General features: G+C 38.0%; 73 protein-coding genes, 2 tRNA genes and 2 pseudogenes. 30 read left to right on the top strand and 47 right to left on the bottom strand.

Annotated elements, in window-relative coordinates; all coding sequences use genetic code 11:
• Positions 1–9 precede the first annotated feature (9 nt).
• From terL to PTQ27_RS09195, 16 genes are all read right to left on the bottom strand, one after another.
• A complete protein-coding gene (terL, locus tag PTQ27_RS09270) occupies positions 10–1389 on the bottom strand; it encodes a phage terminase large subunit (protein WP_273748965.1) in 1380 nt (459 codons plus the stop codon).
• A gap of 2 nt (positions 1390–1391) precedes the next feature.
• A complete protein-coding gene (locus PTQ27_RS09265) occupies positions 1392–1889 on the bottom strand; it encodes a helix-turn-helix domain-containing protein (RefSeq protein WP_273748966.1) in 498 nt (165 codons plus the stop codon).
• A 15-nt stretch (positions 1890–1904) separates the two neighbouring features.
• Complete coding sequence (locus tag PTQ27_RS09260; RefSeq protein WP_273748967.1) at positions 1905–3284, bottom strand: site-specific DNA-methyltransferase; 1380 nt, start codon at positions 3282–3284, stop codon at positions 1905–1907.
• Positions 3285–3446: 162 nt separating this feature from the next.
• Positions 3447–3641, bottom strand: a complete 195-nt coding sequence (lysC, locus tag PTQ27_RS09255; RefSeq protein ID WP_273748968.1) for an Rz1-like lysis system protein LysC — start codon at positions 3639–3641, stop codon at positions 3447–3449.
• Positions 3625–3975 (bottom strand): DUF2570 family protein, encoded by a 351-nt coding sequence (locus PTQ27_RS09250; protein ID WP_273771131.1) that lies wholly within the window; start codon positions 3973–3975, stop codon positions 3625–3627. Before PTQ27_RS09250 ends, lysC begins: the two co-directional genes overlap by 17 nt.
• A complete protein-coding gene (locus tag PTQ27_RS09245; protein WP_273771130.1) occupies positions 3976–4569 on the bottom strand; it encodes a glycoside hydrolase family 19 protein in 594 nt (197 codons plus the stop codon).
• Positions 4570–4579: 10 nt separating this feature from the next.
• Positions 4580–4939, bottom strand: a complete 360-nt coding sequence (locus tag PTQ27_RS09240; protein WP_273771129.1) for a phage holin, lambda family — start codon at positions 4937–4939, stop codon at positions 4580–4582.
• Positions 4940–5124: 185 nt separating this feature from the next.
• A complete protein-coding gene (locus PTQ27_RS09235) occupies positions 5125–5598 on the bottom strand; it encodes an antiterminator Q family protein (RefSeq protein WP_273748972.1) in 474 nt (157 codons plus the stop codon).
• Positions 5588–6157 carry a recombination protein NinG gene (locus tag PTQ27_RS09230; protein ID WP_273748973.1) on the bottom strand — a complete coding sequence of 190 codons (570 nt, stop codon included), beginning with the start codon at positions 6155–6157 and terminating at the stop codon, positions 5588–5590. Before PTQ27_RS09230 ends, PTQ27_RS09235 begins: the two co-directional genes overlap by 11 nt.
• A gap of 138 nt (positions 6158–6295) precedes the next feature.
• Positions 6296–6502, bottom strand: a complete 207-nt coding sequence (locus PTQ27_RS09225; RefSeq protein ID WP_273748974.1) for a hypothetical protein — start codon at positions 6500–6502, stop codon at positions 6296–6298.
• Complete coding sequence (locus PTQ27_RS09220; RefSeq protein WP_273748975.1) at positions 6499–6822, bottom strand: hypothetical protein; 324 nt, start codon at positions 6820–6822, stop codon at positions 6499–6501. Before PTQ27_RS09220 ends, PTQ27_RS09225 begins: the two co-directional genes overlap by 4 nt.
• 10 nt (positions 6823–6832) lie before the next feature.
• Positions 6833–7285 (bottom strand): DUF1367 family protein, encoded by a 453-nt coding sequence (locus PTQ27_RS09215; protein WP_273748976.1) that lies wholly within the window; start codon positions 7283–7285, stop codon positions 6833–6835.
• The gene (locus PTQ27_RS09210; RefSeq protein ID WP_273748977.1) at positions 7278–7820 is read right to left on the bottom strand and encodes a phage N-6-adenine-methyltransferase; all 543 of its coding nucleotides are present in this window, start codon (positions 7818–7820) and stop codon (positions 7278–7280) included. Before PTQ27_RS09210 ends, PTQ27_RS09215 begins: the two co-directional genes overlap by 8 nt.
• Complete coding sequence (locus PTQ27_RS09205; protein ID WP_273748978.1) at positions 7817–8464, bottom strand: replication protein P; 648 nt, start codon at positions 8462–8464, stop codon at positions 7817–7819. Before PTQ27_RS09205 ends, PTQ27_RS09210 begins: the two co-directional genes overlap by 4 nt.
• Complete coding sequence (locus PTQ27_RS09200; protein ID WP_273748979.1) at positions 8464–9273, bottom strand: phage replication protein O; 810 nt, start codon at positions 9271–9273, stop codon at positions 8464–8466. Before PTQ27_RS09200 ends, PTQ27_RS09205 begins: the two co-directional genes overlap by 1 nt.
• A 2-nt stretch (positions 9274–9275) precedes the next feature.
• Entirely contained in the window at positions 9276–9515 is a 240-nt protein-coding gene (locus tag PTQ27_RS09195; protein ID WP_273748980.1) for a helix-turn-helix domain-containing protein, read from the bottom strand.
• Positions 9516–9685: 170 nt separating this feature from the next.
• On the opposite strand from PTQ27_RS09195, the gene PTQ27_RS09190 reads away from it, so the two are divergent.
• A complete protein-coding gene (locus PTQ27_RS09190; protein WP_273748981.1) occupies positions 9686–10057 on the top strand; it encodes a hypothetical protein in 372 nt (123 codons plus the stop codon).
• 32 nt (positions 10058–10089) lie between these two features.
• On the opposite strand, the gene PTQ27_RS09185 is transcribed toward PTQ27_RS09190, so the two are convergent.
• Positions 10090–10335, bottom strand: a complete 246-nt coding sequence (locus tag PTQ27_RS09185) for a hypothetical protein (RefSeq protein WP_273748982.1) — start codon at positions 10333–10335, stop codon at positions 10090–10092.
• Between the two features lie 20 nt (positions 10336–10355).
• Positions 10356–10556: a YdaS family helix-turn-helix protein gene (locus tag PTQ27_RS09180; RefSeq protein WP_273748983.1), complete on the bottom strand. Its 201-nt coding sequence runs from the start codon at positions 10554–10556 to the stop codon at positions 10356–10358.
• 115 nt (positions 10557–10671) lie between these two features.
• On the opposite strand from PTQ27_RS09180, the gene PTQ27_RS09175 reads away from it, so the two are divergent.
• From PTQ27_RS09175 to PTQ27_RS09165, 3 genes are read left to right on the top strand one after another with little or no spacing between them, the layout of a single operon-like run.
• On the top strand, positions 10672–11415 hold the full coding sequence (locus tag PTQ27_RS09175) for a LexA family transcriptional regulator (RefSeq protein WP_273748984.1): 744 nt from the start codon (positions 10672–10674) through the stop codon (positions 11413–11415).
• Between the two features lie 10 nt (positions 11416–11425).
• A complete protein-coding gene (locus tag PTQ27_RS09170; protein WP_273748985.1) occupies positions 11426–11653 on the top strand; it encodes a hypothetical protein in 228 nt (75 codons plus the stop codon).
• Between the two features lie 28 nt (positions 11654–11681).
• A complete protein-coding gene (locus PTQ27_RS09165) occupies positions 11682–12509 on the top strand; it encodes a DUF7946 domain-containing protein (protein ID WP_273748986.1) in 828 nt (275 codons plus the stop codon).
• On the opposite strand, the gene PTQ27_RS09160 is transcribed toward PTQ27_RS09165, so the two are convergent.
• The 3 genes from PTQ27_RS09160 to PTQ27_RS09150 are packed head-to-tail and all read right to left on the bottom strand — an operon-like array spanning position 12493 to position 13292.
• The gene (locus PTQ27_RS09160) at positions 12493–12654 is read right to left on the bottom strand and encodes a hypothetical protein (protein ID WP_273748987.1); all 162 of its coding nucleotides are present in this window, start codon (positions 12652–12654) and stop codon (positions 12493–12495) included. The genes PTQ27_RS09165 and PTQ27_RS09160 overlap by 17 nt on opposite strands.
• A gap of 46 nt (positions 12655–12700) precedes the next feature.
• Complete coding sequence (locus PTQ27_RS09155; RefSeq protein WP_273748988.1) at positions 12701–12991, bottom strand: addiction module antidote protein; 291 nt, start codon at positions 12989–12991, stop codon at positions 12701–12703.
• Between the two features lies 1 nt (position 12992).
• A complete protein-coding gene (locus PTQ27_RS09150; protein ID WP_273748989.1) occupies positions 12993–13292 on the bottom strand; it encodes a type II toxin-antitoxin system RelE/ParE family toxin in 300 nt (99 codons plus the stop codon).
• Between the two features lie 482 nt (positions 13293–13774).
• Between PTQ27_RS09150 and PTQ27_RS09145 the strand changes: the two genes are divergently transcribed.
• The gene (locus PTQ27_RS09145; protein ID WP_273748990.1) at positions 13775–13996 is read left to right on the top strand and encodes a hypothetical protein; all 222 of its coding nucleotides are present in this window, start codon (positions 13775–13777) and stop codon (positions 13994–13996) included.
• Here PTQ27_RS09145 and PTQ27_RS09140 read toward each other — a convergent pair.
• Complete coding sequence (locus PTQ27_RS09140) at positions 13977–14171, bottom strand: hypothetical protein (protein WP_273748991.1); 195 nt, start codon at positions 14169–14171, stop codon at positions 13977–13979. The genes PTQ27_RS09145 and PTQ27_RS09140 overlap by 20 nt on opposite strands.
• 234 nt (positions 14172–14405) lie before the next feature.
• Between PTQ27_RS09140 and PTQ27_RS09135 the strand changes: the two genes are divergently transcribed.
• The 21 genes from PTQ27_RS09135 (at position 14406) to PTQ27_RS09035 (ending at position 25028) form a co-directional block, all read left to right on the top strand.
• Positions 14406–14993: an LbetaH domain-containing protein gene (locus PTQ27_RS09135; protein WP_273748992.1), complete on the top strand. Its 588-nt coding sequence runs from the start codon at positions 14406–14408 to the stop codon at positions 14991–14993.
• Between the two features lie 105 nt (positions 14994–15098).
• A complete protein-coding gene (locus PTQ27_RS09130; protein WP_273748993.1) occupies positions 15099–15632 on the top strand; it encodes a hypothetical protein in 534 nt (177 codons plus the stop codon).
• Between the two features lie 326 nt (positions 15633–15958).
• Positions 15959–16864, top strand: a complete 906-nt coding sequence (locus tag PTQ27_RS09125) for a P63C domain-containing protein (protein ID WP_273748994.1) — start codon at positions 15959–15961, stop codon at positions 16862–16864.
• Positions 16865–16974: 110 nt separating this feature from the next.
• A complete protein-coding gene (locus PTQ27_RS09120; protein WP_273748995.1) occupies positions 16975–17238 on the top strand; it encodes a hypothetical protein in 264 nt (87 codons plus the stop codon).
• A gap of 282 nt (positions 17239–17520) precedes the next feature.
• Positions 17521–18195 (top strand): Bro-N domain-containing protein, encoded by a 675-nt coding sequence (locus PTQ27_RS09115; protein ID WP_273771128.1) that lies wholly within the window; start codon positions 17521–17523, stop codon positions 18193–18195.
• Positions 18196–18298: 103 nt separating this feature from the next.
• On the top strand, positions 18299–18445 hold the full coding sequence (locus tag PTQ27_RS09110; RefSeq protein ID WP_273748997.1) for a hypothetical protein: 147 nt from the start codon (positions 18299–18301) through the stop codon (positions 18443–18445).
• Positions 18446–18454: 9 nt separating this feature from the next.
• Complete coding sequence (locus tag PTQ27_RS09105; protein WP_273748998.1) at positions 18455–18814, top strand: helix-turn-helix transcriptional regulator; 360 nt, start codon at positions 18455–18457, stop codon at positions 18812–18814.
• Positions 18807–18974: a hypothetical protein gene (locus PTQ27_RS09100; RefSeq protein ID WP_273748999.1), complete on the top strand. Its 168-nt coding sequence runs from the start codon at positions 18807–18809 to the stop codon at positions 18972–18974. Before PTQ27_RS09105 ends, PTQ27_RS09100 begins: the two co-directional genes overlap by 8 nt.
• Positions 18971–19180, top strand: coding sequence for a hypothetical protein (locus PTQ27_RS09095; protein WP_273749000.1), 210 nt, complete (start codon positions 18971–18973; stop codon positions 19178–19180). The genes PTQ27_RS09100 and PTQ27_RS09095 overlap by 4 nt, the downstream gene beginning before the upstream one ends.
• A 12-nt stretch (positions 19181–19192) precedes the next feature.
• Positions 19193–20113, top strand: coding sequence for a recombinase RecT (locus tag PTQ27_RS09090; protein ID WP_273749001.1), 921 nt, complete (start codon positions 19193–19195; stop codon positions 20111–20113).
• Entirely contained in the window at positions 20106–20765 is a 660-nt protein-coding gene (locus tag PTQ27_RS09085) for a translocation protein TolB precursor (RefSeq protein WP_273749053.1), read from the top strand. Before PTQ27_RS09090 ends, PTQ27_RS09085 begins: the two co-directional genes overlap by 8 nt.
• A gap of 434 nt (positions 20766–21199) precedes the next feature.
• Positions 21200–21454, top strand: a complete 255-nt coding sequence (locus PTQ27_RS09080) for a helix-turn-helix transcriptional regulator (protein ID WP_273749054.1) — start codon at positions 21200–21202, stop codon at positions 21452–21454.
• 12 nt (positions 21455–21466) lie between these two features.
• Positions 21467–21940 carry a single-stranded DNA-binding protein gene (gene ssb, locus PTQ27_RS09075; RefSeq protein WP_273749002.1) on the top strand — a complete coding sequence of 158 codons (474 nt, stop codon included), beginning with the start codon at positions 21467–21469 and terminating at the stop codon, positions 21938–21940.
• A gap of 121 nt (positions 21941–22061) precedes the next feature.
• Complete coding sequence (locus PTQ27_RS09070) at positions 22062–22850, top strand: hypothetical protein (protein WP_273749003.1); 789 nt, start codon at positions 22062–22064, stop codon at positions 22848–22850.
• Positions 22851–22920: 70 nt separating this feature from the next.
• Complete coding sequence (locus tag PTQ27_RS09065; protein ID WP_273749004.1) at positions 22921–23352, top strand: DUF6378 domain-containing protein; 432 nt, start codon at positions 22921–22923, stop codon at positions 23350–23352.
• Positions 23349–23585 (top strand): hypothetical protein, encoded by a 237-nt coding sequence (locus PTQ27_RS09060; protein ID WP_273749005.1) that lies wholly within the window; start codon positions 23349–23351, stop codon positions 23583–23585. The genes PTQ27_RS09065 and PTQ27_RS09060 overlap by 4 nt, the downstream gene beginning before the upstream one ends.
• Complete coding sequence (locus tag PTQ27_RS09055; protein ID WP_273749006.1) at positions 23582–23791, top strand: hypothetical protein; 210 nt, start codon at positions 23582–23584, stop codon at positions 23789–23791. Before PTQ27_RS09060 ends, PTQ27_RS09055 begins: the two co-directional genes overlap by 4 nt.
• A 2-nt stretch (positions 23792–23793) precedes the next feature.
• Positions 23794–24183, top strand: coding sequence for a hypothetical protein (locus PTQ27_RS09050; RefSeq protein WP_273749007.1), 390 nt, complete (start codon positions 23794–23796; stop codon positions 24181–24183).
• A gap of 3 nt (positions 24184–24186) precedes the next feature.
• Complete coding sequence (locus PTQ27_RS09045) at positions 24187–24456, top strand: hypothetical protein (RefSeq protein ID WP_273749008.1); 270 nt, start codon at positions 24187–24189, stop codon at positions 24454–24456.
• 8 nt (positions 24457–24464) lie between these two features.
• Positions 24465–24779 (top strand): Y16D family protein, encoded by a 315-nt coding sequence (locus PTQ27_RS09040; protein WP_273749009.1) that lies wholly within the window; start codon positions 24465–24467, stop codon positions 24777–24779.
• A gap of 51 nt (positions 24780–24830) precedes the next feature.
• A complete protein-coding gene (locus PTQ27_RS09035; RefSeq protein WP_273749010.1) occupies positions 24831–25028 on the top strand; it encodes a helix-turn-helix transcriptional regulator in 198 nt (65 codons plus the stop codon).
• Here PTQ27_RS09035 and PTQ27_RS09030 read toward each other — a convergent pair.
• The 16 genes from PTQ27_RS09030 to PTQ27_RS08955 all read right to left on the bottom strand — a co-directional run bounded on the left by PTQ27_RS09030 (position 24991) and on the right by PTQ27_RS08955 (position 44194).
• Positions 24991–26220, bottom strand: coding sequence for a tyrosine-type recombinase/integrase (locus tag PTQ27_RS09030; protein WP_273749011.1), 1230 nt, complete (start codon positions 26218–26220; stop codon positions 24991–24993). The genes PTQ27_RS09035 and PTQ27_RS09030 overlap by 38 nt on opposite strands.
• Before the next feature lie 183 nt (positions 26221–26403).
• Positions 26404–26477 (bottom strand) — tRNA-Cys (locus PTQ27_RS09025).
• A 15-nt stretch (positions 26478–26492) separates the two neighbouring features.
• Positions 26493–26568, bottom strand: a tRNA-Gly gene (locus PTQ27_RS09020).
• Between the two features lie 192 nt (positions 26569–26760).
• Positions 26761–28185, bottom strand: a complete 1425-nt coding sequence (gene lpdA / locus PTQ27_RS09015; RefSeq protein ID WP_273749012.1) for a dihydrolipoyl dehydrogenase — start codon at positions 28183–28185, stop codon at positions 26761–26763.
• A 91-nt stretch (positions 28186–28276) separates the two neighbouring features.
• Positions 28277–30181 (bottom strand): pyruvate dehydrogenase complex dihydrolipoyllysine-residue acetyltransferase, encoded by a 1905-nt coding sequence (gene aceF / locus PTQ27_RS09010; protein WP_273749013.1) that lies wholly within the window; start codon positions 30179–30181, stop codon positions 28277–28279.
• A 122-nt stretch (positions 30182–30303) separates the two neighbouring features.
• Positions 30304–32961 (bottom strand): pyruvate dehydrogenase (acetyl-transferring), homodimeric type, encoded by a 2658-nt coding sequence (gene aceE / locus PTQ27_RS09005; RefSeq protein WP_273749014.1) that lies wholly within the window; start codon positions 32959–32961, stop codon positions 30304–30306.
• Positions 32962–33286: 325 nt separating this feature from the next.
• Positions 33287–34303 carry a quinone-dependent dihydroorotate dehydrogenase gene (gene pyrD / locus PTQ27_RS09000; RefSeq protein WP_273749015.1) on the bottom strand — a complete coding sequence of 339 codons (1017 nt, stop codon included), beginning with the start codon at positions 34301–34303 and terminating at the stop codon, positions 33287–33289.
• Positions 34304–34377: 74 nt separating this feature from the next.
• Positions 34378–35328, bottom strand: coding sequence for a ribose-phosphate pyrophosphokinase (locus tag PTQ27_RS08995; RefSeq protein WP_273749016.1), 951 nt, complete (start codon positions 35326–35328; stop codon positions 34378–34380).
• Positions 35329–35343: 15 nt separating this feature from the next.
• On the bottom strand, positions 35344–36210 hold the full coding sequence (gene ispE, locus PTQ27_RS08990) for a 4-(cytidine 5'-diphospho)-2-C-methyl-D-erythritol kinase (RefSeq protein WP_273749017.1): 867 nt from the start codon (positions 36208–36210) through the stop codon (positions 35344–35346).
• Positions 36198–36830 (bottom strand): lipoprotein insertase outer membrane protein LolB, encoded by a 633-nt coding sequence (gene lolB / locus PTQ27_RS08985; protein ID WP_273749018.1) that lies wholly within the window; start codon positions 36828–36830, stop codon positions 36198–36200. The genes ispE and lolB overlap by 13 nt, the downstream gene beginning before the upstream one ends.
• Before the next feature lie 118 nt (positions 36831–36948).
• Positions 36949–38712 carry a lipid A ABC transporter ATP-binding protein/permease MsbA gene (msbA, locus tag PTQ27_RS08980; protein ID WP_273749019.1) on the bottom strand — a complete coding sequence of 588 codons (1764 nt, stop codon included), beginning with the start codon at positions 38710–38712 and terminating at the stop codon, positions 36949–36951.
• A 93-nt stretch (positions 38713–38805) separates the two neighbouring features.
• On the bottom strand, positions 38806–39492 hold the full coding sequence (locus PTQ27_RS08975) for an LrgB family protein (protein WP_273749020.1): 687 nt from the start codon (positions 39490–39492) through the stop codon (positions 38806–38808).
• Position 39493: 1 nt separating this feature from the next.
• Positions 39494–39859: a CidA/LrgA family protein gene (locus tag PTQ27_RS08970; protein WP_273749021.1), complete on the bottom strand. Its 366-nt coding sequence runs from the start codon at positions 39857–39859 to the stop codon at positions 39494–39496.
• A 130-nt stretch (positions 39860–39989) separates the two neighbouring features.
• Complete coding sequence (yoaA, locus tag PTQ27_RS08965; RefSeq protein ID WP_273749022.1) at positions 39990–41915, bottom strand: DNA repair helicase YoaA; 1926 nt, start codon at positions 41913–41915, stop codon at positions 39990–39992.
• A 547-nt stretch (positions 41916–42462) separates the two neighbouring features.
• Complete coding sequence (locus PTQ27_RS08960; protein ID WP_273749023.1) at positions 42463–43260, bottom strand: ABC transporter ATP-binding protein; 798 nt, start codon at positions 43258–43260, stop codon at positions 42463–42465.
• Position 43261: 1 nt separating this feature from the next.
• Positions 43262–44194: an ABC transporter permease gene (locus tag PTQ27_RS08955; protein WP_273749024.1), complete on the bottom strand. Its 933-nt coding sequence runs from the start codon at positions 44192–44194 to the stop codon at positions 43262–43264.
• A 152-nt stretch (positions 44195–44346) separates the two neighbouring features.
• Between PTQ27_RS08955 and PTQ27_RS08950 the strand changes: the two genes are divergently transcribed.
• On the top strand, positions 44347–45111 hold the full coding sequence (locus PTQ27_RS08950) for a TOBE domain-containing protein (RefSeq protein WP_273749025.1): 765 nt from the start codon (positions 44347–44349) through the stop codon (positions 45109–45111).
• Positions 45112–45144: 33 nt separating this feature from the next.
• Here PTQ27_RS08950 and ispF read toward each other — a convergent pair whose 3' ends face one another.
• Genes ispF through ftsB form a run of 3 tightly spaced genes read right to left on the bottom strand, consistent with a single transcriptional unit; the run spans position 45145 to position 46599 of the window.
• On the bottom strand, positions 45145–45621 hold the full coding sequence (ispF, locus tag PTQ27_RS08945; protein WP_273749026.1) for a 2-C-methyl-D-erythritol 2,4-cyclodiphosphate synthase: 477 nt from the start codon (positions 45619–45621) through the stop codon (positions 45145–45147).
• Between the two features lies 1 nt (position 45622).
• Positions 45623–46306: a 2-C-methyl-D-erythritol 4-phosphate cytidylyltransferase gene (gene ispD, locus PTQ27_RS08940; protein ID WP_273749027.1), complete on the bottom strand. Its 684-nt coding sequence runs from the start codon at positions 46304–46306 to the stop codon at positions 45623–45625.
• Between the two features lie 14 nt (positions 46307–46320).
• Entirely contained in the window at positions 46321–46599 is a 279-nt protein-coding gene (gene ftsB, locus PTQ27_RS08935) for a cell division protein FtsB (RefSeq protein WP_273749028.1), read from the bottom strand.
• Between the two features lie 276 nt (positions 46600–46875).
• Between ftsB and pckA the strand changes: the two genes are divergently transcribed.
• Together pckA and bioB are read left to right on the top strand one after the other, a co-directional pair.
• The gene (pckA, locus tag PTQ27_RS08930) at positions 46876–48483 is read left to right on the top strand and encodes a phosphoenolpyruvate carboxykinase (ATP) (RefSeq protein WP_273749029.1); all 1608 of its coding nucleotides are present in this window, start codon (positions 46876–46878) and stop codon (positions 48481–48483) included.
• A gap of 92 nt (positions 48484–48575) precedes the next feature.
• Positions 48576–49580, top strand: a complete 1005-nt coding sequence (bioB, locus tag PTQ27_RS08925; protein ID WP_273749030.1) for a biotin synthase BioB — start codon at positions 48576–48578, stop codon at positions 49578–49580.
• 123 nt (positions 49581–49703) lie between these two features.
• On the opposite strand, the gene PTQ27_RS08920 is transcribed toward bioB, so the two are convergent.
• The 6 genes and pseudogenes from PTQ27_RS08920 to greA form a co-directional block, all read right to left on the bottom strand.
• Complete coding sequence (locus PTQ27_RS08920) at positions 49704–50747, bottom strand: YcjF family protein (RefSeq protein WP_273749031.1); 1044 nt, start codon at positions 50745–50747, stop codon at positions 49704–49706.
• A complete protein-coding gene (gene dusC, locus PTQ27_RS08915) occupies positions 50728–51699 on the bottom strand; it encodes a tRNA dihydrouridine(16) synthase DusC (RefSeq protein WP_273749032.1) in 972 nt (323 codons plus the stop codon). The genes PTQ27_RS08920 and dusC overlap by 20 nt, the downstream gene beginning before the upstream one ends.
• 69 nt (positions 51700–51768) lie before the next feature.
• Positions 51769–52395 carry a DUF2238 domain-containing protein gene (locus tag PTQ27_RS08910; RefSeq protein WP_273749033.1) on the bottom strand — a complete coding sequence of 209 codons (627 nt, stop codon included), beginning with the start codon at positions 52393–52395 and terminating at the stop codon, positions 51769–51771.
• Positions 52395–53249: a co-chaperone DjlA gene (gene djlA / locus PTQ27_RS08905; RefSeq protein ID WP_273749034.1), complete on the bottom strand. Its 855-nt coding sequence runs from the start codon at positions 53247–53249 to the stop codon at positions 52395–52397. The genes PTQ27_RS08910 and djlA overlap by 1 nt, the downstream gene beginning before the upstream one ends.
• Positions 53250–53306: 57 nt before the next feature.
• Positions 53307–54197, bottom strand: a pseudogene (locus PTQ27_RS08895) (DMT family transporter).
• 80 nt (positions 54198–54277) lie between these two features.
• A complete protein-coding gene (gene greA / locus PTQ27_RS08890; protein ID WP_273749037.1) occupies positions 54278–54754 on the bottom strand; it encodes a transcription elongation factor GreA in 477 nt (158 codons plus the stop codon).
• A 96-nt stretch (positions 54755–54850) separates the two neighbouring features.
• Between greA and PTQ27_RS08885 the strand changes: the two are divergent.
• A pseudogene (locus PTQ27_RS08885) lies at positions 54851–55231 on the top strand (D-alanyl-D-alanine carboxypeptidase); the annotation flags it as partial.
• Between the last annotated feature and the right edge of the window lie 17 nt (positions 55232–55248).

The raw sequence follows: 55248 nt of genomic DNA, 5'->3' as shown, positions 1-55248 counted from the left end.
ATTTTGCAATTAACCAAAATATGAAGACCCTTTCGCCAACAGGTCTGCATAAGCACGAGAACAAGCGTCTATGCGGTCATCGTGATTGCCGTTCGGGAATAATCTCATTTCATTGATTAATCCCTCATTCCACGCCCCTTTGAGCATTTTCACGTTACCTACATTCACTTGTGAGGCAAACGGCTCAGCTCGAGTGAGTTTATCGCCACTTTCAGGGCTGGTTTTAACAGAATAGCCTTGTAGCATCCGGGTCAAATATAAGGCTTGAGTTTTCCCTGCTTGACCAGGGTCTTGCGGTAAGCTGATACGCACACTTTTTCCGTCTAAGGATGCCGTGTTGCGGATCATATTATCTCGTTCGTCCGGACCTAAATCGCCGTGTGCAATATCGGCAATAATCAGCGATCCGTCTTCGCATTTGCCGAGTTTAACACCGGCAGTGGGGTCTCCGCCCACCGTTGCCCCTAAGTCCCAGCCTCTCACCCATTTAATTTTCCCTACCGGCAACGTCTCAATAATCGGCATTTGGCTTGGTTTAAATACCCCACCTTCAAGTGGTGCAGGGCGTTGCATATATTGACCAGCAAACATATAGGGAGCGGCTTGTTCCATTTGGCGGAGTTGCTCAATGCTGTGCTTTTCCGGCCATAATGCTGAACCGTCCTTCTGAATAGCAGGCAAACACAACAATTCCCACTCTTCGCCATTTCCGCCGTTTAATAACCAACCGGCTAAATCGTTCTCGTGCAGTCGTTGCATAATCACGATGATCGGCGTGTTTTTCGGGTCGTTCTTACGGCTCTCTACGGTATTTTGAAACCAATCAATCACATTTTGCCGCATCACTTCGGAGCGAGCTTCGTCAGCTTTATGCGGATCGTCTATCAGAATTGCCCCGCCAAAACCGGCTCGTTGCTTACCTGCACCAAAACCGGTTATCGTACCGCCTGCACCGGTGGCGTAGAACACGCCGCCCTGTGAGGTTGTCCAATGATTTTTTGCTTCGCTATCCAGTGAAACGTTAGGGAAAATTTCTTGATAGGCTTCGTGTTGAATAAGAGAACGAATATTTGAGCTATTGTTGACTGCCAGCGTAGATGAGTAGCTGGCGTGAATAAACTCACAATCCGGCACTTGCCCGAAGCACCACGCCACGAAATTCACAATCGCAATTTCTGTCTTTGAATAACGTGGTGGAATGTTGATAATTAACCGCTTACTCTCACCACGAAACACCCTCATTAGTGCCATACAAATCAATTCGTGATGTAGTGCTTGTAGCCATTGATAACCTCGCTTTTGCTGAAACATATAGCGAGTGAAAAAATAGAGATCGGTTCTTGCCAGTTCAGCCGCTACGATTTTTTGTGCTGTGCTAAACTGAAACATAACTACACCTTTTCTAATAACTCTTTGGCAATCGCCCTAAATTCATCGTTGGATAGGCTGATGTTTTGGTTGATAACAGTCCCAGAAACCTCTTGAATTTGCTTATCACGCCATTTATCAGGCTGCCTGTTTTTGAGCCAAAAAATGGCTGATGTTGGATCTGGCGGATAATGCTTAACCAAAGGCGTTTCAACAATTTGATTCTCAATCACTCGAATATCAATATCTGGAGCCTCATAGCCCAATGCTCTTTTATAAAGGCTGTTGGCTACATTCGCATCAGCTAATAACTTTCCTTTTTTTATGGACTCCAAGAATTCAGGATATTCAATTTTCCAGTTATTAATAGTAGATTCAGCTACTTCAAAAAAATCGGCTATATCTTTGTCCGTTGCACCAAGAAGACATAATTTTTCAACTTGAGCAACGTACTCGGGCTTATATTTTGTAGGTTGTCCACGTGACTTATACGTGGATTTAACCTCGTCTTTTTTAGCCATTGGGTTAATCCTTAATTAATTTGTAAGTTTGAATACTTTAAAACCGACATCAAGCGATTGATTTTTATCGATATTTTGCAAAATCTGTTTTCCGGCTCGGCGAATGCGTTCTTTGGAAATTTCGGCAATATTCTCAAACCCTGCTTTATAAGCCTCGGACTTTTCATCGGTAGGCTCTGGAAGTTGAACACAAATAAAACGGCGGTTACTTTTCTTACCTAGATTAAGTTCCATTACTGCGTGAGCCGTAGTAGCAGATCCTGAGAAAAAATCTAAAATCAAATCATTATTACCACTTCCTATTTCAAGCATTTTTCTTACCATTTCTTCTGATTTAGGGAAATCAAAATATTTTTTACCGTCAAAAAGTTTCTTAACAAGTAATGTACCTTTCTCTGAATTATCTTCTTTACTATTCCATACTGATCTTGCCATTTGTGTTGTATTTCTATATTTTTCTACAATCATATAACCACCATCATTCATCAGTTTACCTGCGATCTCAGTGTTTAAATGAAGTTCTGCTTTTTCTTTTCCCCAACGCCATACTGTATGGAATCCTTGAGATTCTTTAGGGTAAACAGCTTTTAAACCATCCGCATACTGTAAAGATAAAGATAATAAGCCATTATCAAGTTTTTTATTTTCATCAACATAAAACGGATAATATAGATTAGGTCTATTCTCCTTATGGAAAGCAATATTTCTGTTTCTCAATTCCCTAAGTTCAAATCCGCCTTTATCATCCTCAAATGGAAACTTTTTATTTTTAGCTTCTAAATTATTTAGCATAGTCTGTTCAGATTTTGCATACACACATATATATTCGTGCATTTTAGCAATACCACCGTAATCTCTACCTCTAGGATTATTCACTACTGTGATCTGACCTAGAAAATTCTCCTCTCCAAACACTTCATCACATAATAATTTCAGTTGGGCTTGTTCGTTATCGTCGATGGAGATAAAAATCACGCCATCATCTTTCAGTAATTCCCGGGCGATATATAGGCGAGGGTACATAAACGTTAGCCAAGCTGATTGTGACAGCTCAAATTTACTAAACTCTTTTAACTTTGCCCTTGCTTTATCAATAGAGATTTCATAAATATTTGCCAAATCTTCAGCTGCATATGAAAATTTATCGGAATAGATAAATTTTTTCCCCGTGTTATACGGCGGATCGATATAAATCATCTTTACAGCGTTTTTGTGCGTTTTCAGAAGCAACTTTAAAGCCTCTAGATTATCCCCTTCGATAAATAAATTTGAGCTATTCACATTGATAGGAGCACTATTATGCTCTTTATCTTCAACAAATCTCATTGTCGGTAAAGTGTTTACCATTTTCTTTGCGTGGGATTTTCCAATCCAATTTAAACCATAATGTTCCATAAGATTAAGTTTGTTCTATTTAGATTACATAACTTAGATATAACCCCGAGAATTTTTATTCCCACCTCAGATTTATAGCTAAAATATGTGGCATTTACTTTACACAAAAGTAAAAAAGGAGCTGTTAAAGCTCCCGTTACTAGTGGCTAGTACTTATCAAAGTTATTTGAAACCTTGTTTGGTTTGTGCTTGCCATTCTCTGATACGGTCTATCTGATTAGCACATAAATCACGCTCTCCCATTACCTTGATAAGATATTCGATTGTGTCGCCGTAGGTGCTACCATTAAACCCTGTCCGCTCACACGCAACTAAATAGGCTTGTGGTGGATATAGGTATTCAGTTTTTGTAATCACCTTGCTTGTGCAACCGCTTAAGGCTATCAGCAATGCCATTAGGCAAAGCAGTCTTAGCACAAGTATCTTTGGTAAGAATTGATTTAATCTCATTTTGAGTTAACTCCACTTTATTTCGTAGCTCGCTTGCGATTCTTTGTTGGTTTTCGACCGCTTGTCGCTCTTGTGCTAGATTGTCTTTTAGTTGCTGGTTTGCCTGCTGTTGCTGTGCAATAGTTTGGGCTTGCGCTTGGTTTTCAGCTCTTAAGTTATCAATTTGTTTTGATTGGTGCCAAATCCAGCCACACAAGCCCAAAATCATTACTAAGACTGCTAGATAAATGTATTTAATCATTTAGTCCGCCATTAACTTTTGATAATAAACTGTACGCAGAGCTAGCCCGTGCGTGCCACCATTAATCTTTTTCGTTACAGTTAAAATATCGCTGTATTGAGCTAATTTGCGGCTTTGCCAGTACCAAATAGCAACCCGTACCGTTAAGGCTAGATTACTTGTGATTTGGTCTGGGCTAGTTACTAGGCTTGGCAGATTTTCCCATTTAGCAAAATCAATATAATTTGCCTTACCAGTAATCTGGATTAAGCCTCGTCCACGATACTTCCAACCGTCGCCACTTCGCTCATTACCATTTCCCATTCGGTTTCCATACACACGATTAGCAATTGCTTGTTTATTTCTTGCGTACTGGTAAATGTTGTGCTGAGTAAAATATTTAGGGAACACTCTTAACAATGCAGCCGCCGAGTAATTAAGATTTTCTTCAAACACTCGATAACCTGCACACTCTACGCCGCATTGTGCTAAGAACATCGCTTGCTGAGCTTTCGTTACGCAACCAGCTTTTTCAATTTGATTTGAAATAACAGAATAAATACCATTAACAGCGTTTGGGAATACTTGTTTAAACTTTCTTTCGCTAATTAACATCTTATATTCCTTACTCATTGTCTTTTTTACTAAAGCTCACATCATTCACTTCAATTTTCTTTCTGATTAACGCAAAAAGAAATTCTCGTATCTTCTCCGCACCAACGAAACCAATCATCCCACCTGAAAATGTAGATAAACTTTCACCAACACCAAAATGGGTTAATAACGACATACACGAAAGGGTTAATGCTCCACAAATAGAGCCATCAAGCAATCTTTGCCGATAGGTGCTTTTTTGTTGCAAGAACCACGCTCTAAGCATAGACATAAAAAAAGCCATTACAAATCCTGCAATGGCATTATAGTTTTGTTGAATATACGCAAGGGCAACTACCCACACGCTCGGGTCTTTATCTGGCATTTTCATAACTCCACCCCACTCAAGTTAGGGGCATTGACATCCTCCCCGCCCTAAAGGACGGAGTTTTACGGCACGAATCTGATAAAAAAGCCCCAAGCATTTCTGCTCAGGGCTGTAAAATTCTACTTGGTAAACACTACTTATACTTTGTCCACCATTAGCACATAATGTATACTTAATGGGCACTAAAATCAATACCTAAATTGATATTTTTTTAAAAAACTTTCAGGTTTACTGGATAAAATCTTGCTTTCTACAATTTCAGCTATTGTTTTTTCGGTTGTTCTGCATTTTTCTTGGACAATTTCTTTCCACCTCCGTTCTTTTCGTCCTTGCTCATCTCTCAACTGGTAATACATCGCTATTTGTCGCTCGGAACGCCCGAACCAATACTTCTGCTTGAATATATCAACCAGCATTACATCTCGTTTTGTAACTACAGTGAAAACCTCGTTAATCAATCTGCCTAACTGGTCGTTACACGTTTCTCTTGAGCCTAACTTATCCATTCCCTCAACCGATTTCATCAGGCGGTAAATCATATTTACCCGGCATTCTAAATCTAGTCCGCTAAACTCCCACGCTCCCCACAATCTCAGTAATTCTTCAATCCATTGTTGCTTCTTTGGGTCTAGCCATTTATTCTTAATTCTTCTAGGCAGCACGTTCTAACTCCTTGCATTTTACTTTATAAACCTTGATTAAGTCTTTTATTTCTTCGGTGGTAAGTTTTAATGGTGGATGGTCTTTCCTTTCCAGAAACTCTACTCGCTCAAGCCCTATTCTTTCTATGAGGTTTATCCTGTAATTCACAATGTCGCCACTTTTATGGTTATTACACACACTGCATTGCCTATGAACATTATCCTCGTTAAACCGCAATTCAGGATTGCCTCCTACTGTTTTATAATGCCCTGCGTGCCATTGCCCTTGATGAAATCGACCACAAGAAATACAAGGCAAGTCTTTATCACGAAGTCTGATGAATTTATTGAACCATTTCTGTAAATCCTTGAGCCAATCGCTACGGTTTTTAAGATTTTCTAACCGCTGCCTACGCTCTTTCCGTTCTGCCTTATCCGCCTGTTTGCGTTTTGCCTCTGCTTTACGCTTACTTAACGCTATAGCACACTTAACAGAGCAGACTTGTTGCGTGCTTTGGAATTTTGTATAGTAATTGCCACACTCTTTGCATTTGTGCTGTTTAGGTGGTTTGTTTGGCATTATCAACCTCTTACTACTCAAACTCTTTACTAAACCACTCAATGAAATAGAGTGAACCGGCACATACTGCGATAACAGACACCACTATTAAAATTAAAGTTAATTCATTTAACATTTAAAAATCTTCTCCTGTTTTTTTCATAATCCACCACCTATAACCATTACAACTGCTATTGCCAGCCCAACAAAAAACCAGGCCATTTCAAAAACGATGCTAAACACAAAGGTTATTAAAAACGTCTTTCTCAAAAAATCCGAATTAATGAACGCCACAGCCAACAGGAAAGTAAATGTAGTGAAAAGCACGGGTAAACCTAATGCGATGAAGTAGTTAGTCCAGCTCATTTTTTATTTTCCATACTTCTAGTTCCAGCGTATAAAAACCCAGAAATAAAGCCTACAGTAGCTAAAACTGGGAAGCCAAAAAACACTAAAACCAAACTTATTAATAGCTCAGAAATCAAAGTTTGCCATTCTCTGCTTTTAGAGAAAAAGAATGTTGGTCTAGTAAATACTGACAAGAATGTTAAGCAAGAAAAAGTCCAAAACATCCAAATAAAAACAGAAACAAAAGGCTCACTCAGAAATAGAGCTGAGTAAATAAAAGCTCCAAGAATTAATGCATCAACAATTAATTTTGTGTAAGAAAATGATTTGATTTCCATTTACAGTCTCCTAAAAATACGAATATAATTGGTTAATAATGTTTTCATCTTTGGTATTGTTGAAAACGTGCTTGATAGCGGCATTGATTAAAGCACTGTAGCAGGCCTCAAATTCGTCTTGTTCCATCTCGCTGTATTTCAAGCTTTTAGCCTCCAATCTCAATTCGCCCTTGATGTTATAAATCTTATTGAAAAAACCAGCCAGAATAGTTAAGTCCTTGCGGAATTTGTCAAATTGCGTACGCCCATCAAAATACTGCCATTCGGTTTTATCCACCGACCAATGCTCAAAACAAAAGTTAAAAAATGCAAAAACTTTGCGATGAAAAGCAGGGTGTCGAGGTTTCTTGATTTCAATTTCGTACTGTTCATTATTCTGAAATGATTTCAATCTTTCCGCTTCATCATCATTAAGCGGTGCGAACACACCGCCAGCAAGTTTCATCATTTGGTATTTAGCCATCGAAGCCGCCAACCTTTTTAATAAAATCCAAACTTACCGACCGCTGAACAAAATCTTCCATTGTTGGGTCGAACACCACGACCATTTGCCCTTTGCTATTGCCTTTGATTTCTTTCCCAGTAACAGGGTGGATAAATGCAATTCTGCCGCCGATAATATCAATCACTTCATTTGCCACGTTGTGAATATGGTTTTGATACCATTGCGTTGATTTATCGTTATTCAGCAACATCACCACTAAATGACCTCTATCTCGTAAACGTTTAGCCTGTTTGATAAATGGCGTAACATCTGAGTAAGGGGGATTAACGAAAATTGAGCAATGAAAAAATCCTGGTTCTAAATCTAACCAAATCTCATCTGTTAAAAATGATTTCATCCACTCAATATCTCGATCAGGCCCAAGATAATCAGATAGTTTTGCATTGTCTTTCGTAGCACAACCATCTAAATCAAAGCGGAAACGTCTATCTAACCAATTAAAAACGTAATGAGGCGTTCCCCAAGTGTCTCTATCAAATTGCTGTTCTGTCATTGCAATGCTCCTGCTCGGTTCTTTTCATCCATTAAACGCTGAATGCGTGGGTCTAATGGCACTTTCTTTTTCTCTTCAATCACTGGCTTTGGTGGTGGGATTTGCTCTCCATTAATAATCCGTTTTGCCATTGCCACTAAGGCTTTTTCTGCTTGATTACGTAAGGTTTCATCTTTCCAACTATATTTCTTGTTACGTGCGTATAGGTCAGTTATCAACCAATATTCAGCGTTTGATTTAAATTTAAGTTTCTGAATCTCAATAAAATCAAATCTTAAAGAGCGATCCAAAAGCTTGAGTAACTGCTCTAAATCAGGTAATCCTAATTCGTGATAGTCAATCGTATTGCACCACTGGATAAATTTGCCGATACTCGGCACAAAGTCATCGGTTTTAGCACGCAAGCCTTTCATCCCCTGTCTGACTTGCTCAACGGTTCTAATTCCATTTTCGGCAAAACCTAAAATCCATTGTTTTTTTGCAGTAGCAACTTGCTTTTCCGTCCAGTATTGAATACTAGGGCAACTTGCTAATAACTGCTCGAAAATGCGATCAACTAAGTTTTCAATCTCGCCCGATAATTTGCCATCTGGATTATTTGCCACCGCAAGCGGTCTGTTTTGCTCGATTTTTTGCAACGTCATTACAACACCTCCGCCCAAGCCTCAGGAGTATTCCACTCAGCTTGCATATTGTCGCCACGCTGCGGTTTCTTGCGACCTCGTTGCAAAGTCAATACGTCCCACTTCTCACGCAATTTGCGAGGGCTGAGAATGTTTGTTTGCCAGAACGAATCTTGATTAGCCCAACTAAACAATTCAAAGATTTCAGCGTGATTTTTGCCATCAATTTCCGACAACAACCTCACATCATTCGCCCAAGCCTCAAAAATTGGCTCTTTGTGATTTGGGTTGAGTTTTTTAATTTTTGCAAAAATATCTTTCGCCAATCTCATATCTACTTCCGAAAAAATGTATTTCCGTTTCGGCGAGGTTGCAGCCGTTTTCGGTTGCAACGTATTATTATGATCATTAGTATTTTTATAATTAGTATTATTATTTGTCGGATTTAAATCCGAGCTTTTTCGGATCTGTTTCCGAGCTGATTCGGATTTATTTCCGAGTGTCGGATTTAAATCCGAGCTAAATTCATTCCATGTTTTCCCTTTTTCAGTTAATCGAATAAGGTCTTTTTCTCCGTGTTTCTGATAGACAATTAAACCTTTTTTATGTAATTCGGAAAAATGACGATAGACAGTATCTGGTTTTGAATAAAACAATGGCAATTCTTCGATTACTGCATTGCGAGAAACCCAATAATAAACAACATCATCAATAATGATTTCTTTAGCCCAGCTAGCTGCTTGATTAAGTAAATCAAATAACGCTCCTTGATTGGCATTTAAGCCCCATTCAATGCATTTTTGGCTATTAATGTAAGTGCTAAATCTCATTCTTATTCAAACTCCATAAAATACTGACTGACACGCTTACCATCTGGCAAAGTGATAGGCTCGCTCTGAATATTGTGTCCACGATCACGCAAATCTTTAATTCGGGCAGATAAACGTAAACAGTTAAAATCTTTTAAGGAAGTAAGCGAAGTCACTCGTCCGCCATTTTTTAGATGAGCCAAAATTCTTGCGTTTTGGCTTTGACTTGATGCTTCATTTGGGTTAATATTTAATCCATACATTTTTAGGATAATCTCCTTGTAAATTGCCACCGTTACAGCGGTGGTTTTTTAATTGTTAAAAACCCACCACGCAAGCAGCATAAAAATTGCCACTCTAATAAAAATTGAATTTTTACTGTGGTAGAATGATTTGAATTTTTCTAAAAAATTTTTCATTGTTGGTAACTTCTATGTTTTCGCTTCTTCGAGATTTATTCGCTTATATCGTTTCTCTTTCAGCTCTAGTATTTACGGTTAAAATTGGCTCGTTTAATGAGAATTTACAACACGCCATAGTGATAATCCTGCCATTGTTCTTTATCGTCATTCACGAGCTGATTGTTCGCAAATTTAAGAAAGAATTTGATAACCAAGCCTACTTCTCAGCCATTGTTGGCGTAGCCCTCTTTGCTGCACTAGGTTCTTTTAGTAAAAGTGAACTTATTGAGCTTGGATTTAAAATTGATGACATATCAACATTCTTTATTTTCAAACTTTATTTCCATACTTGGGCAATAGTGTTACTACCCGTTGCATTAAAGAAATTTTTCAAGAAGCATTAAGGGGTTAATACCCTATTTCCAGCAGTGGTTTTTTATTTGTCTAAATATTTGCTAGCAAGCAGTTTTAATGCTGCTAACTCATCTTTATCCGCAAGCTCAATACCAAGAAAATCAATAATTACAGCCACATCTTCTACATTTTGAGAAAACGTTCTGCCGAATTGTGATTCGCTCAAGCCGATTGAGTGTGCCAATTCTCTATGCGTAACCTTTGCTGATTTCTGATAGATTAAATCCGCAATACGTCTTGCATTTTTCGTTAATTCTTTGCGTGCCATTGCAAGCCTCTTTAGGTAATCTATCTTTCAGATAGGGAGCTTAAAATCTCTGTAACAGTAACTTTTCCGTCTGTGGCATCTGATATGAGCTGAATGTATTTACCGTTGATTCCATCACCTTTTAACCAATTACCAACGGTCATGTCCGACACACCACACTTTTCAGCTAATACTTTTCTAGAGCCGCAAATAGAAAGGGCTTTTTCAATAGTTTTATTCACTCTTTATTCTCTTTATAAAATAAAGTAAATAATAAATAAAGCTTTATTACAAGTAAAGAATAATTTTGTTTTATTTATAAAGAAAAGTTTTAAAATTAAGAAAAAAGGGGGTGTTATGAATACACTAGGCGATAGAATTCAGTATGTTTTACATACGGAAAAAATTTCCAGAGAAGAACTTGCTGATAAACTAGGTGTTACCACAATGGCTGTTGGTAATTTGATTAATAATAAAGTAAAGAAACCAAGAATATTTGATATTGCCAATGCTTTGAACGTTGAGCCTGATTGGTTGCAGTCTGGTTCTGGAGTGATGATCAAAGATAGCAAATTAAACAATTCACCAATTACAAATTCAGTCGCAACCAATATAAATGATTATGGCAACCATTTAATCAAAAATGAGCCAGATAGCACGCATAGCCACCGCATAGACTATTTGGATGTTCGTGCAGCGGCTGGCTTGGTTGAATATTCAAATAGCGATTATCCAGAGATAATAAGCTCTATTTGGCTTTCTGATGATGGCTTAATGAAATTGGTCGGCAAACGAAACTCAAACGGTCTGCGTATTATTAACGTGCCGACAGATAGCATGGAGCCGACCATACCGAAAGGCTCTCCTGTGGTGATTGACACGAAAGTAAATAGTTATATAGGTGATGGTATTTACGCGTTTTCGTCCAATGGTAATTTATTCATTAAACGCATTCAGAAATTAATGAAAGGCGGATATAAAATTATCTCTGACAACAAAGAGCTTTATGACCCAGAAGAAATCAATGATGAATATCTTGATAATGCTAAATTTGTCGGGAAATTTATCCGTGTATGGAAGATAGAAACAATTGAGTTATAGGAAGTGGTGAATGGAAAATAAAACACTTGAAAATGCCGTTGAGGTTGATGGGTCTGAGTTAAAAAACAGCAAGATTGACAATAGCGAAACGGGAACGATTAATAACCACGAAACAGGGACAGTAAATAATTACTACAATGAAGTTCCAGCAACACCAAATATTCATCAGCTACAAGCACAGCTAGACCGAATAGAACAAATGCTGCATTATAAAATTCAGCATATTGTGAGTAAGTGATCAACCGAGAGGATAAAAAGGAGTAACAATGTCAGCAGAAATCACTCGATTAACCCTTAGATTTGACGGGTTGGAGGCAAAGGAGCACCAAATCGATCTTTACAGCCTCGGCGAATCCTTACAAGGATTTGCTCGCATCATTTCAACTGCTGGTCATTTTTCAGTTACTCAAACCTACTCTAAAAGTTTTTCTATGCATAGCGTGAAAACTTATGCACAAGAAGTCAGAGCGAATTGCTTTTCGGTTGATATGGTATTAAACTGGGCTCAACAGAATCAGATATTATCCGGTTCATTTGGCATACTGCTTGCAGCGGTTATCCCTTATATTTTCCAGCGAAACAAGGCAAAAACAGAAGAAATGAAAATGTTGAAAGACTCGTTAGACAAGGCTATAGAGGCTTTGGGTAATCGAGATCAAGCTGTTATCGAAAGACTGGCTTCCACCATTGAAAAAATGGCGGAAGAGCTTCGCCCTGCAGCAAGACTTGCTGTTTCGCCAATCGGGGAAAGTTGTAAGACTATTTCAATCATTGATACACAGACCAAACAGTCTCTAGGCATAATTAATGAGTCAGACAAAGAATCAATTATGTCCTTATCTGAAAATGAAATAACTGGGATTCAGGTATTTGATATACTGATTTCAGAGCTGGATAAAGTTAAAGCAACTTGCAAAGTAAACATCAATAATGCTGAGCAACGCACAAATGCGGTGATTTCAGATCCGCTATTTAGTAGTGCGGAGAATCCTTATCTACAAGCCTTTGCTCAAAACAAAGCAATCAAAGTAACCGGCAAAGCAACCATAAAAGACGGCGAAATCATCAAACTGACGATTATGGATATTCACTAAATTTCTGCCCGCCAACAGCGGGCTTTTCTCTTACCTCATTCCCAAATACACAAAATCCATTATCCCCACTAATCAAATAACCGCCCTCGTGGCGGTTTTCTTTTGCCTCATCAAAATCAATTTCATCCACATAACAAGCGGTCAAAATTTGCTGATTTTTTGCAAAAGAAAACCCTCCGAAGAGGGTTTAATTATACCTGTGCAGCTTGCTTTACTTCAAAAGTAAGATTAAGTGCTTTCATTACCTTAAGCACGGTAGAGAATGTCGGATTGCCTTTGCCGGAAAAGGCTTTATATAATCCCTCACGGCTTACCCCTACCTCTCTTGCTAACTGGCTCATATTACGAGCTTTGGCAATATCGCCTAAGGCAGAAAGAATTAAATCAACATCATCTTCTTTTAGCACTTCGTTTAAATAAGCCTGAATTTCTTCCTCGCTTCTTAAATGTTCCGCCATATCAAAATCTTGTAGTTCTACCATATTACACTCCTAATTCTTTTGCTAAGGCTTTTGCCTTTTTAATATCATTCTCTTGTGTCGATTTATCGCCGCCACACAGCAAAATCACAATCACACCATTCTGATTTTTTAAGTAAACCCGATAGCCTTTACCTTCCGTAATACGCAATTCAGAAATACCTTCTCCTACCGGCTTTACATCTCCGAAGTTACCTAGCTGCAACCGCTTAATACGTGTTTGAATTTTTGCTCTTGCCCGTAAATCTTTTAAATCATCAAGCCATTGTTTAAAAATTGTCGTGGATTTAATCTGAATCATCATAGCCCCCTCACACAGATTATATCAAACACGGTTAAAAGTGTGAACTGTATTTCACAATCATTTATAAATTCGCAAAATTAACCAGAAATTCCACCGCTTGTACCAACCTTAATGATTAAAAAACAAGCAATCAAACAACCTTTCTAAAAATAAATTTCTATAAAAACAATAATTTATAAACTTTTATTTATTTTTCATAAATATTTACTTAAATTTTACTTTACACATTATAAAGAATTCTTTATTATGCACCCATCAAAACGAGCTACGGCTCAATGCTCTTTAAAAATTTCATTAAAAACATACTGGTGAACTGCCATTCGTGAGAATCGCCAGCGTTAGATTAAAAGCCCTAACCCAAACAGTATGATGAAATGTCGTAATCAGCGATAGTTGGACAATGAGCCACACGGTAACGGCATTTCAAATTCCAAAGCATATTTGCGAAAGTGTGTTTCGGAATATTTAACCAGAGGTAACTTATGAAAAGTAAAAATTTTGAAATTGCTAAATTAGCTCTTTTGAATGAGCAAATGGGAAGTATTAAAAATTTGGAAGTGAGTTTTAAAGAAGAAAGCCTATCTGATGAAGATAAAGAACTCATCAAGCAGGCTGTTTTAGAACACGCAAAAAGCTATGGTGGCAAGGGTGCATTAGAACTCGCCAAAGAATTACGAGAAGCGTTTATTTTGATAAACCAGTAAATCTTTCTAATTCATCAGAATTAATATCATCAAGATGTTCCTGAAACTCTGAGGATAGAACTTTAATAAAACGAGCTACATCTCTTGCAGAATATTCATTTAAATTGTACTCAGATTGAGAGAATCTTGATTTAGCCATATCGTACGCTAACAAATCAGCAGTTGATTTTTTCATAATTTGATCCTTATTTGAGTTGTGAGAGACTTAATTATATTCCTTAGAGTTGTGAGAGGCAATAAGGGACTTGAGCCTTACAAGTATAAAGAAAGGCAACTATTCCAAACGGCATTTACAGAGAACCGATACCACCATCATCGAAACGAATACAACGTAAAGAGTTAGATAGATTGTGCTTTGAGGGGAATGTTAGACAAGTGCCGTTTTGAATGGCTAAACAAGAGGTAAATTATGAAAAAATATGAATTAACCGATGATTTCATTGAGGTCGGAATTCAAAAAATTAAGTTGTATAGAATTAAAGCCCTCATTGATATTCCATCTATAGGCGTTAAAGCTGGTGATTCAGGTGGGTATATTGAGATTGAATCAAATCTAGACCAAGAAGATCACTCTTGGGTGTTCGGTAATGCACAGGTGTACGGTGATGCTTGTGTGTACGGTAATGCTCGGGTGTTCGGTAATGCACAGGTGTACAGTGATGCTTGTGTGTACGGTAATGCTCGGGTGTTCGGTAATGCACAGGTGTACAGTGATGCTCGGGTGTCCGGTAATGCACAGGTGTTCGGTAATGCACAGGTGTACGGTGATGCTTGTGTGGATAGTGAAAAATCTCTTGTCTGGTTTTCAAAAGTTGGACGTGAAAATGGCACGCTAACGGTGTACAAATCAAAAACAGGCGAATTGTTAGCCTCTCGTGGTTGCTTTAGCGGCACAGTTGAGGAGTTTCTGAGAGAGTCGGCAAAAGTTCACGATGAGAAAATCAAGCGAGAATATGAATTACTGATTGAGGTGGCTAGATCTCGGATTTTGGGATAATGCTAGATAACTAAGCGACCTAGCAGGCGTGATAGATTGATTTTGTTTATAACAAAATCAACATTACAATAGCAGGTCTCAATAACTTTAATATTGGAGTAACTAATGGACTTACCTGATGATTATTTTTTAGATACAGATGATGAAATGCTTGAATACTTAGAAAAACAAGCCTTACAGAGTTACGACGATGTAAAAAAATCAAACGAAAACAATCGGGAAAAAGCCTACCGCCTATTAAATTATCTGCTTTTGGGTATTGGCTCTATCTCATTACTGCTAATAAACAGCATTGATAAAATACATCCTATTATTATTGTCAATGCCATTTTGCTAATGGCGGGTTGGACAATATCCGCATTTATGCTAACTCATTACGTTTTATTAAGTAAAATACGACAAATGGGGACAAACATTCCACAAAATCTTTATAACGAATCATTCAAAAACAGCCAAGATAAAAATAAACTTGGCATACTAAGACGCTATGAATTACATAACATCAACCAAGCTATTTTATATTTGCTTAATACCAATGCTATATATCGGAAATATACCGATAGAGCGATTATGACTGCTATCAGCTTGCCGATTTTATTAATGGTGATTAGTTCAAGCTTACTGCATTATTTACCCTAATTATTTCTTCTTAGGAATATCTACACTATCACCTACAAACACTGGAGCGGGCTTTTTATAAGCAGGCTGCTGAGGTTTAGATGGGGTTGGTTTTGATTGAGATGGTTTTTGATTAGACATAACAAATCCTAGTTTATACGTTGTGGTTGTATAAATTATAATCCTTATGCGTTGTGGTGACAAGTAAGGCGAGTTTTGCTGTTCTCGTTAAAAACAGCATTGACAAACCGCCTAACTTCGGATTAAGATAGCCGCACTTTCAGCAGAAAGTCGGGATTGGTCGCACGTTATGCGACCTTTTTTATACCTAAAATCGGAGAATAAAAATGGCAAAGCGTGAAATTTTATATGAAGGGATTTTAGATTTAGCGGGCGTGGATATTCCTTGTTATGTCCTTGATGACGGTACACGAGTGCTTTCAGGGCGTAAAATGCAAGAAGCATTAAAGATTGTTGATATTGAAGATGGTAAGCAAAGTTCTGGGACAAGATTAGCCCGATATTTAAACCAAAAAACTCTTGAACCCTTTATTTACAAGGACAAAGAACCGGGCCACTTTGAGCCGATAACTTGCTATCGTGGCACACAAAAAATCAATGGCTACGAAGCAACTTTACTTGCTGATTTATGCGATGCTTTTCTAGATGCAAGAAGACACATTTCACTCTCCCCACGTCAAGCTATTATTGCCGAACAGTGCGAAATTCTGATTAGAGCCTTTGCTAAAGTCGGGATCACCGCTCTTGTTGATGAAGCCACAGGCTACCAATACGAAAGGGAAAAAGACGAACTACAACAAATTCTCCGCAAATATATCAGTGAAGAATTGTTACCGTGGCAAAAACGTTTTCCAGATATTTTCTACAAAGAATTATTCCGCTTAAACGGTTGGGACTACACTGTCAAAGGTATACAGAAACGCCCCGGTGTTGTCGGTACTTGGACAAATAAACTGATTTACGAACAGTTACCGCAAGGCGTATTAGAAGAACTGCGAACCAACATCCCTAAAAGTGAAAGTGGCAATCCAACCGCACGCTTTCACCAACTTTTAACAGATGATATTGGAAGCCCACATTTAACAGCTCAAATCAACCAAATTGTAACGTTATTTCAACTTTCGGATAATATGCAAGAAATGTGGAACAACTTCCAAAAACTCAAATTACGTCAAAGTGGGCAATTGGATTTACCATTTAATTTTGATGATAAAGGGCATACCAAAGAATAAAATCTAATTGACAAAACCGCTTAAAACGGCTAAGATAACCGCACTTTCAACAGAAAGTTATCAAGCCACCATTTAGTGGCTTTTTTTGTATCTAAAAAAGGTAAAGTACTATGGAAATCAAAGATTTTTCTGCACTTCAATTAGCATTGAATGCCTGTACTGGCATTTCTACTCTTGCCATTGCAACATCAAATGATCCACAGTCTAAAGCTAAATTATTAAACAGTCTGACGGCGGTTAAAGAGGTGTTAGATATACTGGAAAATGGGCAAAGAAATCAAAGTGCTGATATGGCATATTCGATGCTGTATGATGCATATCACAAAGCATTAAATGCTGTAAATGGTCATTTCGAGCCTGAAACAAAAAATTGATTGACGACGTCTAAAAACCGCTTTAGTATATACCTCGACAGCGATTGGCGTCGCTAATTACAAAGGGGTGTAAACTCCGCTATTAAGCGGTTTTTTTATGCCAAAAATTCAAACCTCATTTTACTACAATGTAGTAAAAACCAATGATGGGCTGAATGGGAGATCGAAAGATCGCCGTGTTCCTTTGTAGCGGTACGCCAATCCTGTTCAGTTCATCACCAACAAAATTGGCGTTTTGTTCGTGATGAGTAAATTCAATTTATTCATACAAAGGAAAACAAAATGACAAATCAAGTTCAATTCTCTGCATTCAATTTCAAATCATCTCAAGTTCGTGTAATTGTAGATCCTAACCAAGAATTTTGGTTCGGAGCAAAAGACGTTTGCGATATTCTCGGTTATGTGAATGATACAGATGCAATCAAAAAGCACTGTAAAGAAAAGGGGGTAGCGAAACGCTACTCCCCTACAAAAGGCGGAAATCAGGAATTAACATTTATCAACGAACCTAACCTATACCGCCTAATCATCAAATCACGCAAACCCGAAGCGGAAAAGTTCGAGGCGTGGGTATTTGAAGAAGTTCTGCCACAAATTCGCAAGACTGGTAAATATGCGTTGCAAAATTCTCAGCAAAATCTACCGCTTGCACCACCGCCAAAGAAATACACCTTCGACTTTACCGAAGATGAACTCCAAAGCCTAGTATGGGCGTGGTTCGCTTTCGTGCGTGGCATTTATACCTTCCGCCATATCTACCCTGCATTTGAGAAACTCGGCTCAAATATGGCTGGCGAAATTTACGGACAAGGTTTTGAATATAGCCACACCGCACAATCAGCTCACAAAATCCTTGAACGGATTACTAAAGACTTTGATTGTGATCCGATGACAAACTGGCGTGTACTCAAACACGTTCGAGGTTTCGATCCGGCATTTAAAAAGCCAACTTTCTAACCGCTTCCCCTCCGCAAACTCCTTGCGTTTGACTCCGTAATTTTCAGCGGAGGGGCTTTTTACACCCAAAATTCAGATTTTTGACTAAAAAAGGAACGTAATTATGCCAACTTTTACGCAACCAAAAATATTAACTCGCCACGAAATCGAATGCGAAATCTGTCACCTACAAAACAGATTAGCGAAAAATGACGGAATGCAATCAGTCTTGATGTATCAAGTCGAGCAACTTAAGAAGCAGTTAAATTAAGAGGTGATTATGAAGAAAGTAGAATATCTAAACTCTAAAGAGGTTGCCGAATTGCTCGGTATTTCAACAGCTAATCTTTATGGGTGGAGCCAAGAAGATAGAACCAAGAGGCGACCATTCTTTCCTAAACCTCAAAAATTGCGTTCGAATGCTAAAGATCGCCGTTTAATTCTTCAGTACAAGAAAAAAGACGTGTTGAAGTTTATTAAAGAGTCGAAAGAAAAACCTTACTACCTCTTATCTGAGGCTAATTATGAAAAGTTAAGACAAGAACAGAAAGAGAAGAAAGCGTTACCAGTATCTGTTTTTAACGAGTTTTACAAGCTAATGTTTAAACGCAAACAGAAAAGAGAGGCTGACAATGCTTAAACATATTAAATACAGCCTAGCAGCGTTTTTATGCTTGGTTGTTTTCTCGACTATCTCTCAATGCAGTGATGGCGAAGAACTAGTACCAGAGAGCAAATGCAAGCCCGAAACGTGTGAATTTAAAGTTACAGAAAGAATTAAATTAGGAGTATCGAAATGATTGGATATGACTACACAGACGCAGCAATGCAACCTCCTTACGATGAAGATGAAGATGCTTTTATTGAGCTGGAAGAAAGATTGATTGAACTGCTAGGCAATAATGGTTTTAGTGCAATTACAGATGCATTAGTCGGTTCTGACAGTTGGGTTGCAGCAATAGAATCTTATTTGGACGAGCAGAGAAAGCGTAGAGAAGAATTCTAGAGGTATAGAGAAATGACAAACCAAAATCAACAAGTGGCAAAACAACAGGATAAATTCCCGATTAAGACTTTTTTTGAGCAGCCGAACATCAAAAATAAGTTCCAAGAATTACTAAACAAAAATGCAGCGACATTCACGACAAGCGTACTGCAGATTGTGAATAGCAGCCCAATGTTACGCAATGCCGACCCTATGAGTGTGTTTAATGCTGCTTGTATGGCTGCAACATTACAGTTACCACTACAAAACGGCTTGGGCTTTGCCTATATTGTGCCATACCAAAACCGAAAGGAGAGAAAAACAGAGGCACAATTTCAGTTAGGTTACAAAGGATTAATTCAGCTAGCTCAACGTAGCGGACAATTCAAGCGATTAGTCGCCGTGCCGGTTTATGAAAAACAGCTAATTGCTGAAGACCCAATTAACGGCTACGAGTTTGACTGGAAACAGAAACCACAGAAAGATGAAAAGCCGATTGGTTATTACGCTTACTTCAAGCTGGTTAATGAGTTTACGGCTGAAATCTATATGACCACGCAAGAAGTACACGACCATGCTAACCGATACAGCCAAACGTACCGCAAAGGCTATGGCGTATGGCACGATAATTTTGAAGCAATGGCGCTTAAGACTGTGATGAAGTCGCTACTCTCTAAACAAGCTCCTTTATCTGTTGAAATGCAACAAGCGGTATTAGCGGATCAGTCAATTGTTAAGGATGTGGATAATGTGGAGTTTGCTTACCCTGATAATGAAATTCAAGAAGCTGAATTTACCGAATTAAAAGTAAGCGATGAAGTGTTTGAAAAATGCAAACAGACCATCATCAACAAGGAAAGCACGTTGCAAGATATGTGCGATGCTGGCTATGAGTTTAATAAAGAGCAATATGCGGAGTTGGAGAAATTAGAGAATGATCAAGCCAATGTATGAATTTAAGCCCCGCTGCTCAATGCTCAACTTGCTAATGAGCGAGCCACGCACGAAAGCCGACAAGGAAGCTGGCAAAATTTCAGACACCGCAAAAGCTGCGGTGCGTGAAATGGCTAAATATGACTTATTTGGTTATCAATCCTTTGATGGTAATAAATACACTGTCAAAGGAAACCAACTGGAAGAGCAAGCCATTAAATTAAGCGGTTTTACTCGTGGTTTGGTATTAAAGAAAAATACCGAACGCCGAGATAACGGCATAATCAACGGAGAGTGCGATATCTATGTTCCAAGTCGCAAGCTGATTATCGATACAAAATGCTCTTGGGATATTGGCACGCACCCATTTTTTAAAGACGAAGCAGAAGCAAAAGCGGTTAAAGCTGGTTACGATACCCAAATGCAAGGTTATATGTGGTTATGGGATTGCGTAGAGGCTCAGATTGATTTTGTGTTATTCCCGACCCCTTTTGACCTTATTGGAACATACGAAAGCACCGATAAACTGGTCGATTTAGTCGAGCAAATACCGCAAGAAAAACGAATCACTACAGTAACAATCCCTAGAGATGATGAGGTGATTAATAAAATCAAAGACCGAGTTGCCGCAGCAGAAAAATACTATAAACAATTAATTGAGGAGATGATGTAATGGCAAATCTTATACCACTTAACTTTGTTTGGTTTGTAAGCGAACCAGCTTTTGATAAAAACAGCAATAGAACTCCTTACATAGATTCTATTATTTTCGAGAAAGTATATATTAACGCCAAACATATTGTAGCAGTTAAACCTTTCCAAGATGAAGAATACTTAATACCTGAAATTACACCATCACTCGCTAAAGAATCAGATGGTGGCATTATAAGTTGTGTTATTGCTAATTATGATAAACAGCTTGAGATTAAATACAAAAATGATGCCAGTATTGTGTTTTTTGATAGCGAACATTCCGACCGTTTAAATGAAATCATTCTTCAGTATCCGTTAGATAGCTATCATCTGATTTACGATGAAGAAGTAAGTAAAAGCGAGTTAAAATCTTTCGTAATCTACGAATCGCCAGAAAAAATTATGTCACTTGCTATGGGTAAAGGTATAGATACTACTGAAAAGAATCCTACATCTGTTACCAAGGGGGATAAAATCTTACGAACATCGGAGGTTAAAAAAATGCTTGGAATAGGCAAAACCACTTTTTCAGACTGGCAAAATCCGAAATCTAAACGCTATCGCCCTGACTTCCCGAAGAAGATTCAATTAGGAGCTAATTCGGTTGGTTATCTAGAGAGTGAAATCAACGCATTTATTCAATCTTTGGCAGACAGCAGAACAAAATAGGGCCATTCATAAATGGCTGGTGTAAATAAGGTAATCATATTGGGTCGTTTAGGTAACGCCCCTGAAATGCGAACAATGCCAAATGGCGAAGCTGTAGCAAATATTAGTGTGGCAACATCCGAAAGCTGGACAGATAAAAACACAGGCGAAAAACGAGAGAATACCGAGTGGCATCGCATTGTATTTTATCGCCGACAAGCAGAAGTATGTGGTCAATACTTGCGTAAAGGCTCACAAGTTTATATTGAGGGTCGCTTAAAAACTCGTAAATGGCAAGATCAAAACGGACAGGATAGGTACATTACCGAAATTCAAGGTGATGTAATGCAAATGTTAGGCGGTCAGCAAGATAGCAACACACAGCAAATCAATAGACCACAACAGCAACAGAAAAAGCAGAATGGACAATGGGATGGTTATTCTGACGGTGAACGTAAACAGATTAATCAATCACAGTCGAGTAACTTTGACGACATCCCATTCTGAATTACATATAACTTGAATTTGCCAAATTTGCGCTCCCCAAAATCGGGGAGCTCAAAATACCGCCATTGGTTCGCCAAAATTAGCGAGCCAAAAATATGTAATTATATTAGGAGATTATGTAATGATAGTTACACAAATTATTACTGTTACGCCAAAAATGGCAAGCGAGTGGTTAAGCAAATGCAATAACCAAAACCGCTCATTAAATATTAAAAGAGCGAAAGTTTATCGAGATATTATTTTATCTGGAAATTGGGTGGTTACTCATCAAGGTATTGCATTTTCAGATAATGGAGATCTGATTGATGGACAACACCGCTTAAAAGGGATTGAGTTATCAGATACTGCAGTTGAAGTAATGGTCACTAAAGGTTTAACTTTTAACGACACAAAGGCGATTGATAATGGGCGAGTTCGTAGTATGCAAGATCAATTAAGGATTGCTGGATATTCCGAACTATCCTTAATTGGAGCGGCTATACTAAAAATTCTTGCCGACAAAGGAAATGCACAACCGCCTAATTTATTCAAATATGAAGACTATTTTTTAAGAAATAGAAATCTAGTCTTATTTGGACAAAATCTAGGGAGAAGTACAAAGAAGGGGGTTACATCTGCTCCCATTCTCGCATCATTAGCAGTCTGTTCACTTTATTATGGGGAGGCGGAAGTTGAAAGATTTATGGATATGCTTGTAACAGGTATTATGCCTGATGACAGAAAAGCTGGCGATGTTACAGCAATTAAATTCCGAGAACATTTACTGTCTTCTAAAAATACCACTCACGGACAGGAGGAACGAAAAAAGCTAATGAAGAAGACAATGCGTGCCTTTAAAAATTATGCTGAAGGTAAGGTAATAAAACAAATCAAGCAACCTGAAGAGTTTGATTTTAAAATTCCTGATTAGGATGCATGTTAAAAAATTATATGTGACAGCCCTTTCTTAATGAGAGGGCTTTTTTATTAAGGGATAAATCATGACTAACCAAATAATACAAGGAATTCTGGACGAGCGAGAGCAACAGCACGGCAGCTATAAAACCTTTTCTGAAATCTACGGAGGATTTAGAAAGGTTAGCGACCAATACGCTGAAAAATTAACTTGGCCGCAGCAAATTTCGGTTGAAATGGAATTATTCAAAATTGCTCGGACCTTAAATGGGGGAGCGAATAATCAAGATAACTACCTAGATAGAGCTGGCTATGCTCTTTTAGGGGGTGGGCTTTACAAACCTAGTGAGATTAAAAAATTACCAAAACCATTAACAGATAGCCTTTATCCTGAATCACACCTTAATAAGAGCTCTATTTGGCGACTAGATTTGGAGTTTGAAACTAAAGAGCAAGCGATTGAGGTATTGGAGTTTTTGACTGGGAAAAATAAAAGCGAATATCTGGAGGGAAAATGAACCTAAACCCTTTTTACCATTGGAAACGATACCGCTTGTTATGTGCTGAAAATGAGCGGTTGAGAGAACAAGCGAAATATATCGCCAATCATAATAACTCACTACTCCAACGCAATGAGGAGTTAGTAAAGGAGAAGCAAAAACTACTCAGACAGCTTGATGAATATCACGAACCAGAACATCAGCCGATTATCGTAAAACATAGCCACAGAAACAGAAAGGGAAATATATGAGAACAACAAAACGCAAATACCCTAATAAAGATCAAATCAATGAATATAAAGGATTTATCGAAACCATCGACAGTATAGCTGAAAATATGTCAGATGGTGCTTGGTTTATTACCTTAGAGACTGAAACAGAAGTTTGGTTAAATGAGAAAGGATACTCACATTTATGTCCAAATGACTTTTTACAGAAACATTACATAGGGGGATAAATATGAAACCGTTTAACTTAGAAGAAGCATTGTCTGGAAAATTAGTTAATTTTAAAGGATACAAATGTTACATATATGCTAGAAGAAATTCAAAAAATACTTATATTGTTGAAAGTACATCAGATTATAGTGTATGGAATCCTGTCTACTTAGAAGAATTAGAAGAATACACTATGTGGGGAGAACCAAGACCAACTGTAACATTAACCTTACCTTGCCCACTAAAAGAACCACAATACGAGATGTGGTATATGGATATCACGTACCGACAAGTAATAAAATACGTTTATAATGAAAATTTGAGTCAAGAAACATTTGATCTTTGCATCTATTTCGGGTCAAAAGAAGATGCACAGGCTTGGCTTGATGCAATGCGTGATAATCGGAGATAAAAAATGAAATTAAAATGGTTAAGCAAGAATTTTGGTTTGCACGATCCTGATGTGTTAGATACGTTAGGGGTAGTGCTTCCAGAATATAAAGATATGCTACGAGATAAGGATATTAAAATAGATTTCAACTGCACTTTACGTAGTGAGCATAAAATTTATGTGGAAACAACCTATCTAGAAGAAGAAGGTTTTTATTTTGTAGCTTTCGGCAGATTTGAGAATTTTGATTTAGAATCCTGTGTTGGGTCGGGATTTTATAGTTTTGAGGAATAATATTAATTATGAAAGAACTAATCGTATGTGCTGCTATTAAATTTAACAAGCGACATCAAGGAGATATTAACCTTAACCGAAAGGGAGTAGAAGTTGTTATTCCGATGGTAAGACACTACTCTCCTGATGGACGTGATGTATTAGAAGCTATCCAACCCTACGCTGAAGATTGTGAAATTAAAGAAATCTCACAAGGTTTTATTACGAACTTTGGTAGATATGTAGATAGAAAAGAAGCTCTTAAAATAGCCAAAGAAAATACCCAGATACGAAATAGTATAGGTTATGAACCTGACGAGCTTTATAGCGAAATGCTTTATTAAGAATAATCCAACCGCTTGTAGAAATACAGGCGGTTATTTTTAGGAGAGAAAATGGAAGTAAGATACTTAAAAATCAGTGAGGTTTTAGATAAGTTAGGGATTAAAAAATCAACCTTGCATAATTGGTTAAATCCAAAATCCCCACACTTTAAACCTGACTTCCCCAAGCGGGTAAAAATGGGTGTATCCACTCGCTTTGTAGAAAGTGAAATTACCGCATATCAGAAAGAGCAAATGAATGCTCGCTGATCCGCCATCCACATTGCTCTACGTAATCGCCCCACATCTGCATCACAGGTATGCGTTCTGGTAAATAATCATATCGGTTATAAACTTTAACGAGCTTATCTTTCACATCGTGAGCAAGCACTTTTTCAGCTACGGTATCATCTACCCCCTGCTGAGCAAGATAAGTACGCACAATTGACCGCATACCGTGTCCTGTTAAAATTCCTTTATACCCGTTACGCTTTAGAGCCACATTCACAGTTTCACTATTCATTGGCTGGTGTGGCTTTAATATACTTTGAAAAATAAATCTTGAACTTCCCTTATGTTGCTCAAGCAATCTTAAGATGGATATAGACTGAGAGGAAAGCGGAACGGTATGAGCTTTCTTTGCATTCTTTCGTCCTTTCATCTTCTCTTTAGGGATATTCCAAAGTTTATTTTTAAAATCAATTTCCCCCCACTCAGCTTCCACAGCTTCGGACGGCCGAACAGCTGTAAGTAGCTGCCAAAAAATTAATAACAAGGTTCTAGGCTGAATATCCGCCTTTAGAATATCTCGCACAAATTTAGGTAATTGCTCAGGTGGAATGGTCGGGTTATTCTGTGCTGGATTAAAATTAAATGACTTTCTCGCCTTATGGCAATTATGGATTTCAATTAACCCGGTATTTTCTGCATAATCCATTACGCCACATACCGTTCTAAGCACCTTTTCAATTACCGATGTATGTCCTTTTTTATAAACCGGCAACAACACATCAACAAGCAGCTTAGAATTTACTTTCCCAATGTGAACTTTAGCCAACAAGGGGAAAATATGCTTTTCTAACCGACGCCAGTCTTCTGCCATTGTTTCCTGCATAACCTGTTTGGACTTAAAGTTATCTCGCCACTTGATCGCTACATTCTCAAACGTATTTTGAGTTTCTTCAACAGCCTGCTCCTGTTCTCTCTTAACTTGTTTACGATATTCACCAGGATCGACATCGTTTGCTAGCATAGCTCGATATTCATCACGCAACGTTCTAGCATCAAGTAAAGATACTTCAGGATAAGAACCTAGACTAATGTCATTGCGTTTTTTTGTAAAAGGTCTAGGATAACGAAAGTTCCATCTTTTAGAATGTCCAGTAACAATCAGAGATAAACCATAACCATCTTGCAACGGACTATCCTCAGGTTTTGCATTTTTAACTTCTGTGGCCGTCAAAGGCTTAATTACTTTTGGCATTTAATAACTCCTAAAACACACCCACAAAAACACCCACGAAAAAAATTGGATAGGGCTGGATTATTTTGGATTGGATTGGATTGTCATTTTACCTAAAAGCACTGAAATTACTAGAGATTTAATGATTTATTGGACTATCTTGGACTAACTTGGATTGAGTGGTGGAGGCGTGTCCCGGAGTCGAACCGAGCTACATGGATTTGCAATCCAGTGCATAACCGCTTTGCTAACACGCCAAAAGATTTGAAAAATGGAGCGGGAAACGAGGCTCGAACTCGCGACCCCGACCTTGGCAAGGTCGTGCTCTACCAACTGAGCTATTCCCGCATTTGAATATTCCGTAACAGAACAGGAATGCATTTTACGGATTTATCATTTTATGTCAATTATAAATTCACTGTTCTTTTACTAAGTGCTGAAAAAAACTTCACTAGATACGTTTATTTGGCTCGAAAATAATCAAGCGGTTAATTTTTGTAAAAATTTTACTAAAATCAACCGCTTGTCTTCATTTATGTATTAACGTTTTTTTGCTTTAGCATTTGGTAAGTCTGTAATAGACCCCTCAAATACTTCAGCTGCTAAACCAACAGATTCGTGTAATGTTGGGTGAGCGTGAATAGTTAAAGCGATATCTTCCGCATCGCAACCCATTTCGATTGCAAGGCCGATTTCACCTAATAATTCACCACCATTGCTACCAACAATAGCACCACCTAATAAGCGATGAGTATCTTTATCGAAGATAAGTTTGGTCATACCTTCAGAACACTCAGAGGCAATCGCACGGCCCGAAGCAGCCCAAGGGAATTTTGCCACTTCAAAGTTTAAGCCTTCTTGACGACATTCTTTCTCTGTTTTACCAACCCAAGCAACTTCTGGCTCAGTATAAGCAATAGAAGGAATTACTTTTGGATCGAAGTAGTGTTTTTGCCCTGCAATAACTTCTGCTGCTACGTGACCTTCGTGTACACCTTTGTGGGCTAACATTGGCTGACCGACAATATCGCCAATAGCAAAAATGTGAGGTACATTGGTACGCATTTGTTTATCTACATTGATAAAGCCACGCTCATCAACTTCAACACCTGCTTTACCTGCATCGATTAATTTACCGTTTGGTACACGGCCGATTGCAACTAATACAGCATCATAACGTTTAGTATCGTTGCACGCTTTACCTTCCATTGAAACATAGATACCGTCATCTTTTGCTTCAACTGCAGTTACTTTAGTTTCAAGCATTAACTTGAATTTTTTCTCGATTTGTTTTGTGTAGATTCCAACAATATCTTTATCTGCAGCAGGAATAACTTGGTCAAACATTTCAACCACTTCCACTTCTGAACCTAAAGCATTGTAAACCGTACCCATTTCTAAACCGATAATACCACCACCCATTACAAGTAGTTTTTTCGGTACTTCTTTTAATTTAAGAGCATCTGTTGAATCCCAAATACGTGGATCTTCGTGTGGAATAAATGGTAATTGAATTGGGCGAGAACCTGCTGCAATAATTGCGTTATCAAATTTAATCGTTGTTGGATTACCATCACGATCACGAGCAACCAATGTATTTGGATCAGTAAATGATGCTAACCCTTCCACCACTGTTACTTTACGTGCTTTAGCCATTCCAGCTAAACCACCTGTTAATTTTGAAACTACCGCTTCTTTACCAGCACGTACCTGATCTAAATCAATCGTTGGCTCACCAAAGGTAATGCCGTTATGTACTGCGTGTTTTGCTTCTTCAATTACTTTTGCAACGTGTAATAATGCTTTAGATGGAATACATCCAACATTTAAGCACACACCACCTAAAGTTGAATAACGTTCAACAATTACAGTTTCTAAGCCTAAGTCAGCACAACGGAATGCGGCTGAATAACCTGCTGGGCCTGCACCTAGGACCACAACTTGCGTTTTAATTTCTTTGCTCATTTTATTTCCTCTAATAGAAACATATTAGTCAATATGAATCTAATAAAAGCGGTCATTTTTAATTCATATTTTACCAAATGACCGCTTACTATTACATTGCTAAGCGACGAATGTCAGATAACACACTATTAATATATGAAATGAATCTTGCACCGTCTGCACCATCAATAACACGGTGGTCAAATGATAGCGAGATTGGTAGCATTAAGCGTGGTGTAAATTCTTTGCCATTCCATACTGGAGCCATTTCAGATTTAGATACACCTAAAATCGCAACTTCTGGAGCATTCACAATCGGAGCAAAGTGAGTCGTACCTAAACCACCTAAGCTAGAAATAGTGAAACAACCACCTTGCATATCTGAAGCTGTTAATTTACCTTCACGTGCTTTTTTCGATACTTCCATTAATTCACGAGAAAGCTCGATAATGCCTTTTTTATTTACATTTTTAAATACAGGAACAACTAAGCCATTTGGTGTATCTACTGCAACACCAATATTGATGTATTTTTTCAATGTTAAACGTTGACCATCTTCTGATAGTGAGCTATTAAAACGTGGATAAGCTTCTAATGCTTTTGCTGCTGCTTTCATAATAAATACAACAGGTGTGATCTTCACATCTAATTTTTGTTTCTCAGCCAGTTTGTTTTGTTCTTTACGGAACTCTTCTAAGTTCGTGATATCTGCACGATCGAAGTGAGTTACGTGAGGAATCATTACCCAGTTACGGTGTAAGTTTGCACCAGAAATTTTATTGATACGTGTTAATTCAACTTCTTCAACTTCACCGAATTTGCTGAAATCAACTTTCGGCCAAGGTAATAAGCCTAAACCAGCACCATTTGCCACACCATTACCAGCGGCTGCTGCTCCGCCTTGTTTTTCAAAGACTTGAACTGCTGTTTTAACGTATGCTTGGATATCTTCTTTAACGATACGACCTTTACGACCAGTACCCTTAACTTTATCTAAGTTTACACCGAATTCACGAGCTAAACGGCGAATCACTGGTGTTGCGTGAGCATATGCAGTTGAAGCGACAACTTGCTCTTGACTTAAACCTGATTGATTTTGAGCTGCTGGAGCTGAAGCCGTTGGAGCTGGAGTTGCTTGTGCAGCAGGAGCCGGTGCTTGTGCTGGAGCTGATGCTGCAGGAGCTGGAGCTGCACCCGCTACTTCAAAACGCATAATTAATGAACCAGTTGATACTTTATCACCTGATTTCACTAAAATTTCTTTAACCACGCCAGCAAATGGAGCTGGAACTTCCATTGATGCTTTATCGCCTTCAACAGTAATTAACGATTGCTCTTCTGAAATAGTATCACCTACCGCAACCATAATTTCGGTTACGTTTACTTCATCGCCACCGATATCTGGAACATTTACATCTTTAATAGAAGCAACTGCTGGTGCTGAAGAGGTTTCGGCTTGAGCAGGGGCTTCAACTGCTGAAGCTGAAGATGCCGTTTCAAATTTCATAATCAACTTGCCAGTTGAAACAGTATCACCAACATTGATTAAGATTTCTTTTACGATACCTGCAACTGGTGCTGGTACTTCCATTGATGCTTTATCGCCTTCAACATTGATAATTGATTGATCAACTTCAACGCTATCGCCAACTTTTACCATAATCTCGGTTACGTTTACCTCATCACCGCCGATATCAGGAACATTTACTTCAACAACTGCTGATGCACTTGGAGCTGCCGGAGCCGCTTCTGCCACTGGTGCAGGAGTCTCTGCTGGAGCTGCATCAGCTGATTCTAAAACAAACATCGGCGAACCAGTTGTTACTTTATCGCCAACTTTCACTAAGATTTCTTTTACAACACCGGCTTCTGGAGAAGGTACTTCCATTGAAGCTTTATCACCTTCCACATTGATGATACTTTGATCAACCGATACTGTATCGCCAACATTCACCATTACCTCGGTTACACTTACTTCATCAGAACCGATATCAGGTACATTAATTTGTTTTGCCATTTTGGTTATCCTTATTGTAAACAGACAAGAATAATTTCTGTCCCCACAAATATATTTAATCTTATAGGGCGAGCTTTACCCGCCCTGTTTTGCAAAATTTTAGAAAAATTTTGCCGCTTGAATTATGCGTATAATGGATTAATACGATCTACATTTAAGCCGAATTTAGTAATTGCATCTGCAACAACTTTAGTCTCTACCGTACCTGCTTTCGCTAATTGTGCTAATGCAGCAACAACAACATAACGCTCATCTACTTCAAAGTGTTCACGTAAGTTTGCACGGCTGTCTGAACGTCCGAAGCCATCTGTACCTAACACGTGATAGTGTTTGCTTGGTACATAAGCACGAATTTGTTCAGCGTAAAGCTTCATATAGTCTGTTGAAGCTACTGTTGGTAAATCAGCTAATACTTGAGCAACGTAAGAAACTCGTGGTGTCTCAGTTGGGTGTAATAGGTTCCAACGATCAACATCAGCACCATCACGGCCTAATTCATTAAATGATGGAGCCGAGAATACATCTGAAGTTACACCATATTCATTTGCAAGAATTTGAGCGGCTTCACGTACGTGACGCATAATTGCACCAGAGCTTAATAATTGAACGTGGCCTTTGCCCTTACCTTCAACGGTTTCAAATTTATATAAACCTTTACGAATACCTTCTTCAGCACCTTCTGGCATAGCCGGTTGGTCTGTGATTTCGTTTAATGTGGTAATGTAGTAGAAAATATCTTCTTGTTTTTCACCATACATACGGTTGATACCATCTTGAACGATAACAGGTACTTCAAATGCAAATGCTGGATCGTAAGTTACACAGTTTGGAATCACTCCTGCTTGGATATGGCTATGACCATCTTCGTGCTGTAAACCTTCACCATTTAATGTTGTACGACCTGATGTACCACCAATCATAAAGCCACGAGCTAATTGGTCACCTGCTAACCACATCATATCGCCTACACGTTGGAAACCAAACATTGAGTAGTAGATGAAGAATGGAATCATCGGTAAGTTATTTACAGAATATGAGTTTGCAGCTGCAAGCCAAGATGCTGTTGCACCTAATTCATTGATACCTTCTTGTAAAACTTGACCATCTTTTGCTTCACGATAATAAGCAACTAAATCACGGTCTGATGGCACATAGTTTTGACCGTGCGGGTTGTAAATACCGATTTGACGGAATAAGCCTTCCATACCGAAAGTACGAGCTTCATCGGCAATAATTGGCACAATTTGTTTACCAATATTTTTATCTTTTAATAAGGTATTTAATACACGAGAGAATGCCATAGTAGTTGAGATACCACGAGGTTGCTCTTCTAACAATGCTTGGAAGTCATTTAATTCTGGTACTTTGAAATCTACAGTAAATTTCGGCTGACGAGCTGGTACATAACCACTTAACGCTTTACGTTGATTATGTAAATAGTTGTACTCTTCTGAGCCTTCAGCAAATTTCACATACTCTAAATTCTCTACTTGCTCATCATTTAATGGCAATTCAAAGTAATCACGGAAACCTTTTAAGCTGTCTAATGACATTTTTTTAGATTGGTGAGCAGTATTTTTACTTTCAGCTTCAGGAATACGATATCCTTTAACTTGGTGAGCAAGAATAACAACCGGTTTATCTGATTTCTGAGCTTTAGCATAAGCAGCATAAAGTTTTTCAGAATCGTGTGCACCACGGCGTAATGCCCAGATTTCATCATCTGTCATATCTGCCACTAATGCTGCAGTTTCTGGGTAACGACCAAAGAAGTGTTCACGTACATAAGCACCATCTTTAGATTTAAAGGTTAAATAGTCACCATCAAGTACTTCCATCATTAATTGGCTTAATTTGCCTGAAGTATCTTTAGCAAATAATTTATCCCAGTTGCTGCCCCATAATACTTTAATTACTTCCCAGCCTGCACCAGTAAATAGAGCTTCTAATTCTTGAACAATTTTACCGTTACCGTGAACAGGGCCATCTAAACGCTGGAGGTTACAGCTAATTGTGAAAATTAAGTTATTTAATTTTTCACGACCTGCAAATGATAATGCACCTTTAGATTCGATTTCATCCATCTCGCCATCGCCTAAGAACGCATAAACTTTTTGAGCAGAAGTATCTTTTAATCCTCGGTTTTCTAAATATTTTAAGAAACGAGCTTGGTAAATTGCATTAACAGGACCTAAACCCATAGATACTGTTGAGAATTGCCAAAATTCTGGCATTAATTTAGGGTGAGGATATGATGATAAGCCATCTGCAAATGCTTCTTGACGGAAGTTATCCATTTGCTCTTCTGTGATACGTCCTTCTAAGAATGCACGACCATACATACCTGGTGCTGCGTGACCTTGGAAGAAAATTAAATCGCCGCCATCTTTTTCTGTTGCTGCTTTAAAGAAGTGGTTAAAACAAACTTCATACATTGTTGCTGCAGATTGGAATGTTGAAATATGTCCACCTAAGTCAAGATCTTTTTTCTGGCCACGTAAAACTGCTGCAATAGCATTCCAACGTACTGCAGAACGAATACGACGTTCGATTTTATGATCACCTGGATATGCTGGTTGTTCTGAAACAGGGATAGTATTTACATAATCAGTAGTCACGCCAGTTGGTAATGATACACCGCCAGCACGTGCTTGGCTGATTACTTGTTCAACGATAAATTGAGCACGCTCTATCCCTTCTTCACGAATTAATGAATCCAGTGATGCTAACCAATCTTGAGTTTCGATTGGATCTACGTCATTTTTCAAGTTCTCTGACATAGTATTCTTCCTTATTTTGATGATTGAAGTAAATAAATAACAAAATTTTAACAAATTTTGTGTGTTTGACGATTTTTAGACCATTTTTTGCCGAAAAAATTTCATATCACACGATTATTTCGACTTCTACTCTCATAGAGGCAATACTAAAAATCATTTTAAAATACATTATCTATTTGATTTTAAACAAGTTTTATTTTATTTATAAAATTTGTTTAAATTTTGTAGATAAATTTGCAGTGCAAGATAACAAAAATAGGGAAATTTGTCTATTTTTGAGAAAAATCAAACTAGCCACCTATTAGATAAATTTTAATGATTGGCATTAGATTTTTTTATCTAAAATAATATTACGAGCTAAATTTTGAATTAATGTTGGGCCTTGATAAATCATTGCTGAATACACTTGTAGCAAACTTGCTCCAGCATTAATTTTTTCTTGCCCACTTTCAACGGAATGGATTCCCCCACTTCCGATAATTGGCAAACGGCCATTTAATTCAGAAGATAGCCTTGAAATAAGCTTTGTGCTCAACATATTTAAAGGCTTGCCACTTAATCCACCTTGCTGTTCGGCATAAGGCATTCCTGCGACTGTTTCACGAGAAAGTGTGGTGTTTCCTGCAATCACACCATCAATTTGATGGCGAACCAAACTATCTGCTACCGAAGCAATTTCTTCATCGGTTAAATCTGGTGCAATTTTTAAAACAAGCGGTTTATATTGGTTAAATTTTTGCGAAAGCTGAGCTTGTTCTTTTTTTAAATTAATCAGTAAGTCATCTAACGCTTCGCCATATTGTAAACTACGCAAATTTTTTGTATTCGGAGAGGAGATATTTACCGTAATATAATCCGCATATTCATACACTTTACGTAAGCAGATTTGATAGTCATCTAAACTATGCTCTATCGGTGTAATGGCATTTTTACCGATATTAATGCCTAATATACCGTCATAGTGAGATTTTTTCACATTCTCTACTAACACATCTACCCCGTCATTATTAAATCCATTACGATTAATGATCCCCTCTGCTTCTAACACTCTAAATTGACGGGGCTTAGGGCTTCCGTCTTGGGCTAGAGGGGTGACAGTCCCTACTTCAATAAAACCAAAACCAAGTTTTGCAAAACCATCTATTGCTTCGCCATTTTTATCCGCTCCTGCCGCCAAACCGATAGGATTTTTAAATTGTAATCCCATTACTTCTGTTGGATTATCAGGAATAGGCAAAATAGAAAATGGTAATTTCCCTGCCAATTTTAAGGCTTGGATAGAAAGTTGGTGAGCGTTTTCTGCATCTAAAGAAAATAAAAATCGACGAATTAAAGAGTACATAGGAGATATTTTACCAGTAGTAATTTAAAAATGGAAAAGCCCAATCTTTCGATCGGGCTTTTAAACTAAATAGATTATGCATCAAACATTGCAGAAATGGATTCTTCATTGCTAATACGGCGAATAGCTTCTGCTAGCATACCTGATAAAGTTAATACACGAACTTTATTTAATGCTTTGATTTCATTTGTTAGAGGAATTGTGTCAGTCACCACAACTTCATCTAACGCAGGGTTTGCCAAATTTTGTGCGGCAGTGCCAGAGAATACTGCGTGTGTTGCATAAGCAAATACTCGACGAGCCCCACGCTCTTTTAATGCTTCCGCTGCTTTTACTAATGTACCGCCAGTATCGATCATATCATCAACTAAAATACAATCACGATCTGCAACATCGCCAATCACGTGCATTACTTGAGAAACATTCGCTTTTGGACGACGTTTATCAATAATCGCCATATCAGTATCATTTAATAACTTAGCCACCGCACGAGCACGTACAACACCACCAATATCTGGAGAAACGACAATCGGATTAACTAAATCTGATTTCTTCAAAATATCATCAATTAATACCGGCGAACCAAATACGTTATCTACTGGCACATCAAAGAAACCTTGAATTTGCTCAGCGTGCAAGTCACAAGTTAATACTCTATCAACACCCACACTTGAAAGGAAGTCCGCTACGACTTTTGCCGTAATAGGAACACGTGCTGAACGAACACGGCGATCTTGACGAGCATAACCAAAGTAAGGAATTACCGCAGTAATACGACCAGCAGATGCACGATGTAATGCATCAACCATTACAATTAATTCCATTAAATTGTCATTTGTTGGTGCACAAGTAGATTGCACGATGAAAATGTCGCCCCCACGCACATTTTCGTTAATTTGTACTTGAATTTCACCATCGCTAAAACGACCAACTATTGCATTACCCAATGATGTATAAAGTTGTTTTGCAATACGATTAGCTAGTTCAGGCGTTGCGTTACCCGCAAACAGTTTAATATCTGACATGGATTGATCCTTAGATTAATGATGGTTAAGTTTGGAATATAACTTTTGATGTAATGGCGAAATATTTTGCCCTTTCGCCATAAAGCCAAAAAGCTGTTTTGGCTTATGTACAAAAACTTTCTCGGCCTCTGCTTTGGTATTAAATTCAGCAAAAATACAAGCTCCCGTGCCTGTTAGCCTAAATCGTGCATATTGTAACAATTCTTGGATAAGATCTTCAACCTCTGAATAGTTTTCTCTCACAACTTTTTCGCAATCGTTTGCCCAGTTGTTATTTAATAACTCTTCTAGACTTCGCTTCGGTGTATTTCTCGGCAAATTTGGAGCATTAAATACCACTGCAGTTGAAATAGAGACATCGGGTTTTAACACCACATACCATTTTTCTGCAGGTTCGCAAGGAGTTAATACTTCTCCTACCCCTTCAGCAAAGGCGGCTGTACCTCGCACAAAAATCGGCACATCCGCCCCAAGTGATAAACCTAATTCGGCTAATACTTCCAAAGAAAGCCCTGTATTCCATAAATGGTTTAATCCAACTAATACTGTTGCCGCATTAGAGGATCCACCGCCAACCCCGCCCCCCATTGGCAAATTTTTAGTGACTGCAATTTTTGCCCCTTTCGTGCAAGCGGTTGTTTTTTGCAGTAATGTTGCAGCTTTATAGATAAGGTTATCTTCAACAGCAACACCTTCAACTTGATTAATTAGTTCAATTTCAGGGCTATCTGTCACTTCAATTTCAATTTCATCACCAAAATCTAAAAATTGAAATAGTGTTTGTAACTCGTGATAACCATCAGCCCGTTTATTCGTAATATATAAAAACAAATTCAGTTTTGCGGGGCTAGGTAAAGTAACCTTATCCATTAATAATCCCATCTTTCAATACGAATTTTTAAGGTTTGGGTACCATTTTCTAGCACAATTAATTTTGGCAGATTTGGCACTCTATCTTCGTGATATTCTACATAGCTTGCTTTCCAAACTACTCCATTAATTGGGTAACTAAATTGTGAGAGCTGACGTTTTTCATTTACAATGTAATTTCCCTCTTTTTCAGGCTGACCTTTTACCCAATAGGCAAATTGATCGATTGGGAAGGAAACTCCGATGATCTCTTGCATAAGTGCATCAACATCTCGATCCGAACGTGAATTACCTTCACTATCTGAAACCGTTAAACCACGTTGCGTGCGTTGTAATCTCATTGATTTTGTAGAAAGATTAGAAGAAAGCTCTAACCCAAAACTTGTTGGTGTGGCATATTGCCAATTAAAATGTGATGAAAAACGTTCTTCTGGCGAGATATACCCAAATTGTCCTCTCGCTTTATACGCTTGAATTTTAGACAACTCTGCTAAATGTTGTTGCCATTGCAGATCAGTATGTGGGATCTCAACTTTAGGTTTTTCAACCTCTGTTGGTGCGTTTAGTATAGAGTTACAACCCGTTAAAACTAACAAGGCACTTAATGATAATAATTGCGTAAATTTTTTCATAATTAAACCTGTACAAGCGGTTGATTTTTTTAGATATTTTTGCAAATTTTACCTAAAATAGAACCGCTTGCAAAATAACCAATAAAAAGGCATATATGAGATACGCCTGCTAATATAATTAAGCTCCAAACTGCAAACTGTGTAGTTGCTTATAGGCACCATCTTGAGCTAATAATTCGCTATGCGAACCACGTTCAATAATATTACCGTGATCAACCACCAAAATCTCATCGGCTTTTTCAATAGTTGATAAGCGGTGAGCAATCACAAGTACGGTGCGATCTTTCTGTAAAGTTTCAAGAGCTGCCTGAATTGCTCGTTCAGACTCGGTATCTAAGGCTGAAGTTGCTTCATCAAGCACTAATACTGGCGAATTTCTTAATAATGCACGAGCAATCGCTAAACGCTGACGCTGGCCACCCGAAAGACTTGCTCCGTTTTCGCCGATAACCGTATCTAAGCCATTATCTAATTTTTCGATAAATTCCATTGTGTGTGCTGCTTTAGCAGCTTCAATAATTTGCTCTCGGCTATATTTATCGGTTGCTGCATAAGCAATATTATTGGCGATAGTATCGTTAAATAGATGAACTTGCTGCGAAACAACTGAGCATTGTTCACGTAAATTTTTAAGTTGGTAATCTTGGATATTAATGCCATCAAGCAAAATTTCGCCTTCATCAATATCATAAAACCGAGTGAGTAAGTTAGCGATTGTCGATTTGCCTGAACCTGAACGTCCAACTAAAGCGACGGTTTTGCCTTTTGGAATAGAAAGAGAAATATTATTTAACGCTTTTTCCTCTTTCCCTTCATAACTAAAACTTACATTTTTAAATTCAACGTTACCTTCTGCTTTTTCAACCGTAACATTGCCTGTATCTTTTTCGGTTTTTAAATCTAAAAACTCAAATAACGTTTGGCACGCAGCCATTCCACGCTGAAATTGTGAATTTACATTTGTTAAGGATTTCAACGGGCGTAACATCGCCATCATTGAAGAAAAGACGACGGTAAATGAACCTGCTGTTAAATTCTCACTCATTACCTCAGGGAATGTGGCAACATATAGCACGGCTGATAATGCAAAAGAAGCAATTAATTGCACCACACCATCAGAAATACCATCTGCAGAAACCACCTTCATTCCTTTGCGACGCATATCATTACTTACACGTTCAAAACGATCTTTTTCAACTTCTTGACCACCAAAGGAAAGCACGACTTTATGCCCTTTTAACATCTGTTCGGTGGTAACCGTTAATTCGCCCATTGAGCTTTGAATATTACGGCTTAACTTACGGAAATATTTAGATACAAAACCGATAAGAACCCCAATGATTGGTGCCATGATAAATAGAACGATTGAAAGCTGCCAACTGGTATAAATCATAACCACAAATAGTGAAATTAAATAAGCTCCTTCTCGCACAATGGTTACTAATGCGTGAGATGAAGAGCTTGCCACCATTTCGGTATCGTAAGTTACTCGAGAAAGTAAACGCCCAGTTGGATTATTATCAAAATAGCTCACGGGCATATACATTAAATGTTGGAAAATATTGCGACGTAAGGTCATCACTACCTTACCAGAAACCCAAGCAAGGCAATAGCTTGCGGTATAGTTGGTAATTCCTCGAATAAGAATAAAGACCACAACTAACACCGCCATTAATTTTAAGAAGTCGTTATTGGCATTACCAAAGCCTTCGTCTAATAATGGCTTAAGCAAATAAATTAGGCTGGAATCTACCAACGCATTAATCACTAATGCAATAGCACCTGCAATTAGCCCTGCTTTAAAAGGACTAATAATCGGCCATAAACGCTTGAAGGTTTTGATGGTCGAAAGATCTTTTTCTTGGATTTTTTGTTCTTGCATAATTTTATATGTTCAGTAAAAAACGTGGCTATTGTACCTTGATTTCAAAAGGTTACCAAATTAAGAGTCTTTGCGTTTGAAATTTAAGCAAAATTAGTAACATAAGGCGACAACAACTTTAAAGATTAAAGGTGCAAAAATAGACGAAAGTACCCCACAAGCAACCAATGCGATAGAACTATAACTCCCTGCTTTCATACTATATTCTAAACTTCTGCCTGTTCCTAAAGCGTGAGAAACTGTTCCCATACTTAAGCCAATAGCATAATGATTACGTATTTTCAGTATGCGTAAAAGCGATAAACCGAATATAGACCCAGTCAGCCCAGCAATCATTACACCAACTGCTGCCACCGCCGCATTTCCATCTACTTCGTGCGAAATTGCTATTGCTATCGGTACTGAAACTGATTTAGGCAACACTGCTGCTAAAATATCTTGGCTTGCACCAAATAGTACAGCAAATCCAACCCCTGTTAATAAAGTAACGACAGATCCAAAAATTAAAATTAATACAATCTCTTTCCATTTTTTACGAATTTTGGGTAATTGTTCATAAAAAGGGAGAGCTAAGGCAACAATAGAAACCCCTAAAAAATTATTGAGTGGAAAATTGCCTTGGTAATATGTCTGATAGGAAATATCAAATAGAATTAAAGAGCTAATCAAAATAGTTAAAGCAATTAAAAATGGATTTAAAAGCGTAATACCTAATTTTTTACTTACTTTTAAACCAATAATAAAAGCGACTAAGGTTAGTAAGGAATAAATATATATCATCTTAACCTCTATTACGGTGAAACAACCATTGTGCAAATAAACCTATCGCAACAAGAGAAACGGTAGTACTTAAAATAGTGGATAATACAAAAGTATCTAAGTTGTGTCGCAATAAATCTAAATGTTCGATTAACTCTGCACAAATTGGCAGAAAAAAGATTGTCATATATCGGGTTAAGGGTCTAGCACCCGGTGTAATCCACTCTACTTTAATAACCCCAATCACTAAACAACTAAATAATAGTAACATTCCCCAAATACTATCCGGCATACCAATCGGCACTAAAAATGCCATCAACTTGCCTAAATAAAGCATTCCAAATAGTAACGCCAATGAAAGGACGATACGAATTGCTTTAAGTAACATTTAATATCCTCAAATAAAAACAAGCGGTTAAATTTCTCAAATTTTTTGCAAAGAAATTCGTTATTTCTCTACTTGCAAAATCTGCTGAAAATCATACCGCTTGTAAATTTAACTTTAAATCATTTTTTCGTTATTTTGCCTGTAAAAAGCGAATAACTTGATCAAGATCTCTCGTTCGCTTAGCTGGCGGTAAACTCTTTAAGAAAGTCTGCCCATAATTTCGCATCACTAAGCGGGAATCGCAGATAATAACCACTCCTCGGTCAGTTACATCTCTAATCAAACGCCCAACACCTTGTTTTAAAGTAATTACCGCTTCTGGAATTTGAATATCATTAAAAGGCTCTCCACCTTGTAATCGGCAATCTTCCATTCGAGCTTTAAGTAGCGGTTCATCAGGCGAAGTAAAAGGCAATTTATCAATAATCACCAACGATAAATCATCGCCTCTGACATCAATCCCTTCCCAGAAACTTTGGGTTGCTACCAAGACGGAATGCTCTTCTTGCACAAATTTTTCTAATAAGCGACTTTTGCTCGTTTCGCCTTGTAACAATACATTTAACGAACTATGTTCACGTAAAAAATCCGCCAAGCCACGCATCATATAATAAGAGGTACAAAGCAGGAAACAACGCCCGTTATTTGCTTCAATCACAGGCATTAACATCTGCCCTAATGCCGTTAAGGTGTGAGCTTTATTGGTATCGGGCAAATAGCGTGGCACACAAAGCAATGATTGATTTTGGTAATCAAAGGGGCTTTGTAGCACTAATTGCTCAGCATTTTCAATACCTAAACGCTGGCAAAAATGATCGAACTTCCCACCAACTTCAAGGGTTGCTGAGGTAAACACCCAACCGATTTGCTGATTTTTCAACTGCTCGCCAAATTTATCCGCCACCGTTAAAGGGGTAATATGCAAACCAAACGAACGCCCATTTGCTTCATACCAATAACAATAGCCCGTAACAGTGGTATCCATCAATTTTTTAAGCTGAATTTTAACCTCCGCCAGTCGCTCAAAAATTTTATCTAAGGTTTCAGAACGACCTAATGATTTTTTCACGACATCACTTAAAAAATCGATATTTTCCGCTACTTTTACTAAACCATCGACCACTTTTTTATCCCGAAACAAATCCCGTAAATTGCCTCGAATTTGCCCTTCTCCGCCCATAAGTAAACGGAAATCTTGCACCACTTTGGTTAAATGATCTGAAGCTTTATCAAGTTGAGCCACATCTTTTAATTCAGTGCGATAAACGATATTGGTATCTTTGCAAATATCGAATAATTGACGGGAAGAAAGGGATTGCCCGAAATATTGGCTGGCGATATCCGGCAGTTGATGAGCTTCATCAAAGATCACTAATTCCGCCTCGGGGATCAGCTCGCCAAAACCTGTTTCTTTCACTGCCATATCGGCACAGAATAGATGATGGTTTACCACCACAACATCGGCTTCCATTGCCTTACGGCGAGCTTGCACCACATAACAATCTTTAAAATGCGGGCAATCTGAGCCTAAACAGCTTTCTGTGGTACTGACTAATTGAGGTAAAATCGGGCTATCTTCTGCAATGGTGATACATTCGCTTAAATCGCCTGTTTTAGTGGAGTTATGCCATTTACTTACTTTTTTAAGATCAGCCAGCACCGACTTATCGCCCAGCACGCCCATCGCCACCACTTGGTCTAACCGTTCCAAGCAGAGATAATTCGCTCGTCCTTTTAGCAAGGCGACTTTGCCTTTATATTTCAAAGCTTTTTGAATGGTTGGTAGATCTCGGTTAAAAAGTTGATCTTGCAGATTTTTTGAGCCTGTCGAAACAATGGTTTTCTTGCCCGAAAGCAATGCCGGCACTAAATAGGCAAAGGTTTTACCCGTCCCCGTTCCAGCTTCAACCACAACAGGATTTGCAAACTTTACCGCTTTTCCAACCGCTTGTGCCATTTCTAATTGTGCGGTTCTTGGGCGAAAGCCTTTAATATTCTGGCTTAATAAGCCATCATCACTAAAAGCGTGGAGAATTTTATCGTCGTATTTCGTCATTTAAAAATAAGCAAGCGGTCGAATTTGCAATCTTTTTTGCAAAAACAACCGCTTGTGAAAAGTTAGAATTTGTTACTCTTTGGGTAATTGTTCTTTGGTGATTTTATTTATCATATAAAGCCAACCAAATAGAAATAAGTTTAGAATTATCAATCCTATTGTTAGGTTCCAGCCTAGTTCCATCACAACACCTCCTTCAGTTGCCGTAATTTACGACCGAGTGTTAAAAAACTATAAATACTCAATATCAATAATGAGGAATTAACTATTTTAATTAACGTTGATTCATTGCCAAAAAGTATAACAGGAATTGCTAAAATCGCAACTTTAGCCACATCGTTCTGAAATATTACTCCCCTCTTTAGTAAAGAGGGGCTGGGGGAGATTTGCCAAAAGAAATTTACGAAGAAATCAATTTAGAAATATGGGTAGAGTAAAACTCAGCTCTTTTTAATCTATACCAATATTTCCATTATAACGTTCAAATCTCCCCTAATCCCTCTTTGCTAAAGAGGGGAACTATGTAGCATAACTTTTAATATATCTACTAATTCCCTAACAATAACCCATCATCACTTAACTGTTCGTGTCGATTTTGTTGGAAAAGTTGTAAAAGATCTGGCACGTCCATTCTTTTACGCTCTTCGCCTGCTACATCAAAAGCGACTTGTCCTTGATGCAACATTACAGTTCTATCGCCATAATCAAGGGCTTGACGCATTGAGTGTGTAACCATCAAGGTGGTTAGTTGTTGTTCTCGCACAATTTTATTGGTCAGTTCCAACACAAAATCGGTAGTTTTCGGATCAAGTGCTGCAGTATGTTCGTCTAACAATAAAATATTTGAGGGTTGAAGGGATGCCATTAACAGGCTAACTGCTTGCCTTTGCCCACCAGATAAACGTCCCATTTGATCAGTTAAGCGGTTTTCTAACCCTAAGCCCAAAAGCGAAAGCTTCTCTTTAAAAAATTCTCGCATTAAACGGTTAATTGCAAAACCAAGCCCACGCTTTCTGCCACGTTGGTAAGCCAATGCCATATTTTCTTCAATAGTTAAACTTTCACAAGTACCTGCCATTGGGTCTTGAAACACCCTTGCTACTTGGTTTGCACGTTGCCAAGTGGTGGTTTTATTCACTTTGTTGCCTTGAATGATAATCTCGCCAGAATCTACACTGCAATCGCCACTAATTGCATTCAGTAGTGTCGATTTCCCTGCTCCGTTACTGCCAATTACTGAAACAAATTCGCCTTGTTCCACTTTTAGAGAAAGCCCACGTAAGACAGAGTTTTCTATTGCTGTGCCTTTATTGAAGGTAATAAATAAGTTACGTACTTCTATCATATTAACCTCTTTTACCGAGCAGTTTTTGCTTAATGCGAGGCACCGCAAGCACAATTACCACCAATAGTGCAGTAATAAGATTTAAGTCTTGTGGCCCAAAACCAATGCCGTTTAATGTATCGTTATTTAACGCTAAGGCGATAAAGAAACGATATAAAACCGAACCGATAATCACCGCAAAGGTCAGCCAAATAATGCGTTTTACCGAGAAAATTGCCTCGCCGATAATTACTGCGGCTAAACCAATTACGATAGTCCCCACACCAATAGAAATATCCACACCGCCGTTACTTTGTACATATAAAGCACCGCCAAGGGCAATTAATGCATTGGAAATCGCCATACCTAAAATCGTCATTTTATTAATGGCAATCCCTTGGGCTTTCGCCATACGGCTGTTTGTGCCAGTTGCTCGTACCGCCAAGCCAATTTGAGTTGCGAAGAATAAATCGAATAAGCCTTTTACCACGACAACCACTAAAAGAGCCATTACTAATCTGACTAATGCAAGTTGCAGATCACTTTCAATCGGCATTACATCGTAAATTGTGGTTTCGCCAAGAATGGCGATATTTGGCATTCCCATAATGCGTAAATTGATGGAATAAAGGGCGATCATCATCAAAATACTGGCAAGTAATTTTTCAATTTTAAAGCCAATATGCAAACTTGCGGTAATTATACCTGCAACTGCACCGGCTAACGCACCGAATAACGTCGCAAGCCAAGGATCAACTTGGTTTAAAATGCAAATCACACAAACCGCCCCCCCTAATGGGAAACTGCCGTCAGCGGTAAGATCGGGGAAATCAAGAATTTTATAAGAGATCAAAACACCTAACGCAACAAGGGCATAAATTAAGCCGAGTTCTAAAGCTCCGATCCAAGTGATATTCGTCAAAAACGAACTCAAGAAGTGAATAATACCGTCCATTTTATTTTTATTTGAATGAATATAGTTTAACTAATTTAGGGGGATGCACTACTATAGTAGTACGATTTAAAATGGCATTTTACGCTATTTTTAAGATAAAATCAGCTAATTATTTGTTATAGTATGTCTCTTCAATTCGTAAAGGACAAAATATGCTTAATGCCGAAATATTATTAACGATTAAACTAAACCAACAACTATTTGCCGATCCTCGCCGAGTGGAACTGCTCCGTCAAATTAAAAAAATTGGTTCTATTAATCAAGCAGCTAAATTAGCGGGCGTCAGTTATAAAACAGCGTGGGATAATATTGATGCGATGAATAAACTTAGCCCCAAACCATTACTTGAACGAAATATTGGCGGCAAACAAGGCGGCGGAACTTGCTTAACGCTCTATGCGGAACGTTTATTACAGCTTTACGAATTACTAAAACAAACACAAGAACGAGCATTTGCAATTTTACACAATGAAGATATTCCACTAGATAATCTCCTAGTGGCTACTGCCTATTCTGCTTTACAGACCAGTGCAAGAAACCAATTTTTTGGCAAAGTCTCTTCTGTTAAACGTGACGGTGTTCACGCTATTATTGGTATTGAGATAGAGGGAATTGATAAAGAAATTATGGCTAAGATAACCCTTAAAAGTTGCGAACGATTAAATTTATCTCTTGGGCGAGAGGTAATGTTAATGATTAAAGCACCTTGGGTTGAGCTGCAGCCATCTAGCTCTGGTGAGAATAATTTTGTAGGAAAAATAAAATCCTTTAATCAACAAAATGGACAAAACGAAATTATCGTGCAAGTTAATAATGTTACATTCTGTGCAACAACATCAGAACATTTCTTGCCCCAAATTAATGATGATATAACAATTCATATTGAACCAGAGCAAATTATTTTAGCAACACTCTAATTCAACATAATTTAGGGCAATATAACAAACTAATTATACTTTTAGTAATAAAGCAACCGCTTCACACGCAATTCCTTCGCTCCGTCCAGTAAAGCCTAATTTTTCTGTCGTGGTCGCTTTCACATTAACTAGTGAAATATCGCATTTTAAATCATCGGCAATCACTTGACGCATTTTATCAATATGCGGACGCATTCTCGGTACTTGGGCGATGATAGTTACATCCACATTCCCCACTTTATAGCCTAATGCTTGCACTTGACGATAAGCCTCAATTAGCAACCCTCGGCTATCGGCATTTTTATATTGCATATCGGTGTCTGGAAATAATTTGCCAATATCACCTAATGCGGCAGCTCCTAATAAGGCATCGGTTAAAGCGTGTAAGGCAACATCGCCATCGCTATGGGCAATAAAACCAGTGTGATAAGGCACTTCAACACCTGCAATAATAAGCGGTCTATCTTCGCCAAAAGCGTGCACATCAAAACCGTGTCCGATACGTATCATATTATTTCTCCAAATGATGGGTAAGGTAAAATTCTGCTAAGGCTAAATCTTCTGGACGAGTAATTTTTAAATTATCACTTCTACCTGCAACCAATTGTGGATGATAGCCACTTAGCTCCATTGCTGAGGCTTCATCGGTTACAACTTGCCCATTCTCAAAAGCAGACTCTAATGCAAAAATTAATTGTTGTGCCGGGAAGAATTGCGGTGTTAAAGCGTGCCATAAAGTTGCTCTATCTTCTGTATGCAAGATTTGAGTTCCTTTGGCTCTTTTCATTGTATCTACCGCAGGTATGGCAAGAATCGCACCTTGTTCGTTATCAACTTGCAAAAGTTTATCTAAATCTGACCGCTTAAGACAAGGGCGAGCAGCATCGTGGACTAATGCCCAAGCATTTTCAACTTTAATTTGTTTAAGGGCATTCAGTACAGAGTCTGCTCGAGTTTCTCCCCCAAACACAAGTTCTACTTTAGGAGATTTTAAAATCTCAAGCTGAGGGTAGAAAGGGTCATCTTTAGCCACTGCCACAATCACTTTTTTAATTTGTGGATGTGCAATAAAAAGGGAAAGTGTATGTTCTAAAATAGTTTTCCCTAATAATTGTAAATACTGCTTCGGCTTTTCTGCTTGCATTCGGCTACCAACACCTGAGGCTGGAATTATAGCGATAATCTGTCTGGTCATTTTATTCTTTCTTTTTATTTAGATCTCGGCACAATTCGGTAAAACACTTCATTTTCTTTTACCATTTCACGCTCAAGCCTGGCCCGCTCTTCTAAAGCATCTACACCATTTTTCAAATCTTGAATTTCAGCTTCAATTAATTTATTTCGAGCTGCTAATTTCATATTTTCCGCTTTTAAAGCAGCTACTTCCTCTTGTACTTCTTGATAATCACTCCAGCCATTTTTTCCAAACCAAAAACTGTATTGAAAATAGCCGAGCAATAATGCAAACAAAATAATCAATAAACGCATTTATATTCTCTTATGTAAATTTATCGTCATTACAAAACCGCTTAATTTTACCCTGAATTTGCAAAAATTCCTAAAAATCTTACCGCTTGTCAGTTAAATTTCACTTAAAAGCATCTAAAGCAAGCCATAAAATTTGACATAAAACAAATTAATTTAGAAATTTTTACTTTTTTTAGGAGCAAAATTTCAAAAATTTGAAGTATGTAACATTTTTTTTTTTTTATTTCCGTATAATGGCACCAGTGTTAATTTTATAACTATTATGAGGTAACCATTATGTTAAATCGTATTGAACAAGAACTTGCAGACTTAGGTATTACTAATGTAAAAGAAATCGTTCGTAATCCTAGCTATGAGCAACTGTTTGAAGAAGAGATGAATTCAGATCTTCAAGGTTATGAAAAAGGAGTTTTAACCAATTTAGGTGCGGTAGCCGTAGATACAGGAATTTTTACGGGCCGTTCACCAAAAGATAAATATATCGTTTTAGACGAAACAACTAAAGACACTGTTTGGTGGACATCAGAGGCAGCAAAAAACGACAATAAGCCGATGAATCAATCAACTTGGCAGAGTTTAAAAAATTTAGTGACTAATGAACTTTCAAACAAACGCTTATTTATTATTGATGCGTTCTGTGGTGCAAGTGCCGAACATCGTTTATCTGTGCGTATTGTAACAGAAGTAGCTTGGCAAGCACACTTTGTAAAAAATATGTTTATTCGCCCAACAGAAGCAGAATTGAAAGATTTCAAACCTGATTTTGTAGTAATGAACGGTTCTAAAGTAACTAACCCAGATTGGAAAGAACAAGGTTTAAATTCTGAAAATTTTGTTGCATTTAATGTGACTGAAGGTGTGCAATTAATTGGTGGTACTTGGTACGGCGGTGAGATGAAAAAAGGTTTATTCTCAATGATGAACTACTTCTTACCACTTAAAGGTATTGCTTCAATGCACTGCTCTGCAAACGTAGGTGAAGAAGGCGATGTTGCGGTATTCTTCGGTTTATCTGGTACTGGTAAAACGACATTATCAACAGATCCAAAACGTAAATTAATTGGGGATGATGAACACGGTTGGGATGAAAATGGTGTATTCAACTACGAAGGTGGTTGCTATGCGAAAACAATCAACCTTTCTGAAGAGAATGAGCCAGATATTTACCGTGCAATTCGCCGTGATGCATTATTAGAAAACGTGGTTGTTCGTGAAGATGGTACTATCGATTTTGATGATAAATCAAAAACAGAAAATACTCGTGTTTCTTACCCAATTCATCATATTGATAATATTGCGGTACCATCAAAAGCAGGTCACGCTAAAAAAGTAATTTTCTTAACCGCTGACGCATTTGGTGTATTACCACCTGTATCAAAATTAACGCCTGAACAAACTAAATACTATTTCTTATCAGGCTTTACTGCGAAATTAGCTGGTACAGAACGTGGTATTACTGAACCAACACCAACATTCTCTGCGTGTTTCGGTGCAGCATTCTTATCATTACACCCAACACAATATGCTGAAGTGTTAGTAAAACGTATGGAAGCTGCAGGTGCTGAAGCTTACTTAGTCAATACTGGTTGGAACGGTACTGGTAAACGTATCTCAATCAAAGATACTCGTGGTATTATTGATGCAATCTTAGATGGTTCTATTGATAATGCAGAAATGGGTAAATTACCAATCTTTGATTTAGCAATTCCAGCTGCATTACCAGGTGTTGATACGGCTATTTTAGATCCTCGTAACACTTACGAAGACAAATCACAATGGCAAGCAAAAGCAGAAGACTTAGCGGGCAGATTTGTGAAAAACTTTGAAAAATATGCAACCAACGATGAAGGTAAAGCATTAATTGCAGCTGGTCCGAAGTTATAATTAACATAAATCAGCTATAATTAAATCATATCACTATTAAGGAGTAAACCTGATTAGGTTTACTCCTTTTACATAAAGGAGAGAATATAAAAGTGACTACCTTTCAACTCAAGCTCAAAGCCAAAGATGAGCTTACACCACACCCAACCGCACAATATTGGCGAAAATGCCAAGTAGAAGAATTATTTGATATGCCTTTTATGGATCTAATATTTAAAGCAGCACAAATTCATCGTGAGAATTTTGAACCAAATGCTATTCAACTTTCAACGCTACTATCAATAAAAACCGGGGGCTGTGCTGAAGATTGTGAATATTGCCCCCAATCTGCTCGTTATGATACAGGGGTAGAAAAGCAAACAATGCTGGATATTGAGGAAATTATTGCAAAAGCCCAAATAGCAAAAGCAAGAGGTGCTAGCCGATTCTGTATGGGAGCAGCTTGGCGAGGACCAAAACCTAAAGACATCAAAGTCGTCTCTGAAATAGTTAATGCGGTAAAATCTCTTGGTTTAGAAACTTGTGGCACATTTGGTATGCTTGAGGATGGTATGGCGGAAGAATTAAAAGCAGCTGGCTTAGATTACTACAACCATAATTTAGATACAGATCCTGAACGTTATAATAAAATTATCCATACCCGCAGCCACGATGACAGAATGGATACCCTTGGAAAAGTACGTAATGCTGGATTAAAAGTTTGTTGCGGCGGTATTGTTGGTATGAATGAAACCAGGCCTGAACGTGCAGGGCTGATTGCCAGCTTAGCCAATTTAGATCCCCAACCCGAAAGTGTACCAATTAATCAGCTTATTAAAGTGGAAGGTACTCCTCTTGCGAATGCTGAAGATATAGATTGGACAGAGTTTGTTCGCACCATTGCGGTAGCCCGTATTACAATGCCAAAAAGTTTTGTTCGCCTTTCTGCCGGCAGAACTGCAATGCCAGAAGCGATGCAAGCACTTTGCTTTATGGCTGGAGCCAATTCGATTTTTTATGGCGATAAACTTCTTACCACAGAAAACCCAGAAGAAGATTACGACCGTAAGTTGATGGATAAGCTCAATTTGTATCCTTTACAATATCAATGTAATTAAAATCGATTAGAACGTTAGGTTACTTAATCTAAAACCTTAACAACCCCTAATATTTTTTAGGGTTAATTTTTATTTTAATAAAAAGGCAGAATCAATAAAATACTGATCCTGCCTTTTCATCTATTAAATCCGCTCTTTTTCTTTTATCTCATTTTTAGAAAACACTGTATTTTTTACTGATGTAAGTAATTCTTGGCGAATAGCCGAAATTTTCGGTTTTTCATTGGCTTGGAAAGCAATAGGTCGGCAAAATTCCATTGCTTTAATCCCCAATCTTGCGGTTAGTAAGCCCACACCAATACCCTGTGCAGCACGCAAAGAAAGTTTAGCCGTGAGATTTTGCGAGAAGAAATCCATACCAACATCAGTTGCAATTTCTGTTGCCCCAGCAAACACCATATTGTTTAAAACCATTTTAAACAGTTTTAAACGGCTGATATAACCTAACTCCATACCATAAGCTCGGGTAATTTTATTTACCAAAGCAATATTTCTTGCTGCCATTAGCAATACATCTACAATCGCCAAAGGGCTAACCGCCACAATTACCGCATTCTCTGCCGCATTGCGAGAGATCATCTGTTTAACTTGTTTATCAATCGGTTTTAATACATTTTCACTAAACAGATACAGCACCTCTTTAGCGTTATAGGCATCATTTAGTTGGCTTTTCCAGCGTTGTTGAGATTGCTCGACAGAGGGCAGATTAGTTAGATTATTTGCAATATTTTCACAAAATTTAACCGCTTGTTCGCCATCATTAGAGGGTAAATTTTCCAATAATAATTGGTTGCTCATTTGCTGGTTTTGTTGGTGCTTTCTTAAATAGACTAATTTTCGCCATTCAGAAATTACCGCTCCCACACCTGCTAAGCTGAAAATAAAAAAGACTATTGAGAAGGCAAAATAAATCCACTCTTTTTGCTCGAATGTGTTGATTAACCATTGCACGCTTTGGGTGATAACCGCAACACCAAATAACACTAAGGTGGCAAGTAGTACTCTTACCCAAAATCGAGAAGGTTTAAGGCTTTCTTCAATAATAAGTTCTGCCTCTACTTCTTTAATTTCTTCTTCGACAACCACTTCATTTAAATCAAATTCTTGTTTTGGCTCAAATGTTTGGGAAGAAGTTTGCTCTTCTTCATTAAAAATTTGTTTTTTCATCTTTTTCTACCGCCTTTTCAATATGTGCTTTTAGACCATCATATCCGTGTTCGGTTTTCAATATTTCAAATAATTCAACCGCTTGCGGATACTCTTTATCAAGATAACGCAACCATTGCTTAATGCGAGCCACGTGGTAAAAGCCGGTGTCTTGTTTATTTTCCATATTTACATATTGGAATAACAATTTAAGCACCTCATTCCACGTCATTTTAGGGGCATTGTATTTTACCACTTTGCTTAAATTTGGTGTATTTAATGCTCCTCGCCCGATCATCAATGAATGACAAGCGGTTCTTTTTTGGCAATTTTTTGCAGATTCAAAATCCCAGATTTCGCCATTGGCGATCACAGGAATGGTTAGCCGTTTTTGAATTTCGCCAATCGCTTGCCAGTTGATGCGTTCGGCTCGATAGCCGTCCATTTTGGTTCTGCCGTGTACCGTAATTTCATTTGCACCGCCTTGAGCAACTGCATCAGCAATTTCAAAACATTGTTCGGCAGAATCCCAGCCAAGACGCACTTTTACCGAAACAATTTGTGAAGTTGGCACTGCCTCTCGCATTGCTTTTGTAGCTTGGTAAATCAGTTCCGGCTCTTTTAATAACGATGCCCCGCCATTGCTCCCGTTTACCGTTTTGGAAGGACAACCGCAGTTTAGATCCACACCGTGCGATCCTAATTCAACCGCCAAAGCCGCATTTTCCGCTAACCATTGTGGATGTTGTCCTAAAATCTGTACTCGCACAGGTGTGCCAGAATCGGTTAACCCGCCTTGTGCTAATTCGGGGCATAAGCGGTAAAAGGCTTTTTTAGGCAACTTCTGCTCCACCACTCGCACAAATTCAGAAATGCAGAGATCGTAATCATTTACTGAAGTTAAGAGGTTGCGGACGAAAGGATCTAACACTCCTTGCATTGGGGCAAGAATAACGTTTGGAATTGTGTTCATTAACTAAAATATTGAATACGAGCGGTCTTTTTTTGCGAATTTTTTGCTAAAAACGGCCGCTTGTAAGGGTTAAAAATGTTTGTCTCGCATACACAGATCAGGGCGAACAATAAGGTAGATAATCAATGCCGTTAAAGCCCCTAACGTGTCTGCCAGCATATCTTTTTGAGCGTCCCAAATATCGCCTTGCGAGCCTAAAAACTCAATGCCTGCATCACCACCTTCAATCACCGCATATTGCCATTCGATAATTTCATAAGCAGCCGCCACTGACATAATAAAAAATAGCGAGAAGAAAAAGGCAACGCCCATTCCGCATTTACGTTTACGCAGCAACCATTCTGCCATTGGATAGCTATAAAAGCCGATAATATAGTGAGCGACACGGTCAAAATGGTTGCGGTCTTCACCTAAAAATGGGGTTAAAAACTGATTTGCCCATTCAAAAGGCACATTTGCAAAGGTATATTTGGCTCCGATTAAGTGCATAATCAGCCATAACGACATAAAGAAATAGGCTAAGCCACTAAATTGGAATTTAGGGTAAGTTGCAATTAATACTGCAAATACCGCAAAAATAGGCAACACTTCTGCATACCAAACCGCTCTGTCAGTAGGGTTTAAGCCAGACCAAATCGCAATAGCCGTAATCACAATCGCTAAAAATAGCGGAATGATATGAGAACGAGAGTCCATTATTTCCAACCTTTTACTTTACAAATTAAATCATAAGCAGATTGAATTTGTTGTGCCTTCTCTTTGGCTAATTCCATCATTTCATCTGGTAAACCTTTGGCTGCCAGTTTATCTGGATGATGTTCATTCATTAATTTACGGTAAGCACGTTTTACCGTATTTTGATCGTCTTGAGCTGTTACGCCTAACACCGTATAAGCGGCATCAATGCTTGGTTTTGCCGGCTGTTGATAATTGCCATAACCACCTTGAGATTGTTGATAACCACCTGTATGTTGCTGATAAAATCCACCTGCACGGAACTGTTGAGCGGCGATGATCATCGAAAGCATTTGTTCAAACTGGAAACGAGACATTCCCATTGTTTCTGCAATCGCGAAAAGAATACGTTGCTCATTTGCATCTAATTCGCCATCTTGCAGTGCAGCTTGCATTTGCACTTCTACAAAAAAGCGTAATAAATCGGCCCGCTGCCCACAGGCTTCTCTAAATTCTTGGATCACTTGGCGTAGCGGGAAATCCGCATCTTTACCTAAAGAAAAGGCATTTTGAGCCATTTTTTGAGTGGCACTATCAAGCTTTAAACGAGCCATTAATGCTCTGGCTAATTCAATATCGGCTTCTGTTACACGGCCTTTAGCCTTTGCGATATGCCCTAGCACCGCAAATGTGGTTTTTGTAAATAGTAATTGGCGGGTTAAATTCTTACCAAAAATACTTGAACGAACAGAACCTAATTCATACAACTTTTTATCTGCTAAATGCCCAATAAAAGCACCTAATAAACCACCAAATAAACCGTGAAATATCTGATAACCTAAAATAAAACCAACTATTTTCCCAATAAATTGCATTTTCTATCCTTTTATATAAAGCAAACTTAAATAGTTTAACAAAGTTTACAGCAAAGATTAATTAATTCGTTTTAACTGCCTTTTTGTAAGTAAAAACATCCACCAACCTGAGATAAAAATAATTATATACCCGAAGACACTCCAAGCATCTGGGTATTGTTCAAAAAACATAATACCTAACATAGCACTAAATAAAACAGATGCATAACTATAAATTGAAACATCTTTTGCCGCAGCGTATTTATAGGCAGTTGTAACACAAAATTGTCCTAACGTAGCTGAGAGGCCAGCCAATATTAAATAGATTATTTGTCGCTAGGTTAAGGGTATGTAATTAATAATGACGAATGGTAGTAATATCAAGGTTGAAAATGCAGAAAAAAAGAAAACTATTGTATTTGGAGACTCAACTTCTGCTGTTTTAGAGAGTAATCTTAAGCACAAATAAGCAACTGCCGCAAAAAATGCACCAATAAGCCCTATCAGATAGGGAATAAATTTAAGTTCAAAGGCTGGTTTAATGATAAAAATGGCTCCAACAAATGCAACTAAGCATAATAAATACTGCAACAAAGAAGCTTTTTCTTTAAGGAAGATAGCAGAAAGTATAATCAAGATAAATGAAGTGAGTTTTCCTATCATATCGACATCGCTTAATACAAGATGATCGATAATATAAACACCACATAAAATACCTAATAAACCACTAATTGAACGGGCTATTAATAGAGGGCGATTTGCAGCCATTCCCCAAAATCGCTCTTTATTTTTCCAAACTATACAACCACTAATTAACGCAGTAATTGCATTTCGAAAAATAGCTTTTTCTGCTAGTGGTAACTCTCCTGAAAGCCTCATAAATAGAGCCATTAGAGCAAAGCCTAATGCAGATAATAAAATACAAAGAATTGCTTTAAGCAAAGGGGAAAAAGAGTGCCAAAAAGTCATTATGCTAAAGAACTATAAAAATGAAGCTCTGATATTTTGAAACAAAAATCAGAGCTTAAATAGTGTAATGAGTATAGGAATTAAATATATTCTACACCTACGATGTCAAATTCAACTTTTCCGCCAGGTGTTGTGATACTGACAGAATCATCAACCTCTTTGCCAACTAAACCACGAGCGATAGGCGAATTAACAGAAATCAACCCTTCTTTTATATTAGCTTCATCGTCGCCTACAATGCGGTAAGTTACCTCTTCATCCGTATCTACATTAACAAGCTCAACGGTTGCACCAAAAATTACTTTTCCGTTATTTGTCATTTTGGTAACGTCAATAATTTGTGCATTGCCTAATTTGCCTTCAATTTCTTGGATACGACCTTCGCAGAAACCTTGCTGTTCACGAGCTGCGTGATATTCTGCATTCTCTTTTAAATCGCCGTGTTCACGAGCTTCTGCAATCGCATCAATAATTTGCGGGCGACGCACGTTTTTTAAAAAATCCAATTCTTCACGTAGCTGCTCTGCACCACGCACAGTCATAGGAATTTGTTTCATTAAATAGTTTTCCTTACTAAAAATTATCGGTTTACGAATTAAATTGAAAGGGCTATTATTCATTTTCTAATTAAAAATTTCAACTCCCCTTTACTTATGATTTTTAAAAACTTTACTCGCACTTTTTTCTCTAAATTTATCTTATCTATCTTACTTCTTCCAAACATTACCCAAGCAGAAATTAATACCGAAGCACTTCTAAAACATCTACCAGCTGGTGCTTCAGCCAGTTTTATTGCCAAAAATTTAGAGACGAATCAAATTATCACGCACTATCAAAGCGATGTATTTATGCTACCGGCTAGTACCCAAAAAATCTTTACTGCCCTAGCTGCAAAATTAGCCCTTAGCGATGATTTTCGCTTTCAAACCGCACTACTCACAAATGGTGCTATTGAAAATGGCATTTTAAAAGGCGATTTAATCGCACGCTTTACTGGCGATCCTGAACTTACAAGCGGTCAAATTTACCTACTGTAGCGAGCCAAAAAAAC

This window comes from Mannheimia cairinae, from assembly GCF_028649535.1.
GTDB classification, from domain to species: Bacteria; Pseudomonadota; Gammaproteobacteria; order Enterobacterales; family Pasteurellaceae; genus Mannheimia; species Mannheimia cairinae.
Note: the sequence above shows the minus strand (reverse complement) of the source record. Positions and strands in the feature narration are given on the sequence as shown.

Coding starts and splice junctions, on each gene's coding strand:
- terL (WP_273748965.1), bottom strand. CDS start 1,389: ATGTTTCAGTTTAGCACAGCACAAAAAATCGTAGCGGCTGAACTGGCA.
- PTQ27_RS09265 (WP_273748966.1), bottom strand. CDS start 1,889: ATGGCTAAAAAAGACGAGGTTAAATCCACGTATAAGTCACGTGGACAA.
- PTQ27_RS09260 (WP_273748967.1), bottom strand. CDS start 3,284: ATGGAACATTATGGTTTAAATTGGATTGGAAAATCCCACGCAAAGAAA.
- PTQ27_RS09250 (WP_273771131.1), bottom strand. CDS start 3,975: ATGATTAAATACATTTATCTAGCAGTCTTAGTAATGATTTTGGGCTTG.
- PTQ27_RS09245 (WP_273771130.1), bottom strand. CDS start 4,569: ATGTTAATTAGCGAAAGAAAGTTTAAACAAGTATTCCCAAACGCTGTT.
- PTQ27_RS09240 (WP_273771129.1), bottom strand. CDS start 4,939: ATGAAAATGCCAGATAAAGACCCGAGCGTGTGGGTAGTTGCCCTTGCG.
- PTQ27_RS09230 (WP_273748973.1), bottom strand. CDS start 6,157: ATGCCAAACAAACCACCTAAACAGCACAAATGCAAAGAGTGTGGCAAT.
- PTQ27_RS09225 (WP_273748974.1), bottom strand. CDS start 6,502: ATGAGCTGGACTAACTACTTCATCGCATTAGGTTTACCCGTGCTTTTC.
- PTQ27_RS09220 (WP_273748975.1), bottom strand. CDS start 6,822: ATGGAAATCAAATCATTTTCTTACACAAAATTAATTGTTGATGCATTA.
- PTQ27_RS09215 (WP_273748976.1), bottom strand. CDS start 7,285: ATGGCTAAATACCAAATGATGAAACTTGCTGGCGGTGTGTTCGCACCG.
- PTQ27_RS09210 (WP_273748977.1), bottom strand. CDS start 7,820: ATGACAGAACAGCAATTTGATAGAGACACTTGGGGAACGCCTCATTAC.
- PTQ27_RS09205 (WP_273748978.1), bottom strand. CDS start 8,464: ATGACGTTGCAAAAAATCGAGCAAAACAGACCGCTTGCGGTGGCAAAT.
- PTQ27_RS09200 (WP_273748979.1), bottom strand. CDS start 9,273: ATGAGATTTAGCACTTACATTAATAGCCAAAAATGCATTGAATGGGGC.
- PTQ27_RS09195 (WP_273748980.1), bottom strand. CDS start 9,515: ATGTATGGATTAAATATTAACCCAAATGAAGCATCAAGTCAAAGCCAA.
- PTQ27_RS09190 (WP_273748981.1), top strand. CDS start 9,686: ATGTTTTCGCTTCTTCGAGATTTATTCGCTTATATCGTTTCTCTTTCA.
- PTQ27_RS09185 (WP_273748982.1), bottom strand. CDS start 10,335: ATGGCACGCAAAGAATTAACGAAAAATGCAAGACGTATTGCGGATTTA.
- PTQ27_RS09175 (WP_273748984.1), top strand. CDS start 10,672: ATGAATACACTAGGCGATAGAATTCAGTATGTTTTACATACGGAAAAA.
- PTQ27_RS09170 (WP_273748985.1), top strand. CDS start 11,426: ATGGAAAATAAAACACTTGAAAATGCCGTTGAGGTTGATGGGTCTGAG.
- PTQ27_RS09165 (WP_273748986.1), top strand. CDS start 11,682: ATGTCAGCAGAAATCACTCGATTAACCCTTAGATTTGACGGGTTGGAG.
- PTQ27_RS09155 (WP_273748988.1), bottom strand. CDS start 12,991: ATGGTAGAACTACAAGATTTTGATATGGCGGAACATTTAAGAAGCGAG.
- PTQ27_RS09150 (WP_273748989.1), bottom strand. CDS start 13,292: ATGATGATTCAGATTAAATCCACGACAATTTTTAAACAATGGCTTGAT.
- PTQ27_RS09145 (WP_273748990.1), top strand. CDS start 13,775: ATGAAAAGTAAAAATTTTGAAATTGCTAAATTAGCTCTTTTGAATGAG.
- PTQ27_RS09140 (WP_273748991.1), bottom strand. CDS start 14,171: ATGAAAAAATCAACTGCTGATTTGTTAGCGTACGATATGGCTAAATCA.
- PTQ27_RS09135 (WP_273748992.1), top strand. CDS start 14,406: ATGAAAAAATATGAATTAACCGATGATTTCATTGAGGTCGGAATTCAA.
- PTQ27_RS09130 (WP_273748993.1), top strand. CDS start 15,099: ATGGACTTACCTGATGATTATTTTTTAGATACAGATGATGAAATGCTT.
- PTQ27_RS09125 (WP_273748994.1), top strand. CDS start 15,959: ATGGCAAAGCGTGAAATTTTATATGAAGGGATTTTAGATTTAGCGGGC.
- PTQ27_RS09120 (WP_273748995.1), top strand. CDS start 16,975: ATGGAAATCAAAGATTTTTCTGCACTTCAATTAGCATTGAATGCCTGT.
- PTQ27_RS09115 (WP_273771128.1), top strand. CDS start 17,521: ATGACAAATCAAGTTCAATTCTCTGCATTCAATTTCAAATCATCTCAA.
- PTQ27_RS09110 (WP_273748997.1), top strand. CDS start 18,299: ATGCCAACTTTTACGCAACCAAAAATATTAACTCGCCACGAAATCGAA.
- PTQ27_RS09105 (WP_273748998.1), top strand. CDS start 18,455: ATGAAGAAAGTAGAATATCTAAACTCTAAAGAGGTTGCCGAATTGCTC.
- PTQ27_RS09100 (WP_273748999.1), top strand. CDS start 18,807: ATGCTTAAACATATTAAATACAGCCTAGCAGCGTTTTTATGCTTGGTT.
- PTQ27_RS09095 (WP_273749000.1), top strand. CDS start 18,971: ATGATTGGATATGACTACACAGACGCAGCAATGCAACCTCCTTACGAT.
- PTQ27_RS09090 (WP_273749001.1), top strand. CDS start 19,193: ATGACAAACCAAAATCAACAAGTGGCAAAACAACAGGATAAATTCCCG.
- PTQ27_RS09085 (WP_273749053.1), top strand. CDS start 20,106: ATGTATGAATTTAAGCCCCGCTGCTCAATGCTCAACTTGCTAATGAGC.
- PTQ27_RS09080 (WP_273749054.1), top strand. CDS start 21,200: ATGGGTAAAGGTATAGATACTACTGAAAAGAATCCTACATCTGTTACC.
- ssb (WP_273749002.1), top strand. CDS start 21,467: ATGGCTGGTGTAAATAAGGTAATCATATTGGGTCGTTTAGGTAACGCC.
- PTQ27_RS09070 (WP_273749003.1), top strand. CDS start 22,062: ATGATAGTTACACAAATTATTACTGTTACGCCAAAAATGGCAAGCGAG.
- PTQ27_RS09065 (WP_273749004.1), top strand. CDS start 22,921: ATGACTAACCAAATAATACAAGGAATTCTGGACGAGCGAGAGCAACAG.
- PTQ27_RS09060 (WP_273749005.1), top strand. CDS start 23,349: ATGAACCTAAACCCTTTTTACCATTGGAAACGATACCGCTTGTTATGT.
- PTQ27_RS09055 (WP_273749006.1), top strand. CDS start 23,582: ATGAGAACAACAAAACGCAAATACCCTAATAAAGATCAAATCAATGAA.
- PTQ27_RS09050 (WP_273749007.1), top strand. CDS start 23,794: ATGAAACCGTTTAACTTAGAAGAAGCATTGTCTGGAAAATTAGTTAAT.
- PTQ27_RS09045 (WP_273749008.1), top strand. CDS start 24,187: ATGAAATTAAAATGGTTAAGCAAGAATTTTGGTTTGCACGATCCTGAT.
- PTQ27_RS09040 (WP_273749009.1), top strand. CDS start 24,465: ATGAAAGAACTAATCGTATGTGCTGCTATTAAATTTAACAAGCGACAT.
- PTQ27_RS09035 (WP_273749010.1), top strand. CDS start 24,831: ATGGAAGTAAGATACTTAAAAATCAGTGAGGTTTTAGATAAGTTAGGG.
- lpdA (WP_273749012.1), bottom strand. CDS start 28,185: ATGAGCAAAGAAATTAAAACGCAAGTTGTGGTCCTAGGTGCAGGCCCA.
- aceF (WP_273749013.1), bottom strand. CDS start 30,181: ATGGCAAAACAAATTAATGTACCTGATATCGGTTCTGATGAAGTAAGT.
- aceE (WP_273749014.1), bottom strand. CDS start 32,961: ATGTCAGAGAACTTGAAAAATGACGTAGATCCAATCGAAACTCAAGAT.
- pyrD (WP_273749015.1), bottom strand. CDS start 34,303: ATGTACTCTTTAATTCGTCGATTTTTATTTTCTTTAGATGCAGAAAAC.
- PTQ27_RS08995 (WP_273749016.1), bottom strand. CDS start 35,328: ATGTCAGATATTAAACTGTTTGCGGGTAACGCAACGCCTGAACTAGCT.
- ispE (WP_273749017.1), bottom strand. CDS start 36,210: ATGGGATTATTAATGGATAAGGTTACTTTACCTAGCCCCGCAAAACTG.
- lolB (WP_273749018.1), bottom strand. CDS start 36,830: ATGAAAAAATTTACGCAATTATTATCATTAAGTGCCTTGTTAGTTTTA.
- msbA (WP_273749019.1), bottom strand. CDS start 38,712: ATGCAAGAACAAAAAATCCAAGAAAAAGATCTTTCGACCATCAAAACC.
- PTQ27_RS08975 (WP_273749020.1), bottom strand. CDS start 39,492: ATGATATATATTTATTCCTTACTAACCTTAGTCGCTTTTATTATTGGT.
- PTQ27_RS08970 (WP_273749021.1), bottom strand. CDS start 39,859: ATGTTACTTAAAGCAATTCGTATCGTCCTTTCATTGGCGTTACTATTT.
- yoaA (WP_273749022.1), bottom strand. CDS start 41,915: ATGACGAAATACGACGATAAAATTCTCCACGCTTTTAGTGATGATGGC.
- PTQ27_RS08960 (WP_273749023.1), bottom strand. CDS start 43,260: ATGATAGAAGTACGTAACTTATTTATTACCTTCAATAAAGGCACAGCA.
- PTQ27_RS08955 (WP_273749024.1), bottom strand. CDS start 44,194: ATGGACGGTATTATTCACTTCTTGAGTTCGTTTTTGACGAATATCACT.
- PTQ27_RS08950 (WP_273749025.1), top strand. CDS start 44,347: ATGCTTAATGCCGAAATATTATTAACGATTAAACTAAACCAACAACTA.
- ispF (WP_273749026.1), bottom strand. CDS start 45,621: ATGATACGTATCGGACACGGTTTTGATGTGCACGCTTTTGGCGAAGAT.
- ispD (WP_273749027.1), bottom strand. CDS start 46,306: ATGACCAGACAGATTATCGCTATAATTCCAGCCTCAGGTGTTGGTAGC.
- ftsB (WP_273749028.1), bottom strand. CDS start 46,599: ATGCGTTTATTGATTATTTTGTTTGCATTATTGCTCGGCTATTTTCAA.
- pckA (WP_273749029.1), top strand. CDS start 46,876: ATGTTAAATCGTATTGAACAAGAACTTGCAGACTTAGGTATTACTAAT.
- PTQ27_RS08920 (WP_273749031.1), bottom strand. CDS start 50,747: ATGAAAAAACAAATTTTTAATGAAGAAGAGCAAACTTCTTCCCAAACA.
- dusC (WP_273749032.1), bottom strand. CDS start 51,699: ATGAACACAATTCCAAACGTTATTCTTGCCCCAATGCAAGGAGTGTTA.
- PTQ27_RS08910 (WP_273749033.1), bottom strand. CDS start 52,395: ATGGACTCTCGTTCTCATATCATTCCGCTATTTTTAGCGATTGTGATT.
- djlA (WP_273749034.1), bottom strand. CDS start 53,249: ATGCAATTTATTGGGAAAATAGTTGGTTTTATTTTAGGTTATCAGATA.
- greA (WP_273749037.1), bottom strand. CDS start 54,754: ATGAAACAAATTCCTATGACTGTGCGTGGTGCAGAGCAGCTACGTGAA.